Source organism: Turicibacter sp. HGF1 (genome assembly GCF_000191865.1).
Taxonomy (GTDB): Bacteria; Bacillota_I; Bacilli_A; order MOL361; family Turicibacteraceae; genus Turicibacter; species Turicibacter sanguinis.
The window spans coordinates 1-51,566 of the sequence record NZ_AEXQ01000131.1 but is presented as its reverse complement, the minus strand read 5'-3'; the positions used below and the strand labels follow the sequence as shown (position 1 = coordinate 51,566).

The 51,566-nt window shown below is 34.6% G+C and carries 45 protein-coding genes, 1 pseudogene and 1 other annotated feature; of the genes and pseudogenes, 42 read left to right on the top strand and 4 right to left on the bottom strand.

What is annotated here, in order from left to right; translation table 11 throughout:
• Positions 1–769 precede the first annotated feature (769 nt).
• The 31 genes from HMPREF9402_RS12790 to HMPREF9402_RS12650 all read left to right on the top strand — a co-directional run bounded on the left by HMPREF9402_RS12790 (position 770) and on the right by HMPREF9402_RS12650 (position 35,429).
• Positions 770–2,866, top strand: a complete 2,097-nt coding sequence (locus HMPREF9402_RS12790; protein WP_009607565.1) for an efflux RND transporter permease subunit — start codon at positions 770–772, stop codon at positions 2,864–2,866.
• Positions 2,847–4,973 (top strand): hypothetical protein, encoded by a 2,127-nt coding sequence (locus tag HMPREF9402_RS12785; RefSeq protein ID WP_009607557.1) that lies wholly within the window; start codon positions 2,847–2,849, stop codon positions 4,971–4,973. Before HMPREF9402_RS12790 ends, HMPREF9402_RS12785 begins: the two co-directional genes overlap by 20 nt.
• 80 nt (positions 4,974–5,053) lie before the next feature.
• The gene (locus tag HMPREF9402_RS12780; protein WP_009607560.1) at positions 5,054–5,755 is read left to right on the top strand and encodes a response regulator transcription factor; all 702 of its coding nucleotides are present in this window, start codon (positions 5,054–5,056) and stop codon (positions 5,753–5,755) included.
• Positions 5,752–7,038 carry a sensor histidine kinase gene (locus HMPREF9402_RS12775; RefSeq protein WP_009607544.1) on the top strand — a complete coding sequence of 429 codons (1,287 nt, stop codon included), beginning with the start codon at positions 5,752–5,754 and terminating at the stop codon, positions 7,036–7,038. Before HMPREF9402_RS12780 ends, HMPREF9402_RS12775 begins: the two co-directional genes overlap by 4 nt.
• Before the next feature lie 58 nt (positions 7,039–7,096).
• Complete coding sequence (locus HMPREF9402_RS12770) at positions 7,097–7,957, top strand: EamA family transporter (RefSeq protein WP_009607562.1); 861 nt, start codon at positions 7,097–7,099, stop codon at positions 7,955–7,957.
• 202 nt (positions 7,958–8,159) lie between these two features.
• On the top strand, positions 8,160–8,468 hold the full coding sequence (locus HMPREF9402_RS12765) for a hypothetical protein (protein ID WP_009607569.1): 309 nt from the start codon (positions 8,160–8,162) through the stop codon (positions 8,466–8,468).
• Positions 8,469–8,859: 391 nt separating this feature from the next.
• Positions 8,860–10,308 (top strand): extracellular solute-binding protein, encoded by a 1,449-nt coding sequence (locus HMPREF9402_RS12760; RefSeq protein WP_009607564.1) that lies wholly within the window; start codon positions 8,860–8,862, stop codon positions 10,306–10,308.
• 306 nt (positions 10,309–10,614) lie between these two features.
• Entirely contained in the window at positions 10,615–11,643 is a 1,029-nt protein-coding gene (locus HMPREF9402_RS12755) for a glycoside hydrolase family 18 protein (protein ID WP_009607543.1), read from the top strand.
• 38 nt (positions 11,644–11,681) lie between these two features.
• Positions 11,682–14,117, top strand: coding sequence for an extracellular solute-binding protein (locus HMPREF9402_RS14950; RefSeq protein ID WP_009607549.1), 2,436 nt, complete (start codon positions 11,682–11,684; stop codon positions 14,115–14,117).
• A gap of 14 nt (positions 14,118–14,131) precedes the next feature.
• Positions 14,132–14,584, top strand: a complete 453-nt coding sequence (locus tag HMPREF9402_RS14945) for an extracellular solute-binding protein (RefSeq protein ID WP_009607573.1) — start codon at positions 14,132–14,134, stop codon at positions 14,582–14,584.
• A gap of 139 nt (positions 14,585–14,723) precedes the next feature.
• Complete coding sequence (locus HMPREF9402_RS12745; RefSeq protein WP_202944075.1) at positions 14,724–15,509, top strand: carbohydrate ABC transporter permease; 786 nt, start codon at positions 14,724–14,726, stop codon at positions 15,507–15,509.
• A gap of 1 nt (position 15,510) precedes the next feature.
• Positions 15,511–16,656 carry a carbohydrate ABC transporter permease gene (locus HMPREF9402_RS12740; RefSeq protein WP_009607567.1) on the top strand — a complete coding sequence of 382 codons (1,146 nt, stop codon included), beginning with the start codon at positions 15,511–15,513 and terminating at the stop codon, positions 16,654–16,656.
• A gap of 9 nt (positions 16,657–16,665) precedes the next feature.
• Positions 16,666–18,105, top strand: coding sequence for an NHL repeat protein (locus tag HMPREF9402_RS12735; protein WP_009607555.1), 1,440 nt, complete (start codon positions 16,666–16,668; stop codon positions 18,103–18,105).
• The gene (locus HMPREF9402_RS12730; RefSeq protein ID WP_009607540.1) at positions 18,095–18,733 is read left to right on the top strand and encodes a YIP1 family protein; all 639 of its coding nucleotides are present in this window, start codon (positions 18,095–18,097) and stop codon (positions 18,731–18,733) included. The genes HMPREF9402_RS12735 and HMPREF9402_RS12730 overlap by 11 nt, the downstream gene beginning before the upstream one ends.
• A 3-nt stretch (positions 18,734–18,736) precedes the next feature.
• Positions 18,737–21,388 (top strand): DUF5696 domain-containing protein, encoded by a 2,652-nt coding sequence (locus tag HMPREF9402_RS12725; RefSeq protein ID WP_009607542.1) that lies wholly within the window; start codon positions 18,737–18,739, stop codon positions 21,386–21,388.
• A gap of 13 nt (positions 21,389–21,401) precedes the next feature.
• A complete protein-coding gene (locus HMPREF9402_RS12720) occupies positions 21,402–22,310 on the top strand; it encodes a carbohydrate ABC transporter permease (protein WP_039931072.1) in 909 nt (302 codons plus the stop codon).
• Complete coding sequence (locus HMPREF9402_RS12715; protein ID WP_009607556.1) at positions 22,303–23,292, top strand: carbohydrate ABC transporter permease; 990 nt, start codon at positions 22,303–22,305, stop codon at positions 23,290–23,292. The genes HMPREF9402_RS12720 and HMPREF9402_RS12715 overlap by 8 nt, the downstream gene beginning before the upstream one ends.
• 57 nt (positions 23,293–23,349) lie before the next feature.
• On the top strand, positions 23,350–24,783 hold the full coding sequence (locus HMPREF9402_RS12710) for a M17 family metallopeptidase (protein ID WP_009607550.1): 1,434 nt from the start codon (positions 23,350–23,352) through the stop codon (positions 24,781–24,783).
• Between the two features lie 32 nt (positions 24,784–24,815).
• Positions 24,816–25,763, top strand: coding sequence for a N(4)-(beta-N-acetylglucosaminyl)-L-asparaginase (locus HMPREF9402_RS12705; protein ID WP_009607579.1), 948 nt, complete (start codon positions 24,816–24,818; stop codon positions 25,761–25,763).
• Between the two features lie 49 nt (positions 25,764–25,812).
• Positions 25,813–26,484: a YesL family protein gene (locus HMPREF9402_RS12700; RefSeq protein ID WP_009607547.1), complete on the top strand. Its 672-nt coding sequence runs from the start codon at positions 25,813–25,815 to the stop codon at positions 26,482–26,484.
• A 24-nt stretch (positions 26,485–26,508) separates the two neighbouring features.
• Complete coding sequence (locus tag HMPREF9402_RS12695) at positions 26,509–27,114, top strand: copper homeostasis protein CutC (protein WP_009607554.1); 606 nt, start codon at positions 26,509–26,511, stop codon at positions 27,112–27,114.
• Positions 27,115–27,221: 107 nt separating this feature from the next.
• Positions 27,222–27,719: an LD-carboxypeptidase gene (locus HMPREF9402_RS14650; RefSeq protein WP_009607563.1), complete on the top strand. Its 498-nt coding sequence runs from the start codon at positions 27,222–27,224 to the stop codon at positions 27,717–27,719.
• Positions 27,720–27,722: 3 nt separating this feature from the next.
• Positions 27,723–27,851 (top strand): hypothetical protein, encoded by a 129-nt coding sequence (locus HMPREF9402_RS14940; RefSeq protein ID WP_009607539.1) that lies wholly within the window; start codon positions 27,723–27,725, stop codon positions 27,849–27,851.
• Positions 27,851–28,042, top strand: a complete 192-nt coding sequence (locus tag HMPREF9402_RS14645) for a hypothetical protein (RefSeq protein WP_006785499.1) — start codon at positions 27,851–27,853, stop codon at positions 28,040–28,042. The genes HMPREF9402_RS14940 and HMPREF9402_RS14645 overlap by 1 nt, the downstream gene beginning before the upstream one ends.
• A gap of 303 nt (positions 28,043–28,345) precedes the next feature.
• On the top strand, positions 28,346–28,624 hold the full coding sequence (locus HMPREF9402_RS12680; protein WP_009607548.1) for a hypothetical protein: 279 nt from the start codon (positions 28,346–28,348) through the stop codon (positions 28,622–28,624).
• A gap of 124 nt (positions 28,625–28,748) precedes the next feature.
• On the top strand, positions 28,749–29,003 hold the full coding sequence (locus HMPREF9402_RS12675; protein ID WP_009607546.1) for a hypothetical protein: 255 nt from the start codon (positions 28,749–28,751) through the stop codon (positions 29,001–29,003).
• 396 nt (positions 29,004–29,399) lie between these two features.
• Positions 29,400–29,621: a binding site (T-box leader), on the top strand.
• A 125-nt stretch (positions 29,622–29,746) separates the two neighbouring features.
• On the top strand, positions 29,747–31,177 hold the full coding sequence (proS, locus tag HMPREF9402_RS12670; RefSeq protein ID WP_009607576.1) for a proline--tRNA ligase: 1,431 nt from the start codon (positions 29,747–29,749) through the stop codon (positions 31,175–31,177).
• Positions 31,178–31,340: 163 nt separating this feature from the next.
• Positions 31,341–31,529, top strand: a complete 189-nt coding sequence (locus HMPREF9402_RS12665; protein WP_006785502.1) for a DUF4177 domain-containing protein — start codon at positions 31,341–31,343, stop codon at positions 31,527–31,529.
• A 319-nt stretch (positions 31,530–31,848) separates the two neighbouring features.
• The gene (locus HMPREF9402_RS12660) at positions 31,849–32,595 is read left to right on the top strand and encodes a DeoR/GlpR family DNA-binding transcription regulator (protein ID WP_006785503.1); all 747 of its coding nucleotides are present in this window, start codon (positions 31,849–31,851) and stop codon (positions 32,593–32,595) included.
• On the top strand, positions 32,592–33,512 hold the full coding sequence (pfkB, locus tag HMPREF9402_RS12655; RefSeq protein WP_006785504.1) for a 1-phosphofructokinase: 921 nt from the start codon (positions 32,592–32,594) through the stop codon (positions 33,510–33,512). Before HMPREF9402_RS12660 ends, pfkB begins: the two co-directional genes overlap by 4 nt.
• A 15-nt stretch (positions 33,513–33,527) precedes the next feature.
• Positions 33,528–35,429 (top strand): PTS fructose transporter subunit IIABC, encoded by a 1,902-nt coding sequence (locus HMPREF9402_RS12650; protein ID WP_006785505.1) that lies wholly within the window; start codon positions 33,528–33,530, stop codon positions 35,427–35,429.
• Between the two features lie 92 nt (positions 35,430–35,521).
• On the opposite strand, the gene HMPREF9402_RS12645 is transcribed toward HMPREF9402_RS12650, so the two are convergent.
• Positions 35,522–36,466, bottom strand: a complete 945-nt coding sequence (locus HMPREF9402_RS12645; protein WP_006785506.1) for a 1,4-dihydroxy-2-naphthoate polyprenyltransferase — start codon at positions 36,464–36,466, stop codon at positions 35,522–35,524.
• A gap of 174 nt (positions 36,467–36,640) precedes the next feature.
• Between HMPREF9402_RS12645 and HMPREF9402_RS12640 the strand changes: the two genes are divergently transcribed.
• The 4 genes from HMPREF9402_RS12640 to HMPREF9402_RS12625 all read left to right on the top strand — a co-directional run bounded on the left by HMPREF9402_RS12640 (position 36,641) and on the right by HMPREF9402_RS12625 (position 40,263).
• The gene (locus HMPREF9402_RS12640; RefSeq protein ID WP_006785507.1) at positions 36,641–37,240 is read left to right on the top strand and encodes a glycosyltransferase family 32 protein; all 600 of its coding nucleotides are present in this window, start codon (positions 36,641–36,643) and stop codon (positions 37,238–37,240) included.
• Positions 37,241–37,343: 103 nt separating this feature from the next.
• Positions 37,344–38,204: a DMT family transporter gene (locus HMPREF9402_RS12635; RefSeq protein WP_009607559.1), complete on the top strand. Its 861-nt coding sequence runs from the start codon at positions 37,344–37,346 to the stop codon at positions 38,202–38,204.
• A gap of 141 nt (positions 38,205–38,345) precedes the next feature.
• Entirely contained in the window at positions 38,346–38,921 is a 576-nt protein-coding gene (locus HMPREF9402_RS12630; protein WP_006785509.1) for a hypothetical protein, read from the top strand.
• A 100-nt stretch (positions 38,922–39,021) separates the two neighbouring features.
• Entirely contained in the window at positions 39,022–40,263 is a 1,242-nt protein-coding gene (locus tag HMPREF9402_RS12625; protein ID WP_006785510.1) for a chloride channel protein, read from the top strand.
• 27 nt (positions 40,264–40,290) lie between these two features.
• Here the strand turns inward: HMPREF9402_RS12625 and HMPREF9402_RS12620 are convergent.
• The 3 genes and pseudogenes from HMPREF9402_RS12620 to HMPREF9402_RS12610 form a co-directional block, all read right to left on the bottom strand.
• Positions 40,291–41,047, bottom strand: a pseudogene (locus tag HMPREF9402_RS12620) (exodeoxyribonuclease III).
• A gap of 94 nt (positions 41,048–41,141) precedes the next feature.
• Positions 41,142–42,422, bottom strand: a complete 1,281-nt coding sequence (locus tag HMPREF9402_RS12615) for a sensor histidine kinase (RefSeq protein ID WP_009607553.1) — start codon at positions 42,420–42,422, stop codon at positions 41,142–41,144.
• Complete coding sequence (locus tag HMPREF9402_RS12610) at positions 42,416–43,096, bottom strand: response regulator transcription factor (RefSeq protein WP_006785513.1); 681 nt, start codon at positions 43,094–43,096, stop codon at positions 42,416–42,418. Before HMPREF9402_RS12610 ends, HMPREF9402_RS12615 begins: the two co-directional genes overlap by 7 nt.
• 205 nt (positions 43,097–43,301) lie before the next feature.
• On the opposite strand from HMPREF9402_RS12610, the gene HMPREF9402_RS12605 reads away from it, so the two are divergent.
• The 7 genes from HMPREF9402_RS12605 to HMPREF9402_RS12575 all read left to right on the top strand — a co-directional run bounded on the left by HMPREF9402_RS12605 (position 43,302) and on the right by HMPREF9402_RS12575 (position 51,500).
• Positions 43,302–43,979, top strand: coding sequence for a polyphosphate polymerase domain-containing protein (locus tag HMPREF9402_RS12605; RefSeq protein ID WP_155062247.1), 678 nt, complete (start codon positions 43,302–43,304; stop codon positions 43,977–43,979).
• A 21-nt stretch (positions 43,980–44,000) separates the two neighbouring features.
• Positions 44,001–44,687: a DUF4956 domain-containing protein gene (locus HMPREF9402_RS12600; RefSeq protein ID WP_006785515.1), complete on the top strand. Its 687-nt coding sequence runs from the start codon at positions 44,001–44,003 to the stop codon at positions 44,685–44,687.
• Between the two features lie 29 nt (positions 44,688–44,716).
• The gene (locus HMPREF9402_RS12595; RefSeq protein WP_230310248.1) at positions 44,717–46,882 is read left to right on the top strand and encodes a CotH kinase family protein; all 2,166 of its coding nucleotides are present in this window, start codon (positions 44,717–44,719) and stop codon (positions 46,880–46,882) included.
• Between the two features lie 188 nt (positions 46,883–47,070).
• Positions 47,071–48,384, top strand: a complete 1,314-nt coding sequence (locus HMPREF9402_RS12590) for an aminoglycoside 6-adenylyltransferase (protein WP_009607561.1) — start codon at positions 47,071–47,073, stop codon at positions 48,382–48,384.
• A 189-nt stretch (positions 48,385–48,573) separates the two neighbouring features.
• On the top strand, positions 48,574–48,795 hold the full coding sequence (locus tag HMPREF9402_RS12585) for a hypothetical protein (RefSeq protein ID WP_006785518.1): 222 nt from the start codon (positions 48,574–48,576) through the stop codon (positions 48,793–48,795).
• 395 nt (positions 48,796–49,190) lie between these two features.
• The gene (locus tag HMPREF9402_RS12580) at positions 49,191–50,237 is read left to right on the top strand and encodes an alpha/beta hydrolase family protein (RefSeq protein WP_009607566.1); all 1,047 of its coding nucleotides are present in this window, start codon (positions 49,191–49,193) and stop codon (positions 50,235–50,237) included.
• Positions 50,238–50,408: 171 nt separating this feature from the next.
• Positions 50,409–51,500: a YfjL-like protein gene (locus HMPREF9402_RS12575; RefSeq protein WP_009607552.1), complete on the top strand. Its 1,092-nt coding sequence runs from the start codon at positions 50,409–50,411 to the stop codon at positions 51,498–51,500.
• The last annotated feature ends 66 nt before the right edge of the window (positions 51,501–51,566 follow it).

The window sequence follows — 51,566 nt, the reverse complement described above, 5'->3', positions numbered from 1 at the left end:
GGGTTTACCATTTATGTTAGGTGGAATTATGACAACTCTATCTGGCATCGTGGCTGTCTATAAAAATAGAAAAAAATAATTATTATTTAAATGAGATAACTTTTTTTATGGATAAAATTTAGTCTTATTATAATTGAATTAAATATTATAATGGGCTATGCTGAAGGTGAAGTAATCCTGTCAGATAGATAATCAATAAAAATAGAATTTATGCGGCATGTGGTCTGACTTCAATCAGACTCATGCCGTATTTTGTTTGATTTCATTTATGTTTATAGTAATAAATAGATTTAGCGATCGATACATTAAAACCTGTTTTATAACAAGCTTTAATTAGCCTCACGTATTATTTGATGAAATAGTAAATTCTAGTTGGTTAAAACATCCTATTCAATCCCGCATTTATCTGAGAAAATATAGTTTTTTAAAAGTAGATATTTGAAGAGAAAATAAAAAAGGTTAATCTCAAGTTAGTAGTCATCGACTATACTCAGATTAATCTTTTATTTGTATTAAATTTTTTATAACAGTTGAGGTCGTAGGACTAATTCCTCTAGTGGATATGATGGCTGCAAGGCACAGGCGGTGGAGATAGGGCTCTTTGCAAAGAGAACTGATAAAAGTTAAAAGGAGATTTTACACTGTTTTTTGGGAGTGTTTTTTTCTTAAGCGCTTTTTAATTTTTAATATTTCTTAATTTTTTTTAACCGATTCTCTAATTTTTTGTTGTTAAGATAACTCTAGAGACAAAAAGGAGGATAAAAGAGTTATGAATGTGATAGCAGATAAAGTCTTGAAACATAAAAAGGCTGTATTATTATGCTTTATTATCTCGGCCATTGTGTGTTTGTTTTTAAAACAACAGGTTGTAGTGAATTATAATTTAGCTGATTATTTGCCTGATAATGCCCCTTCAACGCTTGCGCTTGAAGTGATGGATGATGCTTATACGACAAAAACACCCAATGTACGTGTTTATATTCCACATGTGAGTGTGGTCGAGGCATTAGCTTATAAAGAAACGTTAGCAAACGTTGAAGGCGTTGAGTCAATTGAATGGTTAGATGATTCTGAAGATGTGACAAAACCTCTAGAAACCCTAGAACCAGAGACGGTAGCTAAGTGGTATGTAGATAACGGGGTTCTTTATTCGTTAACAATTTCTGAAGAAGAGCCGGTGAAAGTGTTAGATGATATTCGTGCCATTATTGGAGATGAAGGAGCAATGACAGGAGAAGCGGTTACAACGGCTGCAGCTCAAGTTTCAACGGGAACTGAAATTCCGATGATTATGGGGTTTGTAATTCCGATGATCTTTGTCGTATTACTCGTGACGACAAGTTCATGGTTTGAGCCCGTTCTCTTTTTAGTGACAATTGGGATTTCGATTGCGTTAAATGCGGGAACCAATATCATCTTTGGGGAAATTTCATTCATTACGAATGCAACAAGTAACATTTTACAATTAGCGGTCTCGATGGATTACGCCATCTTTTTATTGCATCGATTTGCAGAGTTTAGGGATGAGGGAATGTCTGTCCAAGATGCGATGCATCAAGCAATGATTAAAGCGGCATCTTCTATCTTTTCAAGTGGATTGACGACCTTCTTTGGATTTATTGCCTTGACACTTATGAGTTTTAAAGTTGGCCCAGATATGGGAATCGTTTTAGCAAAAGGAATTATTTTCAGTTTATTATCCGTGTTATTTTTCTTACCTGTTCTGGCGATGTATACGTATAAATGGATTGATAAAACACATCACCGTTCCTTTATGCCATCATTTAATAAAATTGCAAAATTGGCAACTCGTGTTCGAACAGGAATCTTAGTGTTAGTTCTTGTATTAGTTGTTCCTTGTTTTTTAGCTCAGCAAAAAACAGACTTTATGTATGGATCTTCAGGTATGAATACACCCGAGTCACAAGTGGGACAGGAAAAGGCTCTGATTAATGAAACATTTGGAGAAGCAAATACCTTTGCATTAATGGTACCAAAAGGGCAATGGGGATTAGAAAAAGAACTGTCAGCTAACCTATCAACCCTTCCTGAAGTAACCTCTGTCTTATCCATCGTTGATGTCGTAGGATCAGAGATTCCTTTAGACTATTTACCAGAAGATGAGGCATCCAAATTAATTTCAGAAGATTATAGTCGCTTTATCATTACAGCAGCGGTAGATGAAGAATCGGAACAAACCTTTGAATTTGTGGCGAAGCTACGCGAGATTGCACATGAGTATTATGACGATGATTATTACCTAGCAGGTGGATCTGTTAGTACATACGATATCAAAGAGACGGTAACTAATGATAACTTATGGGTCAATCTGTTAGCGATTGGTGCCATTGGGGTTGTGTTACTCGTGACATTTAAATCACTATCTTTACCTGTCTTGTTATTATTGACAATCGAAGCGTCCATTTGGATTAATTTATCGGTTCCTTATTATAGTGGAACAAGTTTAAATTACATTGGCTATTTGGTCATTAATTCGGTTCAACTAGGGGCTACAGTGGACTATGCCATTTTATTTGCTGAAAGTTACCTACATCATCGACAATCTGTTTCTAAATATGAAGCGGCAACGCGTGCCATTACGGAAACAGCACCATCAATTTTAACATCAGGTGGAATTTTATGTATTTCAGGAGCAAATATTGGAATTATTTCAACAAATGTTGTGATTAGTCAATTAGGGGTGTTAATTGGACGTGGAGGATTTATTTCAGTTATTTTAGTGTTATTATTCTTACCAGCTTTACTGGTCTTATGCGATCCAATCATTGAAAAAACAACCTTAAAGACAAAGTTTTATCGTGAACAAAAGAGTGGAGGAGTTAAACATGAAATCATCAATGCCTAAAATAGTATCAATGGTGAGTGTGAGTGCACTTATTATGAGTTCAACTCAAATTGGGGTATTGGCAAGTGTAAATATTCCGAAAGAAGAAGTCGTTTATATTAATTTAAACCAGAGCGGTAATGTTGAAAATATCTATGTCGTGAATGTATTTAATTCAGAAAGTAGAGGTCGTATCGTCGATTACGGACCTTATACCAGTGTTAGTAATTTAACGACAACAGCTCCCATTACGTTAGCACAAGATAAAATTACGATTGATGATGTGAATGGACGTTTTTATTATCAAGGAGATTTGGAAACGACAGACATTCCTTGGTTATTGAACATTAGTTATTATTTAAATGGTAAAAAAGTAGACGCCAATGAACTTGCAGGGGCAAATGGAGAAATCACAGTGAAATTAAGTGTGAAAGAAAATACAAAAGTCGATTCAGTTTTCTTTGAAAATTTTGCTCTTCAAACCACGATTGCATTTGATTCAACTTATACAACGCTTGTTAAGTCTGGGGGAGCAACCGTTGCCAATGTAGGAAGTAAAAAACAATTAGTCTATACCATGATGGCTGGAAATGAAAAAGAAATTGAGTTTACAGTGAATTCAACAGACTTTAGTATGGATGGCATTCAAATTAATGGGATTCCATTAAATTTGAATATTGATAATCCAGACACAAGTGAGTTTACCGATCGTTTACTTGAACTTCAAGATGGAGTGGTAAAACTTGACGACGGTGCAACAGAACTGAAAGACGGAAGCTTTGATTTAAAAGATGGCACAGCAACATTAAAAGATGGGGTGAATACGCTAAAAGATGGTGCGACGTCTTTAAGTAAGGGAATGAATGAATTAGCGGCTGGAAGTTCTAGTCTTTACTCAGGGATTCAAACGTTAAAGGACGGGACTTCAAGACTACAAAATGGATCTTTAGAATTAGCGACTGGGCTTGATACCTTGGTGAGTCAAAATTCTATGTTAACAGAAGGATCTCAAGCTGTGGTGAATGGAATCCATCAATTACAAGAAGGAGCAGGAGCTTTATTAAGTGGAGTCGATCAATTCATCTTAGAGAGTGGGCAGATGGGAAATAGTCTATCACAGCTTCAAAATGGATCAGAATCATTTAAAGGAGGACTTAATGATTTAGCAAGTAGTAGTCAGTCACTTGTCAATAGCTCAAATGAAATTGCAGCAGGGATTTCTCAAAGCGCAGGGGCTTTACAACAACTTGCCGCATCATCACAATCAGAAGAAATGCAGGGATTACTAGCCGCGCTTAGTAGTAGTCAAGACACAAATGTTCAGGCACTAGTTTATGCTTATCAACAACAAGCAGGAATAATTGGCCAAATTTCTGCTGGAATGGACGGATTAAATGCCAATTATGGTGCATTTAATGAAGGGGTGAATCAAGTTGTTGGTGGAATTGGTTCTTTAAATGCGAATTATGATAGCATTCATTCTGGGATTGTAACATTAGTCTCTGGTGTATCAGGAATGCTCTCTTCAACAGGACCAATGGCGACACTTCGCGAAGGAGTGCAGACATTAAATAATGGAGTCGCACAGTTAGCCACAGAGTACCAGATACTTCATCAAGGAATTTTAGCCTATACTGATGGTGTGTCACAAGTAGGCGAAGGGGCTAAATCATTGGTAACAGGAGTGAATGGGTTAGCAAGTGGAACAACTAGTTTATCAGATGGAGCCAATACCTTAAAAGATGGCGTGAATCAACTACAAAGTGGAACAACAGAGCTTCAAAATGGAACGACTGAACTGTATAATGGAACGGTAAGTCTTGCTGATGGAGTGAACCAACTAGTCGATGGAACAATTGAACTTTCAGATGGAACAGGACAAATGAGAGAAGAAACAACTGGAATTGATCAAGAAGTCAGTGATAAAGTGGATGAAATGATTTCAGATATAATAGGTGGCGACTTTGAAATGAAATCTTTTGTGTCTGATAAAAATACGGAGGTTGAATCCGTTCAGTTTGTGATGAAAACAAATGCAATCGCAAAAGATATAACCGTTGAAGTCCCTGTTGTCGAAGAAACTTCTCTTAATTTTTGGCAAAAACTTTTACACTTATTTGGATTTTAATCATTAAGAACATGTATAATAGGAAAGAGAAGCAATGATTGGCTTCTCTCTCTTTATATTGAAGGGAAGGAGAATTGAACATGGATCGTATTTTAATTGTGGATGATGATCAAGCCATTGCATATTTAATTGCGGATGCTCTTGAAGATGAAGGATTTGAAATAATCATTTGTCATGATGGGAACGAAGCGTTAGAAAAGATAGAAGAATCATGTGAGATTTCACTCATGATTTTAGATATTATGATGCCAAAGATGGATGGGCTTGAATTATGTCGCCGGGTACGTGATCAATTGAAAGCGCCTATTATCTTTGTCAGTGCAAAAAGCAGAACGCTTGATACCTTACTGGGGCTTGAAATGGGAGCAGACGATTATATCTGCAAACCTTTTGTTGTAGAGGAATTAGTTGCACGAGTCAAAGCACATTTAAGAAGAGAAAAACGACATCAAATGAATGCCATTGAATCCTTACAAGATGTTTTGCCGTTTGATCGTTTCAAATTATATCTAAATCGATATGAAGTCTTTAAAGACGAGGTTAATATTGATTTATCTCCTCGTGAGTTTCAATTATTTCAGTACTTCGTTGAAAATAGTGGCCGTGTGTTAAGTCGTGAACAAATTTTTGATGCGATATGGGGCGAAAATTATGGTGATATTGGAACAGTAGCGGTTAATATCAAAAATCTACGTCAAAAGTTAGACCCAGATAATCAGTATATTAAAACCATTTGGGGAGTCGGGTATAAACTAGTTAAACCTGAAGGAGAAGGACGATGAGTTTACGACAAAAAGGAGCCATCGTCATTTTTTTAATCTTTATTTTAAACTTTGGGACCCTTGTTTGGTATTATAATTTTTATTTATCCGATCAAGTATTAGTAGAAATTGAGGAAGCTCAACAAAGTGTGAATGCGACAACTTTTGAAATTTTATCTAAAATCCAAAGCAATCAGTCGATTGATGAGTATGGTTCTAAGTCCTTTCATAACGGTGATTGTTATCAAATTGTGATTGAAAACTTAGAAGGGGAAACGCTATATGAAAATAAACCAACTATCAAGGGGAGTCTGGGTGTCCATGAATCTTCTATTTTTGAATATGAGGGCAGCTATTATTTACTAAAGGTAACAGGAATATTGTCTGTAGAAGATCCATTTGCAATTTCACCAGTTATGACCTTGCTTGATTTTGAACAATTTAATATTGTGATCAGTATTATCATTTTAACTACTTTACTATACTTATTTATTATCAAGCCAATTGAAGGTTTAAAACTAGATATGGATCAATATCAAAAGGGGATAAAGCCACGAAAAACAAATCGATGTGACGAAGTTGGAAAGCTTAAAAACCGATTTGTACATCTGGCAAATGAACTTGAAGATCAAAAGCTCCAACAAAGCCGTATTATAGCCTCAATTTCACACGATATTAAAACACCGCTTACTTCAATCATGGGGTATGCAGAACGATTGAACAAAGGAAATTTAAGTGCAGAACGAATGAAACGATATACGGAGACCATCTATGACAAGTCAATGGTGATTAAGGAGCTTATTGATGAGTTTGATCATTACTTAAATTATAATTTGGGAAGTTCACTCCATAAAAAGAAGATGAGTGTAAAGCAATTAGAGGAACATTTACGTCAAGATTATGAGTTAGAACTAAGTGAAATTGGCGTTGAGTTTAAGGTTGAAAATATGTGTCAGGATGAGCTTCTTGAGATTGATTATGGAAAAATCCGACGTGTATTTGGAAATATTATCGACAATAGCATCAAGCATATGAAGGAATCAACCATCAAGCGGATACAGATTAAGATTCAATCACAGGCAAAGGGGGTTTTGATTTCGATTGCTGATACAGGATGTGGGGTAAAAGAGACAGAATTGGAGCAGATTTTCAAGCCACTTTATACGTCAGATCAAAGTCGGAAGGTAGCAGGGCTTGGTTTATCTATTTGTCAAAGCATTATCGGTGCTCATGGAGGACGAATTTGGGCCACAAATGGAAGGGAAAGTGGACTGGTGATTCATTTTACGCTAAATAAGTCCTAAATCCTCTTAAAATCAGTTGACTGTTATGTGATACAATGATTTGAAAGGGGGAGTGTTAATGTGGATATTATATGCGATAGGATCAGCCTTTTTTGCCGGTGTAACGTCCATTTTAGCTAAAATTGGAATACAACAAACAGATTCTAATGTGGCGACAGCTATAAGGACTGTGGTTGTTCTAGTGTTTTCTTGGTTTATGGTCTTTATCGTGGGCTCTTTTCAAACGATATCAGAGATTAGCCTAAAAACGTTACTATTTTTAATTTTATCGGGATTAGCAACTGGTGGATCATGGCTTTGTTATTTTAAAGCATTGCAACTGGGGGATGTCAATAAAGTGACGCCAATTGATAAATCAAGTACAGTTTTAACGATGATTTTAGCATTCATTTTCTTAGGAGAAAGGTTAAGTATAACGAAGCTTCTAGGAATGATTGGAATCGGTGTTGGAACCTATTTAATGATTATGAAAAAGGAAGATATCCAAAAAGAGGTTAGTAATCGTCGTTGGATGTTTTATGCCATTTTATCGGCTATTTTGGCTAGTTTAACTGCAATCTTAGGAAAGGTTGGAATTATCGGTGTTGAATCAAATTTAGGAACCGCAATTCGAACCATTGTCGTGCTAATCATGGCATGGATTATCGTCTTCGTAACCCGTAAACAACATGAGGTGAAGCATATTGATTTAAAAAGTTGGTTCTTTATTGTGCTGTCTGGGATAACAACTGGCTTATCGTGGCTTTGTTATTACAAAGCACTGCAAGAAGGAGACGCAAGTCTCGTCGTTCCAATCGATAAATTAAGTATTCTGGTAACCATCGGATTTTCTTATATGTTTTTAAAGGAAAAGTTAACGAAAAAATCTGCAATTGGGTTAGTCATCATGGTGGGTGGCACCTTCATTTTACTCATATAAAAAGGTGATCAAGGATTGGTATAAAAATAAATCATCTTCTGATCCACACATAGCTACTTGAAAGTTAATAATAGAAAAGTTCCTGTTTGTGGGCAACGCCAATGCTAAATCTATTGTTATTTTATAGATTTCAATTTGTTGTGGACGTAAGATTGTTGTATAATAATCTTACATCTTGAATGAAGCGAAGTGAGGCCAAAATATGAAGACGCGTTATTATACTAATTTTGAATTTTATTATGATGAAGATACAATGGATCTACCACAATCCGTGCTAGAAAGTGAACAGTTGTCACCTGCAGCTAAAAATATTTATATTTTCTTTGTTTATTTGATTACGGAACAGGTCGAAGATATTTTAGGAACGTTACAAAATTTAGAAGAAGCCAAGCATGACTTAGAGCCAGGATTAGCCGAATTATTGGCTTGCGGGTTAATAAAAAAAGAAATCATTAAAAATGAATCAAGCGAAGAAGAATTACACTATATTGTCACAAAAGAAATGAATTAAGAAAGAGATTTCCGGATGGAAATCTCTATTTTTTTTATAAAATTAAGGAAGGATTTGTCATAAAAATATAGATTTTTGATGTAAAAATGAGATGTTTTTATATGGTATTTTTATATTTTTATATGTGAAAAATAGTTGAAAATACAAATAGAAATTTGAATGAAGAGAGATTGTGCTTGAAAAAACATTAAGGCGAAGCGATAAGCATATTAACCATCTTTTGCTTTTTTACTCAAATAATGATAATTTGACCAATTTGAAAGTGTGGTACAAATTCTATATTTAATGTACAAATTTTACATAGTTGGTTTAATTTGTAACAACTTCATTGAAAACGCTTATATTTGGTGTTAGGATGAAATTGCATCAAATATAAGGAGGAATGAAAGACATGAAAAAAGCGTTATCTTTTCTAGCCCTGACAGGGTTATCATTAAGCCTTGCTGGTTGTGGGGGACAAACTGCAGGCTCTGAAACAAATACTTCAACAAATTCAGAAGCTCCTTCTACACAACAAGAAAGTACAACATCTGAAAAAATTACGTTGACGATTGGAACGCACCATGTATGTGGAGACAATCCAAAGAGTCCAAAAGTTGGAACAGAGGGATGTATGTCAATTGAAGAAGCTGAGTATAAGTCAGCTATTGTGGATCAAATTGAGGAAGAGTATGGTATCACATTTGAGTTTTATGAGTATCAATCAGAAGATAAAATTGAGGAGATAACAGGTTGGAACTTAGCTGGGACATCAGAAGCGGATATTGTTCGTTTAAATGCTGATGAATATACGAGCTTGGTGAAGAGTGGGAACTTAGCTGATATTACGAACTATGTGGATAAAGTATCTAAAGAAGTAGATGTTTTTGGAAATGATCTTCCATACCGATTAGGCGTTGTTGGATCTAGTAACTATGGAGTTGCACGTGATAATATGATTTATCCAGAGCTATTAGTATTTGATGTAAACATTCTTGAAGATGCAGGAATGGAAGAAATGCCAAATGAACTTTGGCAAAAAGGAGAATGGACATTTGATACGGCTCGTGAATACTTTAAAAAAGTTCAACAATATGCAGATAGTTCAAGCGAATTAACATATGCATTTGGAACAGATTCATTCTATATTTTCAAAGCAGCATTAGCAGCAAATGGTGTTAAGTTAATTGAAAATGGGGAATCGAATGTAAATAGCGAAGCTGTTTATGAAACAATGAGTTATTTAGAAACATTACGTAATGATGGGGTGTTAAACATTTATGCCGTTCCATACGCAGCTGATGATACAAAATTCAAGTATGCGTTAACGGACATGAAAAACTTATTTGGTGCAGCGCAATCTGCATGGGAAAAAGGAACACCTGATCAAGAAGTTGCTGAAAAAGATAAAGGTGGAGTTGCATTTACATTATTAGATGCATGGCGCTCTGACTGCTGTATCCGTAACTCGGATAAAGAGTATGGGGTTGTCCCATTCCCTGAAAATAGTTCAGATGCATTCGTTCCAGCTGGACGTGGAGATATGTATGCTATTCCAATCTCGGTTTCTGAAGATAAGTTAGAGATCATTACGAAAGCAATGGCTTTATTTACGTCTGTCCATACAAAACCGACAGCCGTTCAAGAATGGTCAGAACGAAACTTCCCTACTCAAGATGATGCAGTGGAAATCGTGCAATATCTTCAAGATAAAGGGGAAATCGATCCTTACACAGATTACTCTGGTGGATATGATTGGAGTTACACAAGTTTTGTCAATGAATGGTTTGTTGACCCAACCACTTTAACAACACACTTAGAAACATTAGATGGAATTATAAAATCAAACCTAAGCAAATAAAGGGGGGAAAGGCGCACTTAGGTGTGCCTTTACTTTTAAAAAGACGTTACTCTAATTGGATATGCTGTGAACGGATGTCGTTTAGTGGTTTACGTGGGGGGATTCAATAAAGTCTGATTAGATGAAACAGGTAATAATTCATACTGATTAAAGGTCTTGCCATAGTAATATTTTTAAGATTATAAAGATAGTTTTTAGCTACAGATGAAACGACTTAAATAAAAGAGATTTATTTTAGAATGAAAGCTTCAGTCTTTCTAGATAAATCTCCATTATTTAATATCAGAAGAGGGTTAGGTGAAGTTAATGATTATTTTAGGTTATTTGACAGATGGTACAGATTGGAAAGTTGATGATGTTGATCTTGGAAGTTTAACACATATTAACTACGCATTTGCAACAGTAAAAGATACGAGTGGAGAAGTACATGAAAATTGGAATCGTGCCATTCAAGTAAAAGACCTAAAGGCTAATTTTCCACATTTGAAAGTTTGTGTATCAATTGGGGGATGGGGAGCTTCAAATTTTTCTGAAGCAGCTGAAACACAGGAAAGTCGAGAACTTTTTTCAAAAAGTAGTATCGAAATTATGCAAAAGTATAGCATGGATGGAATTGATATAGATTGGGAATACCCAACGATTCCAGGAGGTGGGATTAGCTGCCACCCAGATGATAAAAAGAACTTTACACTGTTACTAAAGCAGGTAAGACAGGATTTAGATGAATTAAGTAAACGCACGAACCAAGATTATTTATTAACTATTGCAGCGGGGGCAAGTCTGTCATATCTTCGTGCAGTTGAAATGGAAGAATTAAATCAAATTTTAGATTATGTGAATATCATGACGTATGACATGGGAGGATCATTCCATGTAACCGGCCATCATACTAATATTTATCCATCTTGTTTAACTGAGAAATATGGAGAAACGTATTATCCAGGAGGCGCTTATTTTATTGAGCAATTTATCAAGCTAGGTATGAACGTTGAAAAGTTAGTGGCAGGAATTGCATTTTATGGTCGTGGTGGCAGTAAAGTTGAAAATAAAAATAATGGATTAGGGTCAAGAATTAAAGGAGAACATGGGTTATATTTCGATTACCACGACATTGTTAAAAAAATAAATGAAGAAGGATTTAACGAATACTGGGATGATTTAGCAAAAGCGCCTTGGGCTTATAATGGCGACACGTTCATTACGTATGAAAATGAAAAATCAGTTGCAGAAAAAATGAAATATGTGAAGGAAAAAGGATTGTTAGGGGTCATGTTCTGGGAATACCAAACGGATCAGACTAAAACATTATTAAACGTCATTCATGAAAATAAGTAAAAATTATTTAATACTTATCACGCTGGGGGGAGTTTTGTTTGAAATATACAAAAAACATGTTATTAAAACCTTTTGTTACGATTCCGTTAGCCATCATGTTATTAACATCTAATGTCCCAATTCAAGCAAGTGAGGTTTTGACGAGTCAGACGGAGAGTCAAGTGAGGAATCAAATTCAGATTACGGAGAGTATGTTAGTATCCGCCTCAAAAACAAACTATAAAGAATATTTGAACCAGTATGCTCAGGCAGAATTAGTTTCTTCAAAAGAAATTGTCATTAATTCAACTCATTTAGATGAAGGAAATTCAAATATGAGTGGGCTTGACGTGGTAAATGGATCAGTCATCACAACGGAAAAAGGGTATGTCTCATTCAATTTTGAAGTTGAGAAAGAAGGATTCTATCAAATCGAATTTTCATATTTACCGATTAAAGGTAAAGGGGCGAAAATCGAGCGAAAATTATATATCGATGGTCAATTACCATATGATGAGTTAGCACGTCTTTCTTTTAATCGTCTATTTACGGATGCAAGTGAGATTAAAAATGTAAATGGAAATGATGTAAGACCCGATCAAGTTGAATTGTTTGAAGAATGTACAACGTTTGTATATGATCGAGAACGAATGAGCCCAAATCCTTTGATGGTTTATTTAGATAAAGGGGAGCATGTTCTGACTGTTGAATCAATTAGTGAGCCGATGCAACTTAATCAAATGATCTTCAAACAGGCCGAGGAAATCAAGACCTATGAGGAATATGTGACTGAATTAAATCAAAATGGAATTCATGAGGTTGAATCAGCTTTTATCAAAATTCAAGGTGAAGAAACATTTAGAAAAAATTCAGTTTCTTTATATCCACGTATGAATAATTCAAATCCGTTAACTGAACCCAGTCATCCAAGTGAGATTCGCTTAAATGTTATTGGTGGAGATTCATGGCGTTTTGTTGGAGACTTTGTTGAGTGGGAAGTTGAAGTTGAGGAAGAAGGGTTATATCAATTATCCTTTAGAGCTAACCAGAATTTTAAACGTGGGGTTTCTTCAAACCGTGCCTTATATGTAAATGGTGAGATTCCGTTTGAAGAGGCTAAAAGTATTGCCTTTAATTATGATAGTAAATTTCAAATGAAAACAATCGGAGACGATGAACCGATGCTGATTCATCTAAATGCGGGTAAAAATATTATTAAATTAGAAGTTGTATTAGGAGAAATGAGTGATGTCATTAATGAAACGAATATCCTAATCACAAATTTAAATACTATTTATCGCAGTATCTTGTTAGTCACTGGGGCAACTCCTGACACGTATCGAGATTATAAATTACCAGTTGTCATTCCAGATTTATTAGATAATATCTCAACAGAAGTAGAGCGTTTAAAAGGGATTATTAAAAACTTAGAGGAGATTAGTGGGGGGGGGAGTGAGACAACATCATCGCTACATACGTCATTAATCCAACTCGAGAAATTTATCAAATATCCTGATGAAATTCATACAGGATTAGAAGAGTTTAACTCGAATAATGCTGCTTTAGGGACATGGATTCAAACCATGAAGGAACAACCGCTAGAGATTGATTATTTATTAGTCACAGAAGCTAACGCTAAATTACCAAAAGTAAACGGAAATTTCTTTGAAAACATGGTGTATGAATCACAGCGATTTATAAGTTCATTCTTCAATGATTATGATAGCTTCGTAACTGAAACAGGTGAGTATAGTAAAAAAATTGAGGTATGGGTCATTACAGGTCGGGATCAATCAGATATTTTAAGAAGATTAATCGATGATTCATTTACTCCCAATACTGGAATTAGCGTGGATGTGAAATTAGTACCTGAAAGCGTTGTTTTACCTGCGACATTATCAGGAGAAGGTCCAGATGTCGTGATTCAATTAAATGAAAATTTACCAATCAATTATGCTTTAAGAAATGCTTTAGTTGATTTAAGTGAGTTTGAAGATTTTAGTGAAGTGATGACACGTTTTGATGAAAGTGCATTAGTTCCATTTGAATATAGTGGGGGAGTGTACGCGCTACCAGATGAGCAAATTCATCAAATGCTATTTTATCGAGAAGATATTCTAGATGAGCTAGGGCTTGAGGTACCAGAAACTTGGGATGATTTATTTAAGATGTTACCGATTTTAAATCAAAATCATTTAGATTTCTTTATGGATACAACGGTTATTAATTCAGCAAGTTCACAAGCTGTTCCAAATACGACGTATGCAACATTATTATTCCAACAGGGTGGCGAGTTCTATTCAAATAATGGGGAATCAAGTGCCTTAAATTCAACAGAGGCAATGGAATCATTCAAATTCTGGACTGATTTTTATACTAACTATGGATTGCCTGTTACAGCGAACTTCTACAACCGTATGCGAACTGGAGAAATTCCAATTGGGATAGCAAGTTATACGAATTATAACTTACTATCAGCTTTGCACCTGAAATAAGCGGGAGTTGGAAAATGGCACCATTACCTTCGTATGTCAATGAAGATGGAGAATACAACAATGTTGCCGCTTCTTATGTAAAAGGATCTGTCATTTTTAATCAAAGTGATGATAAAGATAGTGCTTGGGAATTTTTAAAATGGTGGACGAGTAAAGAAACGCAAATTAGTTTCGGAACTGAAATTGAAACAGTCTTAGGTGTTGCAGCGCGTCATGCTTCGGCAACCGAAGAAGCCATCTATGAATTACCATGGCCAAGTCATGATATCGAGCAACTAAAAAAACAACGTGAGAGTTTACAAGGCGTTCCACAAGTTCCTGGTGGATATATGACAGCTCGTGAAGTAGAATATGCATTTAGGGAAGTCATTAACAATGGTTCGAACCCACGTGAAACACTGTATGACTATATTGAAAAAATTGATAGCGAGTTAACGCTAAAACGAAAAGAATTTGGCATAGAGTGATCGATTAGGGGGGAAACAATATGACAAACAAGGCAAAATTATTAAAACAAAAAATAAAAATAATAAAGCCTATTACTTTTTATTAGCACCATATATCATCTTATTTACATTATTTACGGTTGTTCCGGTTGTCATGTCGATGGGGCTAAGCTTTACGTATTTTAATATGTTAGAGCCACCGAAATTTGTTTTTTTAGATAATTATATTCGCTTATTTGTAGAGGATGAAGTCTTCCAAATCGCATTGAAAAATACATTGTTTTTAGCGATTATTACAGGTCCATTAAGCTATATCATGGCTTTCATTTTTGCTTGGGTCATTAATGAATTTAAACCAAAACTAAGATCTGTTTTAACCTTAGTGTTTTATGCGCCTTCAATCGCTGGGAATGCGTTCTTAATTTGGTTAATTATCTTCTCAGGTGACGTGTATGGATTTGCAAATGCCTACCTAATGGAGTGGGGAATTATTGATTCACCAATTCAATGGTTACAAGACCCTGATTATATGATTTGGATTTTAATCATTGTTCAGCTTTGGTTAAGTTTAGGGGTATCCTTCCTTGCTTTTATGGCAGGACTTCAAAATGTTGATACAACGCTTTATGAAGCAGGAGCTATTGATGGAATCAAAAATCGTTGGCAAGAATTATGGCACATTACATTACCATCTATGAAATCACAATTATTATTTGGTGCTGTTATGCAGATTACACAATCATTTGCTATTTCAAATGTTTCGGTTCAATTAGTTGGATTTCCATCGGTTGATTATGCAGGACATACGATTGTCACTCACTTAATGGATTATGGTCAAATCAGATATGAGTTAGGATATGCCTCAGCCATTGCTACGGTATTATTTGCCATTATGCTTCTTTCAAACTTAGTCGTTCAAAAATTACTTAGAAAGGTCGGGTCATAACATGAAAAATAAATATAACAAAAATAAAGAATTTTATAGAGAGTTATTATTTGTTGTTGCCGGCCTATCGTTCTTCTTAATTTTTATCTTTTTTACGCGATTTGTGATTAATGTGATTGCTATGGTCGGGGTCGTTGCGTTTATCATTTCCATTCGTAAAACAGTTTTTGAACAGATCGGTTTAATCCCAACGTATTTAAAGCAGTTTGGTGTCTTTTTAATCAGTCTTCCCAAAAAAGGTCTAGATGTCCTTAAAATGATTCCATCGTGGTTAAAAAGAAGTAGACACAAACATAAATATGGGAAAAAACGTTTGAACCGTTCAAAGCTGGGAGATTTCTCACTGTTTCTATTTTTAGGGGGATTTGGACTCTTCTCAGCTTGGCCATTGTTGTTTATCGTTAATAATGCATTTAAACCAATGGATGAAATTTTTATGTTCCCACCACAATTATTTGTAAAAAACCCTACCTTTACGAACTTTTACGATTTACTCATCGTGATTGGGAATTCATGGGTACCATTCTCTCGCTATTTCTTTAATACGATTTTAATTACATTAGCAGGAACGTTTGGCCATGTTATCTTTGCTTCTATGGCAGCTTATCCATTAGCGAAATTTAAATTCCCGGGTTCGAAATTTATTTTTAATATCATTGTCTTATCCTTAATGTTTGCACCACAAGTGACTGAAATTCCTAACTATATTACGATTTCATCGCTAGGATTAGTTGATTCCTATTGGGCAATTATTCTTCCAGCCTTTGCCTATCCACTTGGCCTTTATTTAATGAAACAGTTTATGGAAGGGATTCCGATGTCGTTGATAGAAGCCGCTAAAATTGACGGGGCAAGTGAGTTTGAAATCTTTTGGAAAGTCGTCATGCCAGTTGTTAAACCTGCATGGTTAACGCTTGTCATTCTCGTATTTCAACAGCTATGGGTTGCAACGGGGGGGAACTTTATCTACAGTGAAGAATTAAAGACCTTGAGCTATGCACTAAATCAAGTTGTAACAGTTGGGATTGCCAGAACAGGTGTATCGGCAGCTATAACACTCATTATGATGATTGTACCAATTACTGTTTTTGTTATTACACAAAGTAATATTATTCAAACGTTTGCAACGTCTGGTATGAAAGAGTAGGTGTGGGGAGTGAAAAGAAAACTTAAATATTTATCTGCATGTTTAGTAGTAGCTACAATGATGAATGTTAATCCTGTTAAAGCGGATGTGAACTCAAATAGTGAATATTACTTATATGATTACTGGGGGGAACCCTATTATTCAGCACCATTGTTTGAAAATGTAAAGATGGTCGATGCAAATGATTACCTCAATCAAGGCATTAGATTAGATAAAATCACAGATATTTTTTATGAAAACAATCAATTTTACTTACTCGATGCTTCAGAGGGAAATGAGAAGATCGTGATATTAGATCAATCATTTAATTATATTTCAACGATTTCGACATTTAACAATGGTGATAAGTTATCTAAACCTCAAAGCCTTTATATTCGCGATGGGTTAATTTATATTGCAGATACGGGAAATGGACGAGTCGTCGTTTTAGATCAAATGACACACGAATTAAAAACTATCATAGGAAAACCAGAGGGTGTACCTGGACTTGAAAAGAAAGCAACCTATGAGCCGACTAAAATTGCCGTTGATAATGTTGGGCGTATTTACATGATTGTAAATGGAATTTATGAAGGAATTTTAGAAGTCGATATTGAGGGGAATTTCTATGGATTTAAAGGGGTAAATAAAGTTAAAGTTGATTTTGTTGACTTATTTTGGTATCAATTTATGACAAAAGAGCAACGTGAACAAACAATCGGCTATTTACCAACACAATTTGCTAATATTGATGTGGATGAGAATGGATTTATTTACACCGTCACGCGCTCAGATAGTAAAGAACCGATTAAGAAATTCAATCTTAAAAGTGAGGATGTCTTAAAGTTTGAGTACGATTTTGCTCGTCCGAGCGGGGATTATATGCAAAAAAGCAAATACGGAACAAATGTGTTTGTTTCAATTGCCATAAACGATTATGGAATTTATGCAGCGTTAGATGAAGTTTATGGGCGTATCTTCTTATATGATGAAAATGGAAATATGCTTGGAATTTTAGGAAATAATGATGAATTGAAAAAACCAAGTGAAATTATTTGGGTAGATGATGACTTAGTCGTAATTGACAGTAGTTCAAATCGAATGAAAGTGTACACGCCAACGGAATATGGGAAAATTGTGTTGAATGCCTCAAAAAGCTATTATGATGGAGATCTTCATCAATCCTCTTTATATTGGGAAGAAGCATTGAAACAAAATTCAAACTTCGAATTAGCTTATACTGGAATCGGTAAAATTAAATATCGTGAAGGTCAGTACAAAGAAGCCATGGAATATTTCCAATTAGGTCAAAGTCGAAGTAACTATACACGAGCATTTGAAAAATATCGTGGTGAAATGATTAAACAATACTTACCAGTCGTCTTTTTTGTTGGAACTGGAGCGGTAATCTTTTACGTTGTAAAATCTGTGCGTCGTAGCGGAAAGAAGGGGCAGGCTGATGTATTCTAATTTCAAAGAGAGATATGTTGATTTTCCATTACATGTTAACTTACGCCCATTTAAGGGATATGAAGCATTAAAATTTCAAAAAAAGGGCGAACTAAAAGTTGCGCATCATTTCCTTTTAATGCTTATTTTGTTAAGCATAGCGGAATATGTTTATACGGGCTTCTTGGTTAATAATTATAATCCACATGAGTTCAGTTTATTACGTCAAATCTCACTTCCAATGATGACTGTCGTTTTAATTAATATTTCCATCTGGTCAGTCACAACATTGATGAATGGGAAGGGAAAATTTATTGAGATGTATCAAGTCATTTTGTATAGCTCTGTCCCTTTGATTATCACGAAGTTTATCGCACTATGTTTTAGTCACCTAATTGTCGCGGATGAAATTGTCTTTTATTATTTAATCTTAAATATTGGATTATTATGGACTGTCTTTAGTTTTATTATTGGGATGGTTGTCGTTCAAGAATATTCATTAGGAAAGACGATTGGAACACTTGTATTATCTGTTGTAGCTGGCATCATCATTTTATTTATCCTCATATTGTTATTTAGTTTACTACAACAACTTTATGGCTTTATTATTTCAATTTTACGTGAAATTAACTATATGATGGGGGGGTAAGCGATGAGTTGCGTAAAGGAAGGAATCATCAGTATTTTTTCATTCGTTGTTAAACTAGTTGTTAGTTTATTTAAAGGAATCGGATTGTGGTTTTTAAGTATCATTCTGGGGATTTATAGGGTTTTAAAATCGATTGTATTAGGCATCTTTTACCTTGTATTTAAAACATCAATTAAGCAAAAGCTTTTCATGCTACTCGTCGTTGTTTTACTAGGTGGGGGATTTGTTTTAAGTCGAATCAATGATTTAGATGCTAAAACATTAGAACATACGGATCGCGAAACACAACTTGGTGAATTAATCGATTTAAATTACCAACGCTTAAAGGATGAGGAAAAGTACATAATACTTTATGATCAAGCAGATTATATGGTTAAGATGGATTTAACAACAACGAATATTGAGATATTAAATAAGAAAACAAATATCACATACAATACGCTCGCATCGGCGGGAAGTAGCGAGGCATTAAAAACACCATTTACCATCACGTACAAATTAAAAGATTCTAATAGCACTCAAACACTTAATGCGATGAACCAAAGTGTCAAAGAAGGAAGTTATGAGGTTTATGAGATTGACCATGGTGTGCGTGTTGATTATACGATTGGAGATTCTAAATACTCGTTAAAGGACTTGCCATCGTTCATTGCACCAGATAAATTTGAAGAAAAAATATTGAATGTTGTCTCTGAAGAGTCTAAAGAATTAATTAATAAATATTATAAATATTCTAAAGACCGTGATGTCTACTATCCAAGTAATCCTAAAAGTGATTCAAGACTTGTCTATGAAATTATCTTTTATGAAGGAGAGTACACCTTTGAAGATTTAAGTGATGATATCTACAAATATACGGGGAAGGATGAAGCGAAGCATCCAAAAGGAACATTTACCTTTCCAATTGAGTACACCTTTGAAAATGGAACATTAAATGTGAATGTTCTCTTCCAATCTGCGTTAATTCCAGATGAGTTTCAGGTCGTAACAATGGATTTATTACCGTCATTTGGCGCTACTTTAAATGGAGAATCGTCATATGCTTTACTACCAGATGGTAGCGGGGGGATTGTAGAACTTAATGGTGTTAAAGGAACAAATAATGTCTATATTAAATCACTTTATAATAATAGTGAGCTGCTAGAGTCTCCAGTCAAAAGGTTCGATGAATTGGCAACAATGCCGGTGTATGGAATGACGAGTGAAACTCAAGGTTTTTTAGCAATCGTCGATCAAGGGGCGGAAAAAACAAATTTGGTTTTAACGGTAAGTAATGATGAAAATGAGCCAAGTCGTATTTTTCCACGTATTCAAAATGTAGATACCTATAATCATGATTTTTATGGTGATGGATCTTTAACAATTAAATATTACTCTGAGAATAAGACAAGTGAGTATCGTATTCAATATCATTTATTAGATGAATCAAATAATGATTATTTTAGTATGGCAAATTTATATCGTGAATACCTGGTTAACACGTATGGATTAACGGTTCAAGATGATATTTCATCAGGGATTTTAGTGGATATGATTGGTGGAATAAAAAAAGAACAAAATGTGATGGGAATTCAATTTGATAAAGTAGAGTACGCGACGACATACCAACAAGTCATTAAGATTTTAGAAGAGTTGAAAACTGTGAAAAACTTAACGACAGTGTATACTGGTTGGATGAACGGAGGATACACACATGATCTCCCAACTCAAATCAAATATGATCAAGCGGCAGGTGGAAAGTCTGAGTTTGAATCATTAGTCTCGTACTTAAATGACAATGAAGTAAATCATTATTTTGATATCTCATTTATTGAAACCTATCGTAAAAATGATAATGGATTCCGCGCGACTGAACATGGGATTACAAATGTTCCAAACGAAGTTTTAAAAAGACAGGATGTCAAACCGAATACCTTACTAGAAGATAAAACAAGTTTAGTTAAATATTTTGTCTCTCCACAATACCTAAATAGTGTTGTCGATCGATATTTGAAAAATCAAGAATTTGAATTGAGTGGATTATCTCTTAGAAATATTGGAAGTTTATATTATGCTAACTATGGTCGCAAAGGAGTAGAATTTACTTACGCTAAGCAATATGTAGAAGAAGCACTTCAGACATTAACAGAGGCAGGATATCAGTTGTTAATGAAAGATGGTTATAATTACACCTTCCCATATAGCAGCTATCAAACGAATATTCCATTAGAGACAACTTATAACGGGGTGATTGATTATTCAATTCCATTCAAACAGATTGCATATAACGGATTCTTTGATTACAGTGGGGAAAGTGTGAATATTGAAAATGCGACGTCAGTAGAAAAAAATCTCCTAAAAGCTGTGGAATTCGGTATGGATGTTAAATATACCGTTTCTTATGAAGATTCATCATTCTTTAACAATACGGATTATACGTATTACTATCACACAACATTTGACGATTTAAAAGATGATATTTTTGAAACATCGAAAGTGATTGAAGAATCAAAACAAGTAATAGGAAATGGCCATATCGTAGGACATGAACGATTAATGAATGATGTATATCGAGTGACTTATGAAAATGGAAAGACGCTAATCTTTAATTATAATAACGAAGGTGTCAATGTGGGTGGAAAAATGATTCCAGCGCTAGACTATATCGTAGAATAGGGAGGGATAAATGATGAAACTCATAAATCCAATTAAATATTATAAGCAACTCCATCATTCAAAACAAAGAAATATTGTCGGTTTCTTATTCGTACTTCCTTGGGTCATTGGCTTTTTCCTCATATTTATTCGCCCACTTATCTATACGGTAATTTATTCATTCCAAGAAATCAAATTAGTTCAAGGAGGATTGAGTAAATCATGGGTGATGTTTGAAAATTTCAACTATATTTTTAGGGTTGTGCCGGATTTTCAACGAACATTTTTCACTTCCATTCAAAAAACCCTCATTGAGTTACCAACGATTGTCATCTTTAGTATGCTAATCGCTGTGCTTTTAAATACAAACTTCAAATTTAGAGGCGTGGCACGTACCATCTTTTTCTTACCTATCATATTTGGGTTAGATATTTATACAAAATTTCAAACGGGAAGTTCATTAACTGAAATCGGAGTGGAACAAGTCGGATCCTCAAATTTCTTAAATGTCAGTGAGATTTTTACATTTTTAAATAATGCGGGGATTCCATCTGGAATTACGATGTTTATTGGAAATTCGATTAATCAAGTTTTTGAAATTATTTCGTATTCAGCTGTCCAAATCTTGATTTTCTTATCAGGGCTGCAATCGATTAGTTCTACCTTGTATGAAGTAGCATGGATTGAAGGTGCAACAAAGTATGAAACGTTTTGGAAAGTCACAATTCCAATGATTTCTCCAATCATTGTGACGGTTTCAGTGTATACCATTGTTGAATCGATGTATCGTTCAGCAGTATTAGAGGCTGCTAGGGAGATGGCGTTTACAACAGGAAACTATGGAGCGAGTGCTGCGATTTCGGTTTGCTACATTATTTCAATTGTCATTATTTTAGGAATTTTAATTAAGTTGTTATCTAAGGTGGTGTTTTACTATGAATAAGCCGAGTCTTAAACAGGGGTGTACGAATCCTAGAGTAAAGAGAAAATTCAATGAATTTGTGATTAAGGTGATTCAATATTCACTTGTCATCAGTATCGGATTTATGATCTTATATCCAGTTTTAAAAATGATAAGTACCGCCTTTACTTCTCCAAATGATTTAGGGAATCCATTAAGTTTTTGGATTCCTGAAAATCCAAGTACGATTATTTTAAAATTATGCAGTAGAATTTTAAAACCTGATCAATCCTTACTATTATCGATGGCTTATTCTGGCGCACTTATGGTGATTCAACTTATTTCCTCTGCGGTTGTTGGTTATGGATTAGCACGATTTAACTTTAAAGGGAAAAATCTAATCTTTGCTGGGGTTATTTTAACTATTATTGTGCCGCCTCAAACGATGATTTTATCTCAATATTTAAATTATCGATACTTTGATTTCTTTGGAATGATTGAAATGGTTAATGGAGAAAGTATCAATTTACTAAATAATACACCCGCTTATTTTATGATTGCTTTACTCGGGCATGGATTAAAATCAGGTCTCTTTATTTTTATCTTTAGACAGTTCTTTAGAGGATTGCCAAAAGAATTAGAAGAGGCAGCAAGTATTGATGGAGCAGGATATGTTAAGACATTTGTACAAATTATGCTTCCAACAACAGTGCCAGCCATGTTAACCGTAGGCGTATTCTCATTTGCGTGGAATTATGGAGATACATACTATTCTTCATTATTTGTGAAATCAGGAACTGATTTACTCTCATTAATTATGAATACGCAAGTGTCTAATACGAATGTAATCACGGGTGCTTATAGCGCTCTAACTGGTTTTGAAATCGATCAAGTTAGTCCATTTTTACTTCAGGCTATTAGGGGGACTTCATTACTTATCTTTATTAGTCCACTCTTAATTTTATATTTCATCGTTCAACGAAAATTTGTTGAAAGCTTTGAACGTTCAGGAATCACAGGATAAAAAGAGTCATATTAATGACTCTTTTCCACTAATAATTTAATTAAAAGGAGGGATAAAATGTTAAAGAGTTTTAGAACTTTTAATGTAGAAGAAAATCTATCAAGCGATACCGTAGCCTACTTGTGTGAGGATTTATCTTATCAAAATCAAGTCCTGTATACGGAAGAACAGACACAGTATAAAACAATAACGTTTTATAAAAAAAGAAGTCTGAATGAACAAAATGTAGTACTAATTGGAATCAAAGGGATTCAACACGAGTATGAATATCGTCAATTAGGTGGAGAAGTGGGACGATTTTTAGATCAACAAGAGATTGAACGTGTGACGTTTAATGGATTAAAAGATGAGGTGCTACCCCACTTTTTAGAAGGACTAATTTTAGGAACCAATTATCAAGATGATTATAAAAAAGAGCGCAAGTCAGCAGCTTTAAAAACGATTAGTTTTGATAATCAACTCGATCTTAAATCTTTATATCAAGACGTGTTAAATAAAACAAAAGCAACTTTATTAGCACGACATATTTCAAATGAGCCATTAAATCAGTTTAATGCCGCGCAGTATGCAGACTTCATAACTGAAGCATTTCAAGATTTAAAGGTTGACGTTGAAGTGATGAATAAAGCAGATTTAATCTCAAGAGAGTTTAATGGAATTTTAGCGGTATCAAAAGGAAGTCATATTGAACCCAGAGTAATCACTCTCAAATATCAAACAAATCAAGAGTTACCACTAACTGCATTAGTCGGGAAAGGGATCACATTTGATATGGGTGGTTACAACATTAAAAGTGGTCGGGATTTATCAGGTAGTCGTGTGGATATGGGAGGTTCAGCAGCTGTATTTGGAGCGATTTATGAGTTAGCGATCCAACAAAAAGAAGCAAATGTGATTGGAATTATTTTAACAACTGAAAACCTCATTAATAGTGAAGCGATGGTCCCCGGTGATATTATTAAATATCGAAATGGTTTAACGGTACAAGTGGTTAATACAGACGCAGAAGGCAGACTTTTATTAGCTGATGGACTTCTTTATGCACAAGAGTTAGGAGCTAAAAGTATTATTGATATTGCGACCTTAACTGGATCAATTGGAGGGGCACTCGGACAAGAAATGGCTGGCTTTTTCACGGATGATGAATCGCTTCGAAAGGAATTGAAAGAGAGTGCTCATGTAACCGGAGAAAAAGTTTGGGAGCTTCCATTAATTAAAGAATATGATAGCAGTTTAAATAGTCACTATGCTGATTTAAGTAATCTTTCTAGTTTAAGTTATGCAGGACATATTACAGCAGCCTTATTTTTAAAACGATTTGTGGATGATAAGATTTCATGGGCACATGTTGATATCGCAGCCATGACGGATGTACATGCAGATCGCGGGGATTATGTGACAGGGATGACTGGATATGGTGTTAAATTATTAGCAAAAACAATTGAACAAATGAATTTAAATCATGAATACGGTATAATAGAGGTAAGATAAAAAATGTAATGAAATGTAAATGGAGGAAAAATATGAATCAGTGGGGAATCATTGCAACTTGGTATTTTGCACGGGATGGTGTGAATCTAGCATCTCACTTATTAAATAAGGGAGAAGCAGCGACGGATGCGTTAAAAGTCGCTATCCATGATGTTGAAAACAATCCTCGTTATAAATCAGTGGGATATGGTGGATTACCAAATCAAGAGGGTGTGTGCGAGTTTGATGCGGGATGGATGAATGGAGATACACTTGGTTTTGGAGCAGTAGGGGCAGTAAAAGATATTAAAAATGTCATTGATGTGGCTGAGAAATTATCACATCAGCAATTTAATGCATTTTTAGTTGGAGCAGGAGCAGAGCAATATGCTCATCTAGAAGGATTTGAGCGCAAAAATATGCTGACCGAAAAAGCAATGCAAGAATATCGTGATCGTAAGTCACAGATAGATATGAATGAATTAACGTCATATGATGGTCATGATACAGTTAGCATGGTTTGTGTCGATCAGTTAGGAACAACGATTGCTGCAACATCGACAAGTGGGTTGTTTATGAAAAAACCTGGCCGTGTGGGAGACTCACCGATTATTGGATCGGGCTTTTATGCAGATAGTGATATCGGTGGTGGAGCCGCAACTGGAGTAGGAGAGGACATTATGAAAGGTTGTCTTTCATATGAAGTCACGTCGTTAATGGAGCAAGGCTTAACGCCGATGGAGGCATGCGAAAAAGCATTAAAGAAATTTGAGCGAAAACTAATAAAAAAACGTGGTAAAGCAAGCCCGATTAGTATTGTAGCGATGAATAAAGAATGCGAATGGGGCATTGCAACGAATATCGAATTTACCTTTGTTGTAGCAACACATGATCATCCTGCCAAAACTTATGTGGCTGAGATAATTGATGGAGAGACAGTTATCAGGCCTGTAGAAGATGTCTCAAAATGGGCGATGAATGAAGAACATAAACTAGACTAAAGAAGAAGGTTGCATTAATCTTCTTCTTAAATGAAATGGGGTGAATAGGATGAATGAAACAAGACATTTAGAAGGGAAACTGTACCAGTTTGCCAACTATGTGGCGCAGATGTTATTAATTAATTTCTATATGGTGATTGGAAGTTTGATGGGATTGTTAGTCTTTGGAATTGCACCATCCTTCTATGCAGGGCTGAAATTAATTAAAGAAATAGTAGAAGAAGAAAGAGACACAAACCTATTTACACGATTTATGCAATATTATCGACAAAGCTTTGTAAAAGCCAATAAAATTGGTTTTTCATATCTATTAATCTTCACGATTTTAGGAATTAATGTTTATTATTATGATCATCAACTAGGAGACGGTTTTATGAAAGTCGGTATTTTAGTGATGAACTATTTTCTGATTTTTATTACGCTTTTATCATTTATGACGTATATGGGAATTGAAATAAGGTTTAATTGTCGGACGAAAGAGTATATAAAAATGTCGATTCTATTTCCAATTTTTTATTTTCTTAACACGATTGGATTTCTAATCGCCGGGATTGCCATCTTTTTTATTCTGACTTTGTTTAGCCAGTTTATTGTATTTTTATTTGCTGCGGCATATTGTTATTTAAACCATTATTATGTGAGCGGCATGGCAATGAAATTTAAAAAATTACAAGAAGAAAAGTTTCAAGTATACGATATAGAAAATGAGGAAATCAATTAATCAATAATGAAGGAGGAAATCATCATGATTTATGAAGCATGTGTCGGAAGTTATCAAGAAGCAATCGAGGCAGCAAAACGTGGTGCTAGTCGAATTGAATTATGTGCTAATTTGTTAGAGGGTGGAACAACGCCAAGTTATGGAACGATTATCAAAACGCGTCGTGATGTGCGACTTCCCATTATGGTCATGATTAGACCCCGTGGTGGAAATTTCTGCTTTAACGAAGATGAAGTAGAGATTATGATTGAAGATATTAAACAGTGTAAGGAAATAGGTGTAGATGGGGTGGTAATTGGTGCCCTGAAAGAAAATGAAATTGATGTTAAGACCATTAAAACGTTAGTTGAAATTGCGAAACCATTATCGATGACATTCCATATGGCATTTGACGAATTGACAGATCCATTTAAAGGAATTGATATTTTGAAAGGGTTAGGGATTAATCGTATCTTGACAACAGGAAAAAATGAAAATGCTCTTAAAGGAAAAGAATTGATTAAAGAATTTATTGAATACGCAAATAATGAAATAATAATTATGCCAGGTAAGGGAATTACAACAAAAAATCGTGAGGAATTGATTGGATTTTTACAGATAAATGAAGTGCATGGAACGAAAATCGTATAGAAAATGAATTTAAATGAGTTAATTCTTGGTTATAACGGAGCGAATAGCTCCCTTTTTTATTCGATTTTTTAAAGGATAGGCGACAAAATCGCAACGGTCAGTTTATCTTGGGGAGGAGCTGGCGATATGAGCAAGGAAAACAGGTGATAAAAGAGGTTTTTGGCTTAGAGGTTATCGAAATGGCACATACATTATCGGGGAGTGAATATGTTGATAGGCAGCCAAAAGAACGTGCAGATGATTTGATGGAAGCTTTTAAAGATAATAGCATCAAAGCGATTTTTAATTGTATCGGTGATGATAATCGTATCAGATTATTACCGTGTGTGGGTTTAGGCATCATAGAAAAGAATCCTAAAATTTTGATTGGTCATTCTGATACAACAATTGGTCACTTAATGTGTTTTAAGGCAGGTCTTTCTAGCTTTTATGGACCGAGTTTACTCGCAGAATTTGCAAAAAATGGTGGTATGTTTGAGTATGCGAAGAACTGCGTTCAGAAGATGTTATTTGAAACTGATGTAGGAGGTGAAATCAAGATGTCTTGGAATTTGGGTAGTGAATACCTGCATTGCGACTATGAGTTATGTCATCAACGACGCTAAGTTGTGAAAAACGAAGGATCGAAGTGGTTGCAAGGAGGTGGGGGAATCACAGGACGATTGTTCGGAGCTTGCATTGAAGTGTTTGAGATGGCAAAAGGGATGAGTCTTTGGCCTAAAATTGGAAAGAGGTGATGTTATTTTTTGAGATGTCTGAGCATCAATCAGATCCCACTTTGTTGAAGTACTGGCTTCAAAATGATGGGTCAATGGGGAGTTTGCAACAAGTAAGAGGGATTTTGTTTGGGAAGCCGTACGATGAGAAGGATGAGTATGAGGTGGTCATTTATCAGGTCGTGATTGAGGAGCTTGGCTTACGTGATTGAATGATGGGTTACGATTTGAATTTTGGTCATAACTCACCGATGATGATTTTACCTTATGGCGGATTAGTAGAAATTGATGCCGATTGACAAAAAAATTTACTGTTAGAAGCATCTGTTCGAGTTTAAATTTCGACATTTATAAGAGGTTTTGAGTTTAAAATAGGTTATTTTTTTATTTGTGTACGTTTTCACAAGGTTTCATTGAATATTTTTTCACAAAATCATTGTTCATTAATTCACAACATGCTATAATAAGTTCATCAAGGAAAGAAAAAATGAAATGTGCGAAAGGGGTTTTCTAGCATGAGAACTGAGAAAGAATTTATCAACTATATCACTGAGTGTCCAACAAACGTAAAAATTAGAGGGAATCGTCAAAATATCATTTTAACTTGTGAAGAAACAGAAGTAAAATTCCCGGTAGTTGATCATATTTATACACGATTTGTGTGCTCTTTATCACATGCAGAAGTACTATCAACAGGACGTTTAGAAGAATTGAGTGAGCAAGTTTTACAAGCATTAGCAAACGCTGTAACAGGACGTCGTGAATCTAGTTTTGACATTACATTTGAAGCATAAAAATAAAATAAAGGAAGAAGAGCAGATGGAGTTAAGGGCTCTTCTTTTTCTTGTTTATCTCATCATTTTTTTATGAAAAACAGGGGATAATAAATTATAAAAAATGGAAATTTAGAGTGAGCGATTGAAAGAAATTTATGGTTTAGTTGCGGTTGATTTTGTCTGTTTATTTGAGATGTATAAATCATCTGAATCACTGATAAAGAATGATTATTTAACGGCGGAGTCTGTTGAACTCTTATTAAATCATGAGGACATAGTGAAGATTCGAGCGTTATTGTTGAATGGCGTAGCAACAGGTTTAAGAAATGCTAATTTTAAGGTGAAATCAGTGAAAAATGGATTTGGAATTTTTTTTAATATTGACTTTTTCGATTGAAACGTTTGTCATGAATGTTGATTTTTTTTATCGACAGTAAAGCTTATATATATAAGTCCAGATAAGTTTTTCACACTTGGAAAACTTTTAACTGGACTATAGTGACGCCTAAGGATCAAAAAGATTTTAGTACTGAGACTCATTTATAATAGTGAAATACATTTCTGTTTCTATATAGTAATCCATTTAACATCAGTAGAGCAGATTGAAAACAAGGGATTGTGAACTTTTAGATGAGAGTAAAGCAGATGAATGTAAAGCTGACTGACCTAAGTAGTCGATATGGTATGAGAGGTATTGTTTTTTGGGTTTAAAATCGATTAAATTTAACAAAAAATATATTTTTTGAAAAAAAACTATTGACGAATGTAAAATTATTGGATAAGATTTAGACAAATATTCGCGTTGAAAAGGAATAGTAAAGACTTCCCTTTTTTGTAGAGAGAGAATGGTTGGTGAAAATTCTCAAAAAGGTGTCTTGAACCAGCCTTGGAGCCCTGTACCGAAAACTTGAATTAGGCTACAGCGATTCATCTCGTTATCGATGAAAAAGATGTGATCATAGTGCCATGGAATATGATCATAATTAGGGTGGTACCGCCGATTTTGGCCCCTTGCAGAGGGAGCAAATCGGTGGTTTTTTGTATACAGAAATCACTGATGAACCCCTCACACTGTATAGCTCATCATGAAACAAAGGTTATGAGTCAATAGAATGTAAACTGTGTAGGGAGGAAGTTAACATGAGTAAAAAACTTGTTCAAGCCATTACAGCGATTGATGAAGATTTCGCACAGTGGTATACGGATGTTGTTAAAAAAGCTGAATTAGTTGACTATTCGAGTGTGAAAGGATGTATGATTATTCGCCCATATGGTTATGCCATTTGGGAAAATATTCAACAGTATCTAGATCAAAAGTTCAAAGAAACAGGACATGAAAATGTGTACATGCCGATGTTAATTCCAGAATCGCTACTTCAAAAAGAGGCAGATCATGTTGAAGGGTTTGCTCCAGAAGTCGCATGGGTGACACACGGTGGAAATGAAAAATTATCAGAACGATTAGTTGTTCGTCCAACATCTGAAACGTTATTCTGTGATCATTATTCAAAAATTATTCAAAGTTATAATGATTTACCGAAGAAATATAATCAATGGTGTTCTGTTGTTCGTTGGGAGAAGACAACACGTCCATTCTTACGTACAACTGAGTTTTTATGGCAAGAGGGGCATACCGTACATGCTACAGCTGAGGAAGCAGAGGAAGAAACATTACTGATGCTCAATACGTATGCCAAAATGTGTGAAGAATTTTTAGCAATTCCAGTGCTTAAAGGTCAAAAAACAGAAAAAGAAAAATTTGCGGGTGCACAGGCGACGTATACGATTGAAAGTTTAATGCATGATGGAAAGGCTCTTCAAAGTGGAACGTCACATAACTTTGGAACGGGTTTTGCAAAAGCTTTTGATATTAAATACAGTGATAAAAATTCAAAGATGCAATATGCGCATCAAACTTCATGGGGTGTGACGACTCGTTTAATCGGAGCTATTATTATGGTGCATGGGGATAGTAGTGGACTTGTACTACCTCCACGTGTCGCTCCAACACAAGTTATGATTATTCCAATTGCAGCCCATAAAGAGGGGGTTATAGAAAAGGCATGTGAGCTTCAAACACGTCTAGCAAGTGTTGCTCGTGTCAAGTGTGATACATCGGATAAAACACCAGGATGGAAGTTTAGTGAGTATGAGATGAAGGGAATTCCAGTTCGCGTTGAAATCGGACCAAAAGATATTGAAAATAATCAGGCGGTCTTAGTTCGTCGTGATACACGTGAAAAAATCATCGTATCATTAGATGATCTTGAAACAAAAGTGGTGGAATTATTAGAAGACATTCAACAAAGTTTGTTTGCAAAAGCATTAGCTAAACGTGAAGAGATGACCTTTATAGCGACAAACATGGAGGAGTTAAGAAATAATGCAGATAATCACCCAGGATTCACGAAAGCCATGTGGTGTGAAGATCAAGCATGTGAAGATAAAATTAAAGAAGAGGTTGGATTTACGTCACGATGTATGCCTTTTGTTCAAGAGCAGATAAGTGACAGTTGCGTTTGCTGCGGGAAAAAGGCAACGAAACTTGTATACTGGGCAAAAGCTTATTAAGATTTATAAAAAAAACAAGTGGCAAAACGTCATAAAATTAGTTGGTAGGATGTAAGACAAATAAATTCATCAAAAAAAAATAAAAAAAAACATTCCAAAGTAGCATATTTTTTAAAGCTCATACTTATAATGTGATATCAAATCATTAAAGGAGCTTTAGGCGATGAAAAAATTTGAATACCGATTAGAACAAATAGACGTAGATATTAAAAGTGTCCTTAATCAGGAACAAACCAAAACTCAGGAAATATTAAATCAAAAATTAAATGAATTAGGAAAAGAAGGTTGGAGACTTTGCGGTGTGAATGGATCATGGTATTATTTCACTCGTGAAATGACCGCCTATATATAATAAGGAAAAAAAGATGATAGATTGCGGGATCTATCATCTTTTTTTTGTTAGTCAAAAAGAGAAAATGATTTTGATTGTTTTATGAATGAATTTGAATGAATTTTAACACTTAAAGGTCCAAAATGATAGTTGAAAGCTGTATTATTTTCGGTCGATGAATGATTGTGAAAGATTTTTGGATGAAAATGAATGTTTATGAAGAAAAATGATTGACTTATGTAATCGTTTTAAATATAATAGGGTTGTAAACAACTTCAACAAAATAAATTCTTAAATAGATTTAGATAAATATGGGTAAGTTAATAACTGAGGTGAAAAAGTGATTACGGAAGAGAGACATCAACTCATTATAACTGAATTAAAACAAAAAGGCTCGGTCAAAGTTTCAGACCTGGTTGAAAGATTTAATATCTCAGAATCAACAATTCGACGAGATTTAGTTTTTCTAGAAAATTTAAATTATTTAAAACGCGTTCATGGTGGAGCAGTTAATGTTAAAAATAAATTTGTTGAAAGTAGTTATAATGAAAAAGCTGCACAAAACAGTCATGAAAAAGACGCCATTGCCAAATACGCTGCCGCGCTTGTTGAAGATGGTGATAGCATTTATATTGACTCTGGAACGACGACGTTTGAGATGATTAAATATTTAGCTGGAAAAAAAATCATGGTTGTCACAAATGGATTATCTAATGTTGAATCATTAATTGAGTATGACATCCCGTGTTTTGTTTTAGGTGGTAAAGTCAAGCGAAATACTAAAGCGGTCGTAGGGTATGAAGCGATTACGACATTAAATCGTTATCGTTTTGACAAATGCTTTATGGGTGCTAATGGGGTTCACTCTATGCATGGATTTACAACACCTGATCCAGAAGAAGCCATGATTAAAGAAAATGCCATTAAGGCTTCAAATGATATCTTCGTTTTAGCAGACGGAAGTAAATTTGGAGAAGTCAGTTTTACGCGTTTTGCAGAATTGAATGATGCAACGATTATTACAAATTTAGAAGACGATTTAAATCGTTATCATGAAAAAACAACAGTGAAGGTAGTGAAACAATGATTTATACAGTTACATTAAATCCGTCCATAGATTATGTCGTGACGATGGATCAGTTAAATGAAGGCTCTGTCAATCGTGTGAGTACTGAAAACTTATATGCGGGTGGAAAAGGAATCAATGTCTCACAAATTTTAAATCAACATGGGGTTGATAATGTTGCCTTAGGATTTATTAGTGGATTTACAGGAGTGTTTATTCAAGAGAGTCTCCATTCAAAAGGAATTAAAACGGATTTTATTCATTTAAAAGAAGGCTTCTCACGTATTAATATGAAAGTGAAAACAATCGTAGATGAAACTGAAATTAATGGAGTTGGGCCTGCGATTTCTAAAGAAGATATTGCCAACTTGTATGCGCAATTCGATGGTTTAACAGCAGAAGATGTTTTAGTGTTAGCAGGAAGTATCCCGGGAACATTGCCTGATAATTTCTATGAAGAAATTATGAAGCATTTGGAAAACAAGGGGGTCAAAATTGTAGTTGATGCCACGAAAAACTTATTGCTCAATGTTTTAAAATATCGTCCCTTCTTAATTAAACCAAATCATCATGAAATTGCGGAAATGTTTAATGTTGAAATTAAAAGTATTGATGAGCTACTGGTTTATGGACGTAAGTTGAAAGAAATGGGTGCTCAAAATGTCTTAATTTCGATGGGTGGAGACGGCGCAGTTTTAATCACAGAAAATGATGATGTGTTTCAAAGTAATGTTCCAAAGGGAACAGTTAAAAACTCTGTTGGAGCAGGAGATTCAATGGTTGCTGGATTTATGGCGGGTTATTTAAACTCTCATAGCTATGAAAAGGCCCTACAATTAGGGGCAGCGAGTGGAAGTGCAACTGCCTTTTCTTCAGATGTCGCAACAAAAGAATATATTGATCAGTTAGTAGATCAAATTACCGTTAAACCATTATAATAGGAGGCTTTAAAAATGAGAATTACTGACTTATTAAATAAGCAATCAATTAGTTTAAATTTAAAAGCAACTAATAAAATGTCAGCGATCGATGAATTAGTTGATTTAGTCAATGCAAGTGGCAATTTAAATAATAAAGAAGAGTATAAGCAAGGTATTATTGCTCGTGAAGAGCAAAGTACAACAGGTATTGGGGAGGGCATTGCAATCCCTCATGCCAAAACGAAAGCGGTTAAAAAAGCATGTTTAGCAGCAGCCGTTAGTAAAGCAGGAGTGGACTATGAATCATTTGACGGAAGCTTAGCTCACTTATTCTTCATGATTGCAGCACCAGATGGAGCGAATAATACTCACTTAGAAGTATTATCGCGTTTATCAACAATATTAATGGATGAAACATTCCGTCAAGATTTAATGAATGCCACATCAGTGGATCAATTTTTATCTTTAATTGATGCGAAGGAAACAGAAAAATTCCCTGAAGAAGAAGTGGTTGAAGAGGTGAAAACGCCAACATCAGCAAAAGATTCAAAATACCCTCGAGTGTTAGCGGTAACAGCCTGTCCAACTGGAATTGCTCATACCTTTATGGCTGCTGAAAGTTTAAATAAAAAAGGAGCTGAAATGGGAATTTCAATTAAAGTTGAAACAAACGGTTCAGCAGGAGCTAAAAATGTTTTAACGAAAGAAGAAATTGAAAACTGTGACGCAATCATTGTAGCGGCTGATAAAAAAGTAGAAATGGCACGCTTTAATGGTAAAAAAGTGATTCAAACAAAAGTGGCGGATGGAATTCATAAATCAGAAGAATTAATCACACGTGCCATTAATGGCGATGCGCCAGTTTATCATAGTGCAGAAGGCGCACAAGAAGTGGAAGAATCAAACGAAAGCCTTGGTCGTCAATTATATAAACACTTAATGAATGGTGTGTCAAACATGTTACCATTCGTTGTAGCAGGTGGTATTTTAATTGCTTTAGCATTCCTATTTGATGATCGCTCAATTGATCCAAGTAATTTTGGTTCAAATACGCCGTTTGCAGCTTTCTTTAAATCAGTAGGAGATGCAGCATTTGGATTCTTATTACCTGTTTTAGCTGGATTTATTGCCGTTAGTATCGCAGACCGTCCAGCGATGGTTGTCGGATTTGTTGGTGGATTCTTAGCAAACGCTGGTGGGGCAGGATTCTTAGGTGCGTTACTGGCAGGGTTTATTGCCGGATATTTAGTATTATTACTTCGAAAAGTATTATCATTCTTACCACAATCACTTGAAGGAATTAAACCGGTGCTATTATATCCTTTATTAGGAACACTGTTAATTGGGATTGTGATGACATTTATTGTTAATCCACCAGTAGCCTTTTTAAATAATGGATTAACTAACTTCTTAAATAGTTTAGGAACAAGTTCAGCTATCTTATTAGGAATTGTTGTTGCTGGTATGATGGCAATCGATATGGGAGGACCATTCAATAAAGCGGCTTATGTCTTTGGGATTGCATCTTTAAATTCAGGAAATGAAGCGGTTATGGCAGCTGTAATGGCAGGTGGGATGGTTCCACCGTTAGCAATTGCGTTAGCGACAACTTTCTTTAAACACCGTTTTACAAAACAAGAACAAGATGCTGGTAAAGTTAACTATATTATGGGATTATCATTTATCACAGAAGGAGCTATTCCATTTGCAGCAGCCGATCCACTAAAAGTCATTCCATCTTGTGTGATTGGATCAGCAGTAGCGGGAGCGTTAACAATGGTGTTTAATTGTACATTACCTGCACCTCATGGTGGAATCTTCGTCTTCCCAGTAGTAGGAAACTGGCCAATGTACTTAGTAGCTATTTTAATTGGATCTGTTGTGGGAGCCTTAATCTTAGCCTTCCTAAAACGTTCAGTAAAACAAGAAGCTTAAGAGTAATCTGAATAACATACAAAAAAACCATAAGGATTTTAACCTTATGGTTTTTATTTACCTAATGAAACCGAGTGCTTGAGGGACACTCGTTAAATGATAATCGCTATTAAAATGCTTGAAAGATAGACAACATTAATGAGGATAAAAATTTTGACGCTTAAACTAAACGTATGCTGTTTTGAGGGAGCATCAACAAATTGTTTAATATGGTGAAGGACCGGTTTGAGTGTCACTAAAGTGACTAATGAAACGAAAGGTAGAACACCAATCATCACACCAAAGATAATTGAAAAATATCCAAAAATATAAAGTGCAAAGAATAAAAGTAGGGCACGCTCTTTTCCAATACAAATCGGTAAGGTATAGCGTTGATTTATTAAATCATCATCCATATCGCAAATGTTATTTGCTAACATAATATTAGAAATTCCCATTATCAATGGAATCGACACAATGACTAAAACTAACAATTGAGACACATTCATGAATAATTCAATATGTGTACTCTCATGATGAAAGCTAATAAACTCTTGATCGTAGATATGGATATACATACTAATAAAAGTCAGAATTAATCCCATCGTAATCCCTGAAAAAATTTCGCCAAAAGGAGTTCTTGAAATGGGAAGAGGACCAAAAGAATAACCAATCCCAATAATAAAGCAAATGATTCCAAGAAAAAGAACGAAGGCATTCGTCTGGCTAACGAGTAACAGTCCAAAACAACCAGATAAACAAAGCATGAAAATAATCAACCGTTTAATTTGTTTAGGTGCTAATTGATCACCAACGATGGGATTATGGATTTCATAACCATAACCTTCTTTTTTTATGGCCTGTTTGTAGTCCATGTAATTATTAATCATCGTGGTGGTCATATCAAAAATAATCATTGAGATAAACATAATGACGGCATTCTTGATAGAAAAAACATGATAACGGTAGTAGACATATAATGACCCAAATAAAAAGGGGATAATACTGGCCACTTTAGTTTGGATTTCAATTAATTTTAAAAAGCTTGAAAAATTCATAAATCCTCCTCATCTTCTCTAATTCACTCACTTATTATATAAAACTTCATCAAGTTAAACAAGTTAAATTACTTGAGGCTCCTACCTGTCATGGCTTCTTGGTTTGTAAGGGGAAAAATGTACAGGCGTTTTGGAAGAAAATATCATATGGTATAACAAAAAGGAGGGGGAAATATGGGACAATTAATTCCTAAAATTATTCATCAAATTTGGCTTGGAAAGCGTCCGATTCCAACTCAAATTCAGTCATATATGCAGTCATGGAAAACATATCACCCTGATTGGCAATTTATCTTATGGACAGATGAGAATTTGATTCCTTTACAAAATCAAGATCTTTATAATCAGGTAGAGGATCTAAGACAAAAAGCGGATATTGTCCGTTACGAAGTGTTATATCAATATGGCGGAGTCTATGTTGACATTGATATGGAATGCTTTAAAAACATTGAACCTTTATTACAAGAGGGTGAATTTTTCGTAGGCACCGAAGATGATTTCTATTTATCAAATGAGTTGATGGCTGTGACGAAAAAACATGATTTAATCAAAGAGTTACTAGATGGGTTAAAATATTCGCTATCTAATGATGAGAATAAAAGCATCGATGAGCAAACTGGCCCTATTTTTATGACCAAATACCTACTTTGGATGCCTCAGGTAACAGTTGCTGAGCAACAACTGTTATATCCAACACCCGAACAACTAAAAAAAGCAGATTCACCTTTTTATACCGTCCATCGTGCTAAGTGTTGTAAACAGCTGTTCAAATAAAAAAGATAGATAAAAAAACCTTGATTGCTTATAATAAATCTGATAGGCTATAGACGAAATAACTGATTATTTAGTGGTTAAAAGAGAAAGGGTTGACCGGTTTATGAAACGAAATCAAGGTGTTTTACTCACAATCTTATCTGCCTTTCTTTTTGGATTCACCCCAATCTTAGCTAAATGGACCTATAGTGGTGGAAGTAACGCAATTAGTTTGACCTTTTATCGAGCCCTTTTTTCTTTACCTGTGCTATATGGTATCTTGAAATATAGAAAAGTCTCATTAAAAGTGACAAAGTCACAATGGATTCATTTGCTAATTGTCGGAATTTTAGGGCAGACAGTTACAACAATTACGCTTTATGCGACGTATGACTATTTATCAGTTGGAATGGCGACAACACTACATTTTGTTTATCCTGCATTTGTTGTGTTAGCAGCTGTTCTATATTTTAAAGAAAAGTGGACACGAGCTAAAGTCATCTCAATCATACTGGCTATGATTGGAATGTTATGTTTTATTGATTTAAGTGGTCATATTAGTTTGTATGGTGTTTTCTTAGCGTTGGTATCAGGAATGACTTACGCCTTCTTCATTTTATATATTGATAAAAGTGGCCTTAAAGAGTTAGATTCGTTTAAACTGACTTTTTATATTAACTTAGTGGTATCTGCTGCGGTGTTCGTTTATGGGATGGGAACTCATTCTTTAATGATTAATTTAACGCCCATCGCCTGGGGATTAACATTAATCATTTCATTATTAGTATCAGTGTTCGCCGTTGCTTTACTGCAAATCGGAATTAAATTAATTGGAAGCACCAAAGCATCGATTCTTTGTTTATTTGAACCTATCACAAGCGTTGTATTTGGACTCATTTTATTACACGAAGATTTAACAATTTTAAAGTTAATAGGTTGTATTTTAATTTTGTTATCTGCATATGCCATTTCTAAAGAAAAATAACTCATCAACCATGTCGAATTACGCGATTAAAAACCCGCGTTTGACGTGGTTTTTTTTGAATTTTATAGACAGAGATAGACAACATCTTTAAAATTCATATGTTAAAATGGAATAACTGTCGAGTGAGAGGAGAAGATGAAGATGGGGAAAAATCCTAAAGAATGGACGACTTTTTTAACTGGATTTAATATCGGAACTTTTTTATCTTTAATTTCTTTAGTTGAAGTTTTAATGACACGTTCGTCATTTAAAGAATATTGTATTATTTTAGCTGTTATTTTAGTTAATGGGACAATTATTGGGGTGGTGCTACAATATTTATTAATTCATATTCATTTAACGAAAAATATGGGGAGAGCCTTTTATTATGCAGGCGATGAAATTCCCAAACGTTTACTTGAAATGAGAAATCATAAATTAGAAAAAACGCTCGAGTTAATGGTGGGGATTCAGACACGAGTAAAACTAAATTTAATCATTTTAATTATGTTAGTGTTATTACTCATTTTATCATTATTATTACCCATTATTTATTGCTATCGCTTTGAGTCGGATATGTTTTTATTTAACATTGGCTGGTCATGTATTTTATTGATGTTCATGTCGCGATTAGTCTTAATTATGACGAAAAATAGTCGTTATATTCAATTCAAGATTAATCATTTATTAGATGTTCATGAGTTTAATAATATTCAATTGAAAAAAGAAGAATTATAACAAGAGATCGAAGTCGGATCTCTTTTTTGTTATGAAAAATTCATAAAATGTTATTAAATGTTAAAACTAGAATTAATAATAAATAAAAGGTGGAGTTGAAATGGATTCATTCAAAAAATTAGGCTTACAACTCGTTAAATGGATCCTATTGAGTCTTTTAATGGGAGTCATGATTGGTGTGATGGTAGGTGGATTTAAACAAATCTTAAGTACAGCTAATCACTATCGGAGCACTCATGAGAAGTTAGTCTTTGGTTTACCTGTTGCAGGAGTAGTTATCAGTTTTTTATACGTGAAAGTTAGACGAAATGCGTATTCAGGAGAGAATTTACTAAAATCAGAAGTTCAACAAGCTGCGAAGAATATTCCGCTTTCCATGATTCCGGCTGTTGTGATTGGATCTTTGGTGACAACTTTTTTTGGAGGATCAGCAGGGAAAGAAGCAGCGGGAGTTGCGATCGGTGGGATAACAGGTGATTTTTTATCAAGAAAATTTCATTTAAGTGATGAGGAGCAACGGACATTAGTTGTTGCAGGTGTTGGAAGTGGCTTTGGCGTCCTTTATAATACACCATTAGCCGGAGCTATTTTAGGAATGGAATTAGTTTTAAAGGGAAAGTTTCATTACGAAGCATTACTTCCTGCTTTTTTAACAAGTGTTATTTCAAGTGAGGTTGCGAAACAAATTGGAGATGAACTCATTACTTATCCCTCTTTAGAGCTTGGAGCTCTTGATTTGACTTTAATTTTAAAATTAGTTGGAATGGGGCTGTTATTTGGACTGGTGGCCATGATGTTTAATGGGGCTTTAGACCTAGCCCCTAAAATTTATTCTAGGTGGATTAAGAGCCCCTATATTAAAGGTATGGTAGGGGGCGTGCTAACAATTATTCTTTTTTGGATGGCTGGGGATAATTATAATGGGTTAGGACAGTCACATATCGCTTTAGCCTTTGAGGAACCCGTTAGTCTCATTGAGTTTATTTGGAAGATTATTTTTACAGCTGTTGCCCTAGGGTCTGTTTTTCAAGGGGGACGTGGAAATCCAACCTTTTTTGTTGGAGCAACATTTGGGAGTGCCATTGCAACATTTTTTAAATTACCTGTTGCTTCAGTTGCAGCACTTGGGATGATTGGAGTTTTTTGCGGCGCAACAGCCTTACCGTTAACTGGAATTATGATGGCGATTGAATATTTTGGATCTTCACATGTTATGGCGATTATTATAGTCATGATTATTTCATACAGTATTTCTGGTTTTTATGATTTATTGACTCATTCAAAGCTTGCTAAAGGAAAAAAAGAGATTTTTGAAGGGCAGGTAGAATCAAATGGAAATTAAAAGAAGTATGCGTTGCATACTTCTTTTTTATTTCTTCAATTGTAATCCAACTGGACAGTGATCAGATCCTAAAACATCAGGATAAATTCTCGCATCTTCAAGTCTTGATTCTAATGCTTTTGAGGTAATAAAGTAATCAATACGCCATCCAACGTTTTTTTGCACGTGCGCCTGCACGATAAGACCACCAACTATAACAATTTTCTTTTGTTGGATAAAAATAACGGAATGTATCGATAAACCCACTATTTAATAGTTTCGTCATTTCATTACGTTCCTCGATTGTGAATCCAGCGTTTTTTGTATTTGTTTTAGGATTTTTTAAATCGATTTGTTGATGGGCTACATTCAAATCACCGCAAACAATGACTGGTTTTAAAACATCTAATCCTATCAAATAATTTCTAAAAGCTTCTTCCCATGTCAAGCGATAATCGAGTCGTGCCAACTCATTTTGAGAATTAGGTGTATAGACCGTTACCAAATAAAAATCATTATATTCGAGGGTAATGACACGACCTTCTTGATCATGTTCTGCAATATTAAGGCCGTAAGTCACCTGTAATGGCTCATGTTTTGTAAAAATAGCCGTTCCTGAATAACCTTTCTTCACGGCATAATTCCAATATTGATAATAGCCATCTAATTGCAAATCAATTTGACCTTCTTGTAATTTTGTTTCTTGTACACATAAAAAATCAGGTTGCTCTGCTTCGACAAAATCTAAAAATCCTTTTTTCACACAAGCACGCAATCCATTTACATTCCATGAAATAAATTTCATTACCTGCATCCTCCTTAATTACTAATAGATTATCGCAAAATGAAATAAATGTCTACTTTTGTGCTGATATCGAAGGTATAAATAGGAGGCTATCTCATTTTTGATGGCGCTTCGAAATTTTAGTAGGGAAGATGACTGTAAACGTTGTTTCATCATTTGGAATACTTTTCACTGAAATTTGCCCATGATGCTGGCTAACAATTGTTTTAGCAATAGAAAGACCTAATCCATAGCCACCTGTATCACGAGCACGTGATTCATCAGCACGGTAAAAACGCTCAAAAATCTTATCAAGATGCTCAGGTGGAATCCCAACACCTTTATTTTTGACAGCTAAAATAAATTGTTCATGCTCTTTCTTTAAAGAAAGCATAATTTGAGTTTGAGTTGGTGAATGTTTCAATGCATTATCAAGTAAAATAATGGCTACTTGTGCAATTCGTTCTTCTTCGCCTGTAAACATTAAGTCCGGTTCAATATCTAAAACTAATTCTTTCCCAGACTCAAAGAACACCGATTCAAGCGGTAACGCGGCATTAATAATGGCTTCGCTTAAATCAAAAGAAGCTGATTTTAATAACACTTCATTACTATCAATTTTCGCTAAATAGAGTAAGTCGCTAACAAGTTTTGACATTCGTTCCGTCTCAGATTTAATGTGATCAATCCATTTTCGTTGTTCATTAATGGTTTGATGTTGATTCGCTAAAATGACATCTGTCGTTGTATGGATGACTGTTAAGGGAGTTTTTAATTCATGGGAAGCATCGGCGACAAATTGTTGCTGTTTTTGCCAAGCTAAAGCCACTGGTTTAATTGCCCAAGACGCTAAATAAAAACTAATGACAGCTAAAACAATTAATGTAATACATCCAATAAAAATTAAGACAAGTGCAAGTTGCGTCAAGGTCGTCATTTCAGAAGAACGATCTAAGAAAACAAAGAGTGTTCCTTCAGGACGCGTAATTTTTAAATAGCGAAAAGGAAGGGAGTTAATTGTAACTTTTCCCGTTTCAGTCGAACGATTGTATAAATCTTCAACAATAGATTCCACTCCCGATAAATCAGTATCAGACTCTAAATTTGAGGTAATGGTTAAAGTTTGAGTCGTGTTATCAATTGAAGCTGTAAAATGATTACGCATCAGACCTTCATTGAGTGGAAAGGGGCCTTTGCGATCTAAATTATATCCCCCCTTCGGTGGAAATTTTTGTGAAATGCTTGTATTTTGGGCGATTTGTTCCATCAAGACCATTGCTTGAGACACATTCGTTTTGTACATTAAATAATACGTCCCGCCAAAAATAGCAAGAAAAATCGACATCAGAATGGATAGATTAATCAAAATAAATCGCTTCTTAAGTTTTTTTAACATGATTCATTGACTCCTAAACAATATCCAACGCCTCTGACCGTTCGAATGATTACATTTGATTTAATAAAAGATAATTTTTTTCGAAGAAAAGAAATATAAACTTCAACGTTATTGTATTCAACATCTGCGTCAAATCCCCATACCTTTTCGATTAATAGTTCTTTAGTTACAATTTGATTACCATTTGAAAATAAATAATTTAAAATGTTAAATTCTTTTAACCCAAGTTTTACTGATTTGACTCCACAAGATAGCTCATAAGTGGATAAGTTAAGTTCAGCATCATGAAAACGTAGGGTATCCGTTGTGATTTCACCTTGTCGACGAAGAAGAACGCGAATTCTCGCTAATAGCTCTTCGGTCGCAAAGGGTTTGGTTAAGTAATCGTCAGCTCCTAAATCAAGTCCACGGACTTTATCTGCAATTTCATCTTTTGCAGTTAAAAATAAAATCGGCGTTTTAATTTTATCCTGACGACACATCTTTAAGATATCAAATCCATTTAACTTAGGTAACATAATATCTAAAATAATTAAATCATAAATACCTGTTAAGGCATAATCAAGACCTGATTGTCCATCGTGAAACACATCCACATCATATTTGTTTGTTTTTAATATTTGGCTAATCGCTTCTGCTAAGCGAATCTCATCTTCTACCACTAAGATTCTCATATTTATCACCTCATACGTTTAATGTTATCAAGCGAAACTTAAAACATTCTGAAATTTGACGGCTATTTCTTTATTATAAGGATAACAAATTTTGTTAAAAAGGAAAACCAAGTAAAATATAATTAATTAATTATTAAATTTTTAAGATTATGTTAAGAAATGGAATTTATAATAGCTCTAGTCAGCTATTTAGGAGGTGAGTCAGATGAAGTTTAGACATGAAATTAAACATTACATTAATTACGGCGATTATTTACTGCTTCGAAATCGTTTGAAATTTTTACTGCGATGTGATCACCATGCAAACGAGCTCGGAGAATATAAAATTCGAAGTATCTACTTTGATAACTATCATGATAAAGCTTTACAAGAAAAGTTAATGGGGATTAATAATCGAGAAAAGTTTAGAATTCGATATTATAACGATGATGTCAGTTTTATTCGGTTGGAGAAAAAATCAAAGGTGAACGGTTTATGTGCCAAAGTGAGTGCTCCATTGAGTGATGAGCAAGCTCAATCAATTATGGATGGAGAGTTTGAGTTTTTAAAAAATTCCACACACGCTTTGCATCAAGAACTTTATTATAAGATGAAAACCGAGCTACTCAGACCTAAAACTATCGTGGATTATACCAGAGAGGCTTATATTCACGACGTGGGAAACGTTCGGATCACGTTTGATAAAAGAATTAGAACTGGAATCACTTCAATTGATGCCCTAAATCCGTTGCTGCCAACTGTTGAAGGGCTGGATTCAAATCTCATCATACTAGAAGTTAAATTTGATGAATTTTTACCGGAGTTTATTTCAGATGTTTTACAAAACAATTATAGTCGGTCAACATCCGTTTCAAAGTATGCGGTTTGCCGGATTTATGGTTAATGACTTTAGGAGGGAAATGTTATGTTTGCAACACTAAATTTTAGCGATATTTTTAAATCAAGTTTTATGGAGAATATCTCAGCGTTTTCAGTATTAGATACAATCATTGCTTTGACCTTAGCCTTTGTAATCGGGCTCTTTATTATGGCTGTTTATAAAAAAACATTTAAAGGAGTCATGTATTCTCATAGTTTTTGTGTGTCATTACTTGCATTAAACTTAATTACAACCTTAATTATTTTAGCGATTACATCAAACGTTATTTTATCACTCGGGATGGTCGGGGCGTTATCAATCGTTCGTTTTAGAAGCGCCATTAAAGAACCGCTCGATATTGCCTTTTTATTTTGGTCAATTAGTGCTGGAATTGTGATTGGAGCAGGATTAATTCCATTAGCGGTCTTCGGATCATTATTTATTGGAATCATCTTAGTTTTATTCATCAATCGCCAAACAACTGATAATCCTTATTTATTAGTGTTATCGTGCCTAAATGATGAGAGTGAAAAAGAAGCATTAAAAACAGTCAATGCTTATGTAAAAAAACATGTCATCAAATCTAAAACAGTCTCAGCTCAAAATGGAATCGAAGTGACAGTTGAAATTCGTTTGAAAGAAATGGAAACAAAATTTGTAAACGAAATCAGTCAAATTAGTGGCGTAAAAAATGCCGTGTTAGTTTCTTATAATGGTGATTATTTAGGATAAATGATATTAAACAAGTAAGGAGGTGATGGTTGTTGCGTAATGAGAAAAGTGTCAATCGTTTAATGGTTCTATTAGTGTGTGGAATGGTTTTATTGACTGGACTCTTAATGTGGATATCGAACCATGAAACCATATCAGCCAGTTTAACTAAAGTGGCACAACCCGCCTATGTTGAAAAAATTTTTAACGCAGACGAAGTGTTAGAGATAGATATTCAAATATCAGAAGAAAATTGGAATTCAATGATTGAAAATGCTATATCAGAACAATATGTGATGGCTGATATCGTCATTAATGGTGAAGTATTTGAATCTGTAGGCATTAGACCGAAAGGAAATTCATCTTTAAGTATGGTAGCAAGTGATGATAGCACGGATCGATTTAGCTTTAAAGTTGATTTTTCAGAATACGTTGACGGACAAAGCCTATACGGATTAGATAAACTGGCACTCAATAACATGATTGGTGACGCAACCTACATGAAAGAATATTTATCATACGATATGTTTAGTGCCATGGGGATTGCGACTCCCGGATATTGTTATGCTAATATCAAAATTAATGGTGAACCATGGGGGTTATATCTTGCACTTGAGGTCATGGAGGAAAGTTTTGTCCAACGTTATTTTGGGACGATTTCCGGAAGTTTATATAAACCTGAAAGTGATTCAATGAACATGGGCAACAAAGAAGACAAGCAAGAGATGATGATCGGAGGCAATCCATTTAATGAAAATTCACAAATGATGTTTGGTGAAAAATCTTCTCGAGAAGGAAAAACAGACGAGGTAACCGCTCAGGAAGAAAGGGTTACATCAGATAAAATGATGCCATCAGGTAACGGAGAAATGCCAGAGGGAATGACATCAGGTAACGGAGAACTACTAGAGGGAATGACACCACCGAATGGAAATGAAATGAGAGAAAACAATCCAATGGGAGGCATGTCTTCTTCAGGAAGTAATTTAGTTTATATCGATGACGAGATATCAAGTTACAGTGCTATTTTTGAAAATAGTGTTTTAAAAGGAACAACCGAAGATGCTTATCACAAAGTCATCGAGATGATGAAAAACTTAAATGACGGGACAAATTTAGAACAATATTTAGATATCGAAGAAATTCTACGATATTTTGCCGTCAATACGTTCTTAGTAAACTTAGATAGTTATGCAGGAAGTATGAAGCATAATTATTATTTATATGAACAAGACGGTGTATTTCAAATTTTACCTTGGGATTTTAATTTATCATTTGGTGCTTTTAATATCAATGATAGTAGTAAAGTTATTAACTTCCCGATTGATGAACCTGTAACAGATACGATGGCAAATAGTCCGTTAATTTCAAAATTACTAGAAGTCGACGAATATAAAGACATGTATCATGAGTATTTACAAGAATTAATTGATGGATATATCGAAAGTGGAAAATATGAGGCGACGATCAAAAAATTAGATGAGCTAATTGATGATTACGTTGCAAATGATGCAACAGCTTTTTATAGTCATGATGAATATCTTGCCTCTATTCCTCAATTACTTGTATTTGGAACCGATCGAACAAAAAGTATTAAAGCTCAGCTTGCAGGGGAACAACCTAGTGATACTTATGGAAACATTGAAACACACTTAGATTTAGATGCTCTTGGAAGTCAAAATGGGGCAGGTGGTCCAAAGGGGATGAGGGAATTCCAGTCATCAACTGAAAATGAAAGCAATCAAGTAGACTTAAACAAACCATCGATAGAGGATAACAATCATTTAAGTCAACCAAATGATTCAATATCTACTCCTAATTCAACCTCTTCAAATCAGATAAATACCAAACCAATGAATCCAGGAGAGGGGCTGATTGACTCGATCAGTGAGGAGCTAAAAACTGTGATAGCGTCACTTGATATGACTCAAATTCAACAAGTTGTGGCCCAATTATCAGGGAAGACAGAAGAAACCTTAACAGAGGAAGATTTAAATTTACTAAAAGAATTAGGAATTGATGAAGCGTTAATTCCAATGATTTTGGAACTGGTTGAAAATTTTAGTTCATTTAGAATGGGCGGGGGAAATCAACTAAATACGAGCTCACCTTCAAATGAATCTCAACAATTAATCGTAGCGATTGGATGTTTAGTATTTGTTTTACCAGCGCTTTGGTTTGTTTCACATTATAAAAAACGTAAATTTAGAAGTTAAAGCATAGGATTTTTCTTATGCTTTTTTTAATTAAGTAAATTAACAGATAAGTCATAAAAATTAGGGACTTTGCATATTTTAATAGGAAAGAAATAATGGCTAGTTTATGATAGAGTACATAATTGAGCTTAAAAAGGGATATGATTAAAAATAGAGAACGATTACATTGATCTGTAGGAGGGGTGACGATGGATTTCCAGACACAGCATTGTCTATTTAAAAGTATAAAAAATCGTAGTGGCCATCCTGTAGATTTAATGGGGGCAGAGCCTTTAAATGACGGGATGGAAGCCAATCAAGAATCTTTATTTTTTAGTGTGCATGTGATATCAAGTGAGGAGTTAATAGGATTTATTTCACTGCAATTAATGTCAGATTATATGTCCTATGAAATGGCCTTACAATTATTTAATCAAAATATTGAGGATCCAGTCATCATAGAAATTTTCGATGAAGTCATAGCGTTTGCTTTTGATATGTTGAAGACGCCTTGTATTAAAACAAAAGTTTCAAGTTTAAATGTTGGAATGGTCAATCTCCTTCACCAAGTAGGTTTTAAGCTAGAAGAAAAATTTGAGCATCAGGGTGAAGTGATCTCTCTATATTTGATTAAAAATCATACACTCATTCAATCGACTCAAATGCGACAACCCTCTGTAGTCACGGCTCAAATTTTAGCATTTGCCAAAGAACGGTCGAATATTCGAGCGATTGCTCAGTCAGGGCTTCGATTAGATAGAAATGCCCCTATTGACTTAATGAGAGATTATCACTTTGATTTATTTATTTTAGATAAAGAAATTGAAAGTTATAAAATGAATCAAGATTGGATTCAACAATTTGGAGAAACCGTGATTACCAGGATGACAGACTTAGCAGAAAGTTCCTATTTATTTCAAATTCAATATCAAGATGGTGTCCGATTAGATTTGCAATTTGTATGTCTCAGTCACTATTTAAAAACCATCTACTCAGATTCTTTAATCAAGATTTTATTAGATAAAGATGGCGTCATCCCCCCACTAGATGAACCGAATGACAGTTCTCATTATGTTGAAAAGCCAAGTTATGAACAATTTTATGAAGTTTTAAATCGGTTATGGTGGTCTCAAATTGAAGTTGCAAAAGCAGTGTATCGAGATGAACTTCCATTGGCAAAAGGTGTTTACGATGGCATCATGATGCCCTTGATTATAGAACTATTATCTTGGAAAATTGGACTTCAATATGGTTGGGCAGTTGACATTGGGAGAGAGGGTCGATGGATTAAACGTTTTTTAAGTGAAAATATTTATTCTGAGTTTATTCATCTTTATCCGAAAAAAGGGTATCTTTCAATATGGGAGAAGCTATTTTGTATCGGACCTTTTGCAAATAAAATTGCCTTAGAAATTAGTCGAGAGTTAAACTATCCATATTCGGAGCAAGAGGTTCAACGGGTGACCAAGTTTTTACACCGAATTAATTCACTACCCGATAATGCAACTGATTTTAATCGATAAAATTCGCCAGTTGTTTCAACTGTTTTGTTGAATTTAGTGCACGAAAATTAAGTGGAGGATATGAGCAATATACTGAAAGTGATGAAGTAGTTTGAAAAAAGTATATTGTTTCAATAAAGGATGTTATAATAAGAGTAAAGAGGATATGGGGTTATTTGAACAATAAAAACAAAATGGGAGGATGAGTGGATGCAATTCATACTACTGATACTTTTAATCGCCTTGATCATTGCTGCATTTGTTTCCTACTTGTTGATGGTAACTTTAATTAAGATGATTTATTTAACAAAAGGAGTAGCGCTCTTAGTCGTTTGTAGTCTAGGTCTTCTGCTATTTATGATGATTGGATTTATCATCTATTGGGTGATGAATGGGATTAGTTATTTAAAAGAAATAAAGCTTAAATTGTGATCGTAAGATGGAGTCTTACGATTTTTTATGAATTGAGAGAAAACTAAGAAAACACATCGTAGGAGGTATATTTTGCAACAGAATAATCAATAAATCTGACCAGATACTTTTGAGAAATGTCAGGCAAAAGAGCCCTTTGAATAATTATCTCTCATAAGTGTGAAAGAAGACAGCAGTTTAAAAGACTTTCAATAAAAGGGATGTTATTAATTTCATTTTAGGGGACGATGCTATTTTTATGTACATAGTGAATAGGAGGCAGTTTTAATTGAGTTAAGTTGTTAAATCAGGATTAGGAATAGAATCGTCAAGAAATTGTATATTTTTACGCGAATAGGTTTGAACCTCGTGCATATAATCTAACAAGATATGATGTGTCATGGAGGAGAGAAAAGATGAAGCAAAGAAAAAAACGCTATTGGATTGGGGGTATTGTTTTATTACTCATTGTCGTAATCATTCCATTTGGTTTAAGTGTCTTCATATATGAACAAAATTTTGGGGGGCGTTATACAACGCCAGATGAGTTGAAATATGAAGTTAAGGAATTCGAAGGATTAGTTCAAACGCCAGCCTTCTTTGAATCTAATAAACAACAATTATTGGCTGGTTATATTTATACACAAGAAGAAACAAGTTTTCCAAACGGTGTGATTATTTTGGCACATGGACTTGGTGGTGGACACAATAGCTATTTACCTGAAATTCAGTTTATGACTCAAAATGGATACACAGTGTTTGCTTATGATGGAACCGGAACAGATGAAAGTGAAGGAAGTAGTATGAAAGGATTGCCTCAGGCAATCATTGATTTAGATTACGCGATCAATTATGTGAAAAACGATGAACAGTTTGATTGTCTCCCAATTATGTTGTACGGTCATAGTATGGGTGGCTATGCTGTTATGGCTGTATTAAATGAGCATGAGGATATAACAGCAGTTGTTGAGCGCTCTGGATTTGATGAATCTATTGATATGATTGTGGAAGCGGGAGGCCAAATGATGGGGAAGGGAATTAAATTATTAACACCCTATGTCAGATTTTATGAATATCTGAAGTTCGGTCATTATGCAACGTTGAGTGGGGTAGAAGGACTTGGTACAACAAAAGCCAAAGTCATGTTGATGCATAGTGAAGATGATGAAGTAGTGAGTTATCAACAAAATTTCGCACAGTATAAACATTTATTTGGAGCGAATACGAACTTTACGTTTGTGAGTTATGAAGGACGAGGGCATGATGTAGTGACAAATGTTGAGTTAAAACAATCGATTGAGAAAGAAATTAAAGCCATTTACGGAAGCCTAGAATCTGTTCCCAAAGAGCAATTAATGGCGTATAATGGAGTGTTATATGATATTGATCAACGACTTGATTCCGTTGTCATGCGACAAATTATTGAATTTTATAACCAATCTGTTGTAAAAGAATATGAATAAGTTCAAAACCAGCCAAATTTCTTAAATAAAGGCTGGTTTTCTTTTTGAAAGGAGAAAAACCGCCATTAATTTAAAAATGTTGTCGAAGGATTAAGTCTGCACAGCATTGAAATATTTGCAAGAGATGTGTAAGATTAAGGCAAGAAAGATCTTTTTTAAAGGTGGGGGAATATGAAATTAACCATTCAAAAAGGTAGTTTAGGATTAGGGCTTGTCCTTTTATGGGTTGGCGTCTTAAACACGGGGACAGACTCCTTGTTTTATAATAGTTTGCTATTTCCTATCGTAGGAGCTTTTCTTAGGATTGGAACTGTATTACCAGTTTTGAAGATGCTAGTTTATTTAATGAGTACTTTATTCGCATTGTTATTGGGGTGGGAATTAATTCAGTCTGGGATTTATAGCGGGATGATTAGTTTTTCTATTTTTATGACAATGACGTATGCGGCATTAATCGGAATAGGGGCTTTGATTTTAAGTTGTTTCAGGTGTTTATTCAATCAGACGGTGAATTGGAAAAAACGTTCCGTCTTAGGTGTAATGGGGACTTTTTTGTTACTATGGATTTTAGCCGGAGCTAATTCATTAATTGGAAATCCATTCGATGCTAATAAAGCAACGAAAGCGATTGAGGGATATGTTGAACATCAATATCCTAAAGAAGATTTGAAAGTGAAAGAAGCGACGTATGTTTTTGAAACTGCTTCGTATCAATCGCTAATCTACCATGAGGAAAATGAAGATTTAAATTTTTCAGTGAGCTATCAAAATGGTGAGATTGTGGATGATACGTATGAAAGTCATGTGTTGAGTTATTTTAATACATTAAAGCGATTATCAGCACAGTATTCTATTTTGGTAAATGAGTTACTTAATGAGAAGTTCCACCTTAAAGAGAATCAGTCATTTGTTTATTATGACTTTGATGCAGTCGATTATATGTCAAAGATCCTAGAACTCGGGATGGAATTTGATGAAACTTTGCCTATTTCAGCACAAATTACGTTACAGTTTACACTTGAAACCCAAAGTATAGATGAACTTAGTGATTTCATCGTAAGTGTTTTTGAGGTGTTAGAAGAGAAAGGATATCATTTTGATGTTTATCATTTGAAAGCTCAAAATCAAAAAGAGTGTATTTGGATTGAAAGTATAACTCCAAATGATATTTTAAGTGGTCAACTCGCGGCTCGAATCGAGGCTGGTCTCGCTAATGTTTCAAGTTATGGAATTAAAACGAATAAAAGTTCAAATAAATTTTAAAACACCAACTGAAAATTGTTTTTTTTTTTTTTTTTTTACTAAATTAATTGATAGGTATTCGTATTT

What these genes read in the sequence shown, in the direction of transcription:
- HMPREF9402_RS12790 (WP_009607565.1), top strand. Translation starts at nt 770, where the DNA reads ATGAATGTGATAGCAGATAAAGTCTTGAAACATAAAAAGGCTGTATTA.
- HMPREF9402_RS12785 (WP_009607557.1), top strand. Translation starts at nt 2,847, where the DNA reads ATGAAATCATCAATGCCTAAAATAGTATCAATGGTGAGTGTGAGTGCA.
- HMPREF9402_RS12780 (WP_009607560.1), top strand. Translation starts at nt 5,054, where the DNA reads ATGGATCGTATTTTAATTGTGGATGATGATCAAGCCATTGCATATTTA.
- HMPREF9402_RS12775 (WP_009607544.1), top strand. Translation starts at nt 5,752, where the DNA reads ATGAGTTTACGACAAAAAGGAGCCATCGTCATTTTTTTAATCTTTATT.
- HMPREF9402_RS12770 (WP_009607562.1), top strand. Translation starts at nt 7,097, where the DNA reads ATGTGGATATTATATGCGATAGGATCAGCCTTTTTTGCCGGTGTAACG.
- HMPREF9402_RS12765 (WP_009607569.1), top strand. Translation starts at nt 8,160, where the DNA reads ATGAAGACGCGTTATTATACTAATTTTGAATTTTATTATGATGAAGAT.
- HMPREF9402_RS12760 (WP_009607564.1), top strand. Translation starts at nt 8,860, where the DNA reads ATGAAAAAAGCGTTATCTTTTCTAGCCCTGACAGGGTTATCATTAAGC.
- HMPREF9402_RS12755 (WP_009607543.1), top strand. Translation starts at nt 10,615, where the DNA reads ATGATTATTTTAGGTTATTTGACAGATGGTACAGATTGGAAAGTTGAT.
- HMPREF9402_RS14945 (WP_009607573.1), top strand. Translation starts at nt 14,132, where the DNA reads ATGGCACCATTACCTTCGTATGTCAATGAAGATGGAGAATACAACAAT.
- HMPREF9402_RS12745 (WP_202944075.1), top strand. Translation starts at nt 14,724, where the DNA reads ATGGGGCTAAGCTTTACGTATTTTAATATGTTAGAGCCACCGAAATTT.
- HMPREF9402_RS12740 (WP_009607567.1), top strand. Translation starts at nt 15,511, where the DNA reads ATGAAAAATAAATATAACAAAAATAAAGAATTTTATAGAGAGTTATTA.
- HMPREF9402_RS12730 (WP_009607540.1), top strand. Translation starts at nt 18,095, where the DNA reads ATGTATTCTAATTTCAAAGAGAGATATGTTGATTTTCCATTACATGTT.
- HMPREF9402_RS12725 (WP_009607542.1), top strand. Translation starts at nt 18,737, where the DNA reads ATGAGTTGCGTAAAGGAAGGAATCATCAGTATTTTTTCATTCGTTGTT.
- HMPREF9402_RS12720 (WP_039931072.1), top strand. Translation starts at nt 21,402, where the DNA reads ATGAAACTCATAAATCCAATTAAATATTATAAGCAACTCCATCATTCA.
- HMPREF9402_RS12715 (WP_009607556.1), top strand. Translation starts at nt 22,303, where the DNA reads ATGAATAAGCCGAGTCTTAAACAGGGGTGTACGAATCCTAGAGTAAAG.
- HMPREF9402_RS12710 (WP_009607550.1), top strand. Translation starts at nt 23,350, where the DNA reads ATGTTAAAGAGTTTTAGAACTTTTAATGTAGAAGAAAATCTATCAAGC.
- HMPREF9402_RS12705 (WP_009607579.1), top strand. Translation starts at nt 24,816, where the DNA reads ATGAATCAGTGGGGAATCATTGCAACTTGGTATTTTGCACGGGATGGT.
- HMPREF9402_RS12700 (WP_009607547.1), top strand. Translation starts at nt 25,813, where the DNA reads ATGAATGAAACAAGACATTTAGAAGGGAAACTGTACCAGTTTGCCAAC.
- HMPREF9402_RS12695 (WP_009607554.1), top strand. Translation starts at nt 26,509, where the DNA reads ATGATTTATGAAGCATGTGTCGGAAGTTATCAAGAAGCAATCGAGGCA.
- HMPREF9402_RS14645 (WP_006785499.1), top strand. Translation starts at nt 27,851, where the DNA reads ATGTTATTTTTTGAGATGTCTGAGCATCAATCAGATCCCACTTTGTTG.
- HMPREF9402_RS12680 (WP_009607548.1), top strand. Translation starts at nt 28,346, where the DNA reads ATGAGAACTGAGAAAGAATTTATCAACTATATCACTGAGTGTCCAACA.
- proS (WP_009607576.1), top strand. Translation starts at nt 29,747, where the DNA reads ATGAGTAAAAAACTTGTTCAAGCCATTACAGCGATTGATGAAGATTTC.
- HMPREF9402_RS12665 (WP_006785502.1), top strand. Translation starts at nt 31,341, where the DNA reads ATGAAAAAATTTGAATACCGATTAGAACAAATAGACGTAGATATTAAA.
- pfkB (WP_006785504.1), top strand. Translation starts at nt 32,592, where the DNA reads ATGATTTATACAGTTACATTAAATCCGTCCATAGATTATGTCGTGACG.
- HMPREF9402_RS12650 (WP_006785505.1), top strand. Translation starts at nt 33,528, where the DNA reads ATGAGAATTACTGACTTATTAAATAAGCAATCAATTAGTTTAAATTTA.
- HMPREF9402_RS12645 (WP_006785506.1), bottom strand. Translation starts at nt 36,466, where the DNA reads ATGAATTTTTCAAGCTTTTTAAAATTAATTGAAATCCAAACTAAAGTG.
- HMPREF9402_RS12640 (WP_006785507.1), top strand. Translation starts at nt 36,641, where the DNA reads ATGGGACAATTAATTCCTAAAATTATTCATCAAATTTGGCTTGGAAAG.
- HMPREF9402_RS12635 (WP_009607559.1), top strand. Translation starts at nt 37,344, where the DNA reads ATGAAACGAAATCAAGGTGTTTTACTCACAATCTTATCTGCCTTTCTT.
- HMPREF9402_RS12630 (WP_006785509.1), top strand. Translation starts at nt 38,346, where the DNA reads ATGGGGAAAAATCCTAAAGAATGGACGACTTTTTTAACTGGATTTAAT.
- HMPREF9402_RS12625 (WP_006785510.1), top strand. Translation starts at nt 39,022, where the DNA reads ATGGATTCATTCAAAAAATTAGGCTTACAACTCGTTAAATGGATCCTA.
- HMPREF9402_RS12615 (WP_009607553.1), bottom strand. Translation starts at nt 42,422, where the DNA reads ATGTTAAAAAAACTTAAGAAGCGATTTATTTTGATTAATCTATCCATT.
- HMPREF9402_RS12610 (WP_006785513.1), bottom strand. Translation starts at nt 43,096, where the DNA reads ATGAGAATCTTAGTGGTAGAAGATGAGATTCGCTTAGCAGAAGCGATT.
- HMPREF9402_RS12605 (WP_155062247.1), top strand. Translation starts at nt 43,302, where the DNA reads ATGAAGTTTAGACATGAAATTAAACATTACATTAATTACGGCGATTAT.
- HMPREF9402_RS12600 (WP_006785515.1), top strand. Translation starts at nt 44,001, where the DNA reads ATGTTTGCAACACTAAATTTTAGCGATATTTTTAAATCAAGTTTTATG.
- HMPREF9402_RS12590 (WP_009607561.1), top strand. Translation starts at nt 47,071, where the DNA reads ATGGATTTCCAGACACAGCATTGTCTATTTAAAAGTATAAAAAATCGT.
- HMPREF9402_RS12585 (WP_006785518.1), top strand. Translation starts at nt 48,574, where the DNA reads ATGCAATTCATACTACTGATACTTTTAATCGCCTTGATCATTGCTGCA.
- HMPREF9402_RS12580 (WP_009607566.1), top strand. Translation starts at nt 49,191, where the DNA reads ATGAAGCAAAGAAAAAAACGCTATTGGATTGGGGGTATTGTTTTATTA.
- HMPREF9402_RS12575 (WP_009607552.1), top strand. Translation starts at nt 50,409, where the DNA reads ATGAAATTAACCATTCAAAAAGGTAGTTTAGGATTAGGGCTTGTCCTT.